The sequence below is a fragment of the Bradyrhizobium sp. ERR14 genome, assembly GCF_014198235.1.
In the GTDB taxonomy this organism is placed as follows: Bacteria; Pseudomonadota; Alphaproteobacteria; order Rhizobiales; family Xanthobacteraceae; genus Bradyrhizobium.
In genome coordinates this window covers 516134-573525 of record NZ_JACIHD010000002.1, presented here as the reverse complement: position 1 = coordinate 573525, position 57392 = coordinate 516134, and the positions used below count along the sequence as shown (strand labels likewise).

The 57392-nt window shown below is 65.0% G+C and carries 53 protein-coding genes (2 of these 53 running past the window's edge); 27 read left to right on the top strand and 26 right to left on the bottom strand.

The annotated features are described in order from the left end of the window. From GGD62_RS08880 to GGD62_RS08860, 5 genes are all read left to right on the top strand, one after another. Window positions 1-1781 carry the 3' end of an S-layer family protein gene (locus tag GGD62_RS08880; protein WP_183708059.1) on the top strand. The gene continues 2125 nt to the left of window position 1, outside the view, so only the last 1781 of its 3906 coding nucleotides appear in the window; the start codon falls outside the window, past its left edge; its stop codon occupies window positions 1779-1781. Window positions 1782-1985: 204 nt separating this feature from the next. Then, window positions 1986-2960, top strand: a complete 975-nt coding sequence (locus GGD62_RS08875; protein ID WP_165637466.1) for a tripartite tricarboxylate transporter substrate binding protein — start codon at window positions 1986-1988, stop codon at window positions 2958-2960. Between the two features lie 170 nt (window positions 2961-3130). Continuing rightward, window positions 3131-3673, top strand: a complete 543-nt coding sequence (locus tag GGD62_RS08870; protein ID WP_152102644.1) for a tripartite tricarboxylate transporter TctB family protein — start codon at window positions 3131-3133, stop codon at window positions 3671-3673. 11 nt (window positions 3674-3684) lie between these two features. Next, window positions 3685-5208: a tripartite tricarboxylate transporter permease gene (locus GGD62_RS08865; RefSeq protein ID WP_183235383.1), complete on the top strand. Its 1524-nt coding sequence runs from the start codon at window positions 3685-3687 to the stop codon at window positions 5206-5208. Window positions 5209-5362: 154 nt separating this feature from the next. Beyond that, the gene (locus tag GGD62_RS08860; protein ID WP_104461356.1) at window positions 5363-6244 is read left to right on the top strand and encodes an outer membrane protein; all 882 of its coding nucleotides are present in this window, start codon (window positions 5363-5365) and stop codon (window positions 6242-6244) included. 78 nt (window positions 6245-6322) lie between these two features. On the opposite strand, the gene GGD62_RS08855 is transcribed toward GGD62_RS08860, so the two are convergent. Both GGD62_RS08855 and GGD62_RS08850 read right to left on the bottom strand, forming a co-directional pair. Next, window positions 6323-7516, bottom strand: a complete 1194-nt coding sequence (locus GGD62_RS08855; RefSeq protein ID WP_183708057.1) for a CaiB/BaiF CoA-transferase family protein — start codon at window positions 7514-7516, stop codon at window positions 6323-6325. Window positions 7517-7634: 118 nt separating this feature from the next. Then, a complete protein-coding gene (locus tag GGD62_RS08850) occupies window positions 7635-7937 on the bottom strand; it encodes a hypothetical protein (protein ID WP_183708055.1) in 303 nt (100 codons plus the stop codon). A gap of 199 nt (window positions 7938-8136) precedes the next feature. Between GGD62_RS08850 and GGD62_RS08845 the strand changes: the two genes are divergently transcribed. The 4 genes from GGD62_RS08845 to GGD62_RS08830 all read left to right on the top strand — a co-directional run bounded on the left by GGD62_RS08845 (window position 8137) and on the right by GGD62_RS08830 (window position 14054). After that, window positions 8137-11124, top strand: a complete 2988-nt coding sequence (locus tag GGD62_RS08845; protein WP_183708053.1) for a M10 family metallopeptidase C-terminal domain-containing protein — start codon at window positions 8137-8139, stop codon at window positions 11122-11124. A 492-nt stretch (window positions 11125-11616) separates the two neighbouring features. Beyond that, on the top strand, window positions 11617-12462 hold the full coding sequence (locus tag GGD62_RS08840; RefSeq protein ID WP_183708051.1) for a right-handed parallel beta-helix repeat-containing protein: 846 nt from the start codon (window positions 11617-11619) through the stop codon (window positions 12460-12462). 64 nt (window positions 12463-12526) lie between these two features. Further along, entirely contained in the window at window positions 12527-13375 is an 849-nt protein-coding gene (locus GGD62_RS08835) for a right-handed parallel beta-helix repeat-containing protein (protein WP_246800020.1), read from the top strand. Between the two features lie 121 nt (window positions 13376-13496). After that, on the top strand, window positions 13497-14054 hold the full coding sequence (locus GGD62_RS08830; protein WP_183708049.1) for a tetratricopeptide repeat protein: 558 nt from the start codon (window positions 13497-13499) through the stop codon (window positions 14052-14054). A gap of 131 nt (window positions 14055-14185) precedes the next feature. Here GGD62_RS08830 and GGD62_RS08825 read toward each other — a convergent pair whose 3' ends face one another. Next, on the bottom strand, window positions 14186-14782 hold the full coding sequence (locus tag GGD62_RS08825; RefSeq protein ID WP_312014254.1) for an A24 family peptidase: 597 nt from the start codon (window positions 14780-14782) through the stop codon (window positions 14186-14188). Window positions 14783-14785: 3 nt separating this feature from the next. Beyond that, complete coding sequence (gspD, locus tag GGD62_RS08820; protein WP_246800019.1) at window positions 14786-17068, bottom strand: type II secretion system secretin GspD; 2283 nt, start codon at window positions 17066-17068, stop codon at window positions 14786-14788. A gap of 240 nt (window positions 17069-17308) precedes the next feature. On the opposite strand from gspD, the gene GGD62_RS08815 reads away from it, so the two are divergent. The 9 genes from GGD62_RS08815 to gspM are packed head-to-tail and all read left to right on the top strand — an operon-like array spanning window position 17309 to window position 24764. Further along, window positions 17309-18997: an ATPase, T2SS/T4P/T4SS family gene (locus GGD62_RS08815; RefSeq protein WP_210317765.1), complete on the top strand. Its 1689-nt coding sequence runs from the start codon at window positions 17309-17311 to the stop codon at window positions 18995-18997. Between the two features lie 3 nt (window positions 18998-19000). Further along, complete coding sequence (locus tag GGD62_RS08810; protein ID WP_183708046.1) at window positions 19001-20212, top strand: type II secretion system F family protein; 1212 nt, start codon at window positions 19001-19003, stop codon at window positions 20210-20212. A gap of 22 nt (window positions 20213-20234) precedes the next feature. Beyond that, complete coding sequence (gene gspG, locus GGD62_RS08805) at window positions 20235-20690, top strand: type II secretion system major pseudopilin GspG (RefSeq protein WP_183257304.1); 456 nt, start codon at window positions 20235-20237, stop codon at window positions 20688-20690. Beyond that, window positions 20653-21147, top strand: coding sequence for a prepilin-type N-terminal cleavage/methylation domain-containing protein (locus GGD62_RS08800; RefSeq protein WP_095425671.1), 495 nt, complete (start codon window positions 20653-20655; stop codon window positions 21145-21147). The genes gspG and GGD62_RS08800 overlap by 38 nt, the downstream gene beginning before the upstream one ends. Continuing rightward, entirely contained in the window at window positions 21125-21520 is a 396-nt protein-coding gene (locus GGD62_RS08795; RefSeq protein WP_183708044.1) for a prepilin-type N-terminal cleavage/methylation domain-containing protein, read from the top strand. The genes GGD62_RS08800 and GGD62_RS08795 overlap by 23 nt, the downstream gene beginning before the upstream one ends. Further along, window positions 21517-22236 carry a general secretion pathway protein GspJ gene (locus GGD62_RS08790; protein WP_246788788.1) on the top strand — a complete coding sequence of 240 codons (720 nt, stop codon included), beginning with the start codon at window positions 21517-21519 and terminating at the stop codon, window positions 22234-22236. Before GGD62_RS08795 ends, GGD62_RS08790 begins: the two co-directional genes overlap by 4 nt. Continuing rightward, entirely contained in the window at window positions 22233-23147 is a 915-nt protein-coding gene (locus tag GGD62_RS08785) for a type II secretion system protein GspK (protein ID WP_183257301.1), read from the top strand. The genes GGD62_RS08790 and GGD62_RS08785 overlap by 4 nt, the downstream gene beginning before the upstream one ends. Before the next feature lies 1 nt (window position 23148). Then, a complete protein-coding gene (locus tag GGD62_RS08780) occupies window positions 23149-24186 on the top strand; it encodes a PilN domain-containing protein (RefSeq protein ID WP_183708042.1) in 1038 nt (345 codons plus the stop codon). Then, entirely contained in the window at window positions 24183-24764 is a 582-nt protein-coding gene (gene gspM / locus GGD62_RS08775) for a type II secretion system protein GspM (protein WP_183708040.1), read from the top strand. The genes GGD62_RS08780 and gspM overlap by 4 nt, the downstream gene beginning before the upstream one ends. Before the next feature lie 77 nt (window positions 24765-24841). Here gspM and GGD62_RS08770 read toward each other — a convergent pair whose 3' ends face one another. Continuing rightward, window positions 24842-28399, bottom strand: coding sequence for an autotransporter outer membrane beta-barrel domain-containing protein (locus GGD62_RS08770; RefSeq protein ID WP_246800018.1), 3558 nt, complete (start codon window positions 28397-28399; stop codon window positions 24842-24844). Here GGD62_RS08770 and GGD62_RS08765 point away from each other — a divergent pair. From GGD62_RS08765 to GGD62_RS08755, 3 genes are all read left to right on the top strand, one after another. Beyond that, window positions 28398-28562, top strand: coding sequence for a hypothetical protein (locus GGD62_RS08765; protein WP_183708257.1), 165 nt, complete (start codon window positions 28398-28400; stop codon window positions 28560-28562). The two genes, GGD62_RS08770 and GGD62_RS08765, sit on opposite strands and share 2 nt — an antisense overlap. A gap of 225 nt (window positions 28563-28787) precedes the next feature. Next, the gene (locus GGD62_RS08760) at window positions 28788-29468 is read left to right on the top strand and encodes a hypothetical protein (RefSeq protein ID WP_183708038.1); all 681 of its coding nucleotides are present in this window, start codon (window positions 28788-28790) and stop codon (window positions 29466-29468) included. A 45-nt stretch (window positions 29469-29513) separates the two neighbouring features. Next, window positions 29514-31094 carry a hypothetical protein gene (locus GGD62_RS08755; RefSeq protein WP_183708036.1) on the top strand — a complete coding sequence of 527 codons (1581 nt, stop codon included), beginning with the start codon at window positions 29514-29516 and terminating at the stop codon, window positions 31092-31094. A gap of 10 nt (window positions 31095-31104) precedes the next feature. On the opposite strand, the gene GGD62_RS08750 is transcribed toward GGD62_RS08755, so the two are convergent. The 7 genes from GGD62_RS08750 to GGD62_RS08720 all read right to left on the bottom strand — a co-directional run bounded on the left by GGD62_RS08750 (window position 31105) and on the right by GGD62_RS08720 (window position 38255). Then, complete coding sequence (locus GGD62_RS08750; protein ID WP_183708034.1) at window positions 31105-32313, bottom strand: glycosyltransferase family 1 protein; 1209 nt, start codon at window positions 32311-32313, stop codon at window positions 31105-31107. Continuing rightward, the gene (locus GGD62_RS08745; protein WP_183708032.1) at window positions 32310-33077 is read right to left on the bottom strand and encodes a class I SAM-dependent methyltransferase; all 768 of its coding nucleotides are present in this window, start codon (window positions 33075-33077) and stop codon (window positions 32310-32312) included. Before GGD62_RS08745 ends, GGD62_RS08750 begins: the two co-directional genes overlap by 4 nt. Then, on the bottom strand, window positions 33074-34195 hold the full coding sequence (locus GGD62_RS08740) for a DegT/DnrJ/EryC1/StrS aminotransferase family protein (RefSeq protein WP_183708030.1): 1122 nt from the start codon (window positions 34193-34195) through the stop codon (window positions 33074-33076). Before GGD62_RS08740 ends, GGD62_RS08745 begins: the two co-directional genes overlap by 4 nt. After that, window positions 34192-34638 carry a hypothetical protein gene (locus tag GGD62_RS08735; protein ID WP_095425660.1) on the bottom strand — a complete coding sequence of 149 codons (447 nt, stop codon included), beginning with the start codon at window positions 34636-34638 and terminating at the stop codon, window positions 34192-34194. The genes GGD62_RS08740 and GGD62_RS08735 overlap by 4 nt, the downstream gene beginning before the upstream one ends. 127 nt (window positions 34639-34765) lie before the next feature. Then, window positions 34766-35944 carry a glycosyltransferase gene (locus GGD62_RS08730; protein ID WP_183708028.1) on the bottom strand — a complete coding sequence of 393 codons (1179 nt, stop codon included), beginning with the start codon at window positions 35942-35944 and terminating at the stop codon, window positions 34766-34768. Window positions 35945-35948: 4 nt separating this feature from the next. Then, entirely contained in the window at window positions 35949-37253 is a 1305-nt protein-coding gene (locus GGD62_RS08725) for a hypothetical protein (protein WP_183708027.1), read from the bottom strand. A 39-nt stretch (window positions 37254-37292) separates the two neighbouring features. Further along, window positions 37293-38255 carry a UDP-glucuronic acid decarboxylase family protein gene (locus GGD62_RS08720; RefSeq protein WP_183257291.1) on the bottom strand — a complete coding sequence of 321 codons (963 nt, stop codon included), beginning with the start codon at window positions 38253-38255 and terminating at the stop codon, window positions 37293-37295. Between the two features lie 217 nt (window positions 38256-38472). On the opposite strand from GGD62_RS08720, the gene rfbF reads away from it, so the two are divergent. Together rfbF and rfbG are read left to right on the top strand one after the other, a co-directional pair. Then, entirely contained in the window at window positions 38473-39243 is a 771-nt protein-coding gene (gene rfbF, locus GGD62_RS08715) for a glucose-1-phosphate cytidylyltransferase (RefSeq protein WP_183257290.1), read from the top strand. Then, window positions 39240-40304 carry a CDP-glucose 4,6-dehydratase gene (rfbG, locus tag GGD62_RS08710; RefSeq protein ID WP_183708025.1) on the top strand — a complete coding sequence of 355 codons (1065 nt, stop codon included), beginning with the start codon at window positions 39240-39242 and terminating at the stop codon, window positions 40302-40304. The genes rfbF and rfbG overlap by 4 nt, the downstream gene beginning before the upstream one ends. Here rfbG and GGD62_RS08705 read toward each other — a convergent pair whose 3' ends face one another. Further along, window positions 40305-41195, bottom strand: a complete 891-nt coding sequence (locus GGD62_RS08705) for a phosphotransferase (protein ID WP_183708023.1) — start codon at window positions 41193-41195, stop codon at window positions 40305-40307. Beyond that, entirely contained in the window at window positions 41185-42138 is a 954-nt protein-coding gene (locus tag GGD62_RS08700; protein ID WP_183257287.1) for a sulfotransferase, read from the bottom strand. Before GGD62_RS08700 ends, GGD62_RS08705 begins: the two co-directional genes overlap by 11 nt. A gap of 169 nt (window positions 42139-42307) precedes the next feature. Between GGD62_RS08700 and GGD62_RS08695 the strand changes: the two genes are divergently transcribed. Genes GGD62_RS08695 through GGD62_RS08685 form a run of 3 tightly spaced genes read left to right on the top strand, consistent with a single transcriptional unit; the run spans window position 42308 to window position 44941 of the window. Next, window positions 42308-43225: an NAD(P)-dependent oxidoreductase gene (locus tag GGD62_RS08695; RefSeq protein ID WP_183257286.1), complete on the top strand. Its 918-nt coding sequence runs from the start codon at window positions 42308-42310 to the stop codon at window positions 43223-43225. Beyond that, window positions 43203-44021: a transketolase gene (locus GGD62_RS08690; protein WP_183708021.1), complete on the top strand. Its 819-nt coding sequence runs from the start codon at window positions 43203-43205 to the stop codon at window positions 44019-44021. The genes GGD62_RS08695 and GGD62_RS08690 overlap by 23 nt, the downstream gene beginning before the upstream one ends. Continuing rightward, window positions 44018-44941 (top strand): transketolase family protein, encoded by a 924-nt coding sequence (locus GGD62_RS08685; RefSeq protein ID WP_183708019.1) that lies wholly within the window; start codon window positions 44018-44020, stop codon window positions 44939-44941. The genes GGD62_RS08690 and GGD62_RS08685 overlap by 4 nt, the downstream gene beginning before the upstream one ends. Window positions 44942-44954: 13 nt before the next feature. Here the strand turns inward: GGD62_RS08685 and GGD62_RS08680 are convergent, their stop codons facing one another. The 11 genes from GGD62_RS08680 to GGD62_RS08630 form a co-directional block, all read right to left on the bottom strand. Then, window positions 44955-45917: a glycosyltransferase family 2 protein gene (locus GGD62_RS08680; protein WP_183708017.1), complete on the bottom strand. Its 963-nt coding sequence runs from the start codon at window positions 45915-45917 to the stop codon at window positions 44955-44957. A gap of 254 nt (window positions 45918-46171) precedes the next feature. Further along, window positions 46172-46921 carry a glycosyltransferase family 2 protein gene (locus GGD62_RS08675; RefSeq protein ID WP_183708015.1) on the bottom strand — a complete coding sequence of 250 codons (750 nt, stop codon included), beginning with the start codon at window positions 46919-46921 and terminating at the stop codon, window positions 46172-46174. A gap of 11 nt (window positions 46922-46932) precedes the next feature. Then, window positions 46933-48336: a capsule biosynthesis protein gene (locus tag GGD62_RS08670; protein ID WP_183708013.1), complete on the bottom strand. Its 1404-nt coding sequence runs from the start codon at window positions 48334-48336 to the stop codon at window positions 46933-46935. Window positions 48337-48340: 4 nt separating this feature from the next. Continuing rightward, window positions 48341-49729: a surface carbohydrate biosynthesis protein gene (locus GGD62_RS08665; RefSeq protein WP_183708011.1), complete on the bottom strand. Its 1389-nt coding sequence runs from the start codon at window positions 49727-49729 to the stop codon at window positions 48341-48343. Between the two features lie 25 nt (window positions 49730-49754). Continuing rightward, a complete protein-coding gene (locus tag GGD62_RS08660) occupies window positions 49755-50687 on the bottom strand; it encodes a hypothetical protein (protein ID WP_183708009.1) in 933 nt (310 codons plus the stop codon). Further along, window positions 50684-51574, bottom strand: a complete 891-nt coding sequence (locus tag GGD62_RS08655; protein WP_183708007.1) for a class I SAM-dependent methyltransferase — start codon at window positions 51572-51574, stop codon at window positions 50684-50686. Before GGD62_RS08655 ends, GGD62_RS08660 begins: the two co-directional genes overlap by 4 nt. Then, on the bottom strand, window positions 51575-53098 hold the full coding sequence (locus tag GGD62_RS08650) for a hypothetical protein (RefSeq protein WP_183708005.1): 1524 nt from the start codon (window positions 53096-53098) through the stop codon (window positions 51575-51577). A gap of 10 nt (window positions 53099-53108) precedes the next feature. Continuing rightward, on the bottom strand, window positions 53109-53930 hold the full coding sequence (locus tag GGD62_RS08645; protein ID WP_183257276.1) for an SDR family oxidoreductase: 822 nt from the start codon (window positions 53928-53930) through the stop codon (window positions 53109-53111). A 13-nt stretch (window positions 53931-53943) separates the two neighbouring features. Further along, complete coding sequence (locus tag GGD62_RS08640) at window positions 53944-54645, bottom strand: acylneuraminate cytidylyltransferase family protein (RefSeq protein WP_183708003.1); 702 nt, start codon at window positions 54643-54645, stop codon at window positions 53944-53946. After that, the gene (locus GGD62_RS08635; RefSeq protein ID WP_183708001.1) at window positions 54642-55550 is read right to left on the bottom strand and encodes a Gfo/Idh/MocA family oxidoreductase; all 909 of its coding nucleotides are present in this window, start codon (window positions 55548-55550) and stop codon (window positions 54642-54644) included. The genes GGD62_RS08640 and GGD62_RS08635 overlap by 4 nt, the downstream gene beginning before the upstream one ends. Beyond that, a complete protein-coding gene (locus GGD62_RS08630) occupies window positions 55547-56596 on the bottom strand; it encodes a nucleotidyltransferase family protein (RefSeq protein ID WP_183707999.1) in 1050 nt (349 codons plus the stop codon). Before GGD62_RS08630 ends, GGD62_RS08635 begins: the two co-directional genes overlap by 4 nt. 177 nt (window positions 56597-56773) lie before the next feature. Here GGD62_RS08630 and GGD62_RS08625 point away from each other — a divergent pair, with 177 nt between their 5' ends. Beyond that, a complete protein-coding gene (locus GGD62_RS08625) occupies window positions 56774-57385 on the top strand; it encodes an acetyltransferase (RefSeq protein ID WP_183257272.1) in 612 nt (203 codons plus the stop codon). Here the strand turns inward: GGD62_RS08625 and neuB are convergent. Next, window positions 57382-57392, bottom strand: the 3' portion of a protein-coding gene (gene neuB / locus GGD62_RS08620) for an N-acetylneuraminate synthase (RefSeq protein WP_183707997.1). It continues 1060 nt past the right edge of the window; the window shows 11 of its 1071 coding nt (coding positions 1061-1071); its start codon lies beyond the right edge, outside the window — the gene reads right to left on this strand; it ends in the stop codon at window positions 57382-57384. The genes GGD62_RS08625 and neuB overlap by 4 nt on opposite strands.

The window sequence follows — 57392 nt, the reverse complement described above, 5'->3', positions numbered from 1 at the left end:
TCGCCACCGGCGCCATCTTCGACGTCACCCAGCCGGTCGATCAGAGCACGCCGCGGACCATCACCGAGGTCAACGGCAGCGCCGCCAATGTCGGCAATTCGGTCGCCGGCGCGCATGGAACGCTGGTGCTCAACGCCGATGGCTCCTACGGCTATGTCGCGGATGCGTCGGTCGACGCGCTGCTCGCCGGCGACAATGTCACCGACCAGTTCACCTTCGCGGTCGATGACGGCCAGGGCCACCAGGCCTCGACGACGATCACCTTCGACATCGCCGGCGCCAACGACAATCCGCTGGTTACGGCGGCCAATCTCAGCGGAGCGGTCACCGAGGACGCCGGGCCGCCGGTGATCCTCAACGGCGATTTCGAGACCGGCAATTTAGCCAATTGGACGGTGAGTGGCGGCGGCCACATCCACGTCGCGCAGCTCGAGCTCGGCGGCAGCTTCGGCCATTACTCGGTCGAGCTGTTGCCGACGAGCAATCCGGAAACGCTGTCGCAGAACGTCGCGACCACGCCCGGCCAACACTATTTCGTCAGCTTCGACGTCATCGGCGATCCCGAGAGCGTCAGTGCGCCGTTCACGGTATCGTGGGACGGCGCCACGATCCTGTCGCTCAGCAATGTGCCGGCCGGCGTCAACCATTATTCCTTCGATGTGCTCGGCGACGGCGTGCTGTCATCTACGCTGCTGCAATTTTCCTATGAGGACAATGACACCGGCATGATCCTCGATTCCGTCAATGTCAGCCCGGCGACAGGGCCGGCCACGGAATCCACGGCGGGCTCGCTGTCGTTCTCCGACGCCGAGACGGGGGATACCCACAGCGCCAGCTTCGTGCCGAACGGCAGCGGTTATGTCGGAACGTTCTCGCTCGATCCCATCAGCGAGGCCGGCGGCGCCGGGTCGCTCGCCTGGCACTTCACGGTCGACAATGCCGACATCCAGTTCCTAGCGCAGGGGCAGACGCTGACCCAGGACTATCTGGTGACGATCGCTGACAACAATGGCGGCTCGACCACGCAGGATGTCACCGTCACCATCAACGGCACCAATGATGCGCCGACGGCGGTCAGCGAGACCGTGATCACCGATGTCGGCACCAATGCGACGGTCCAGATCCCCAGCTGGGCTCTCGCCCTGAACGATACCGACCCCGACACCATCGACCATCTTTCGCTCGGCAGTATCACGACGAGCTCGGGAGGCAGTGCTTTCGCGTTCGGAGACGCCTTCTTCACCGACGACGGGACGCTCGGCGGCTCGTTCAGCTACACCGCCTCCGACGGAACGACCTCGTCCAATGCGGTCACGGCAACGATCATCAACAACACGGCCGGCGCGAGCGCGCTGACCGGCACCGGCGGCGACGACATCCTGATCGCGACCAACGGGAGCGAGACCATGAGCGGGGGCAGCGGCAACGACGTCCTGATCGCCACGGCCAGCGGCCATGCGATGACCGGCGGTGGTGGCAACGACACCTTCGCCTTCCTCCAGCCACCCGGTCCGAGTACGATCGGCGACTTCAACAACACTACCGAGCACGACCGCATCGCCGTCTCCGCGAGCAGCTTTGGCGGCGGGTTGACGGCAGGGATGGACGTGACGTTCGAGACCTCCGGCGACGATGTGTTCTCGGGTTTCTCCCAATTCCATTTCGACACCGGCAACCAGACGCTCTATTACAGCGCCGACGGGACGCAAGGCGCGGCGGTCGCCGTAGTCAGCGTCCAGAACGGCGTGCTGCTCAATCAGCACGACATATTGGTCGTGTAGACAGCGGGCCGAGCTCCAGGCCTCAAGGCGCGGGCTCCGCAAGGAGCCCGCTTTTTGCGTTGCGTCATCTCATTCCAAAGTCATAACGGGGATGACGTCGGATGGCTTGAACTTGGCCGGATTCGCCAGCACAATGGTCGTTGAATTCATCTCTGAATTTCCAATCCGAACAAGAACATAGGGAAGACGCCCGTGGGACATGGAATGAAGGCCGCGATTGCGCTGACAGTCGCGCTTTGCGGCACGCCGGCTGTTGCAGGCTGGGAGCCGGCAAAGCCCGTCGAGATCGTGGTGGCGGCAGGCGCGGGCGGCGCCTCCGACCAGATGGCGCGGATGATGCAGGCCGCGATCCAGAAGAACAATCTGATGAAGCAGCCGATCGTCGTCTCGCTCAAGGGCGGCGCCTCGGGTGCGGAAGCGCTGATGTACATGAAGTCCAGCGAGGGCGACCCGAACAAGGTGCTGATCGCCTATTCCTTGATCTACATGCTGCCGCTGTCGGCCAAGATCCCCTTCAACTGGCGTGAGCTGACCCCGGTGTCGGTGGTCGCGCTCGACCAGTTCGTGCTCTGGGACAACAGCGCGGGCCCCAAGACGGTGAAGGAATTCGTCGCGGCCGCGAAGGCGGCGAGCGCGCCGTTCAAGATGGGCGGCACCGGCTCCAAGCGCGAGGATCACGTGCTGACCGTCTTCCTCGAGCAGAAGACCGGCGCAAAATTCTCCTATCTGCCCTACAAGTCCGGCGGCGAGGCCGCGACCCAGCTGGTCGGCAACCACACCGAGGCCAACGTCAACAATCCATCCGAAAATCTCGAAGTGTGGCGCGCCGGCCAGGTGCGTCCGCTCTGCGTGTTCGACAAGGAGCGCATCTCCTACACCAGCAAGGTGACGGATACCCAGTCCTGGGCCGACATCCCCACCTGCAAGGAGGAGGGGGTCGACGTCCAGTACCTGATGCTGCGCGCGATGTTCCTGCCCGGCAAGGTGACCGCCGAGCAGCAGGCGTTCTATGTCGAGCTGTTTCACAAGGTGACGCAGACCGCCGAGTACAAGGACTACATGGAGAAGCAGGCGCTGAAGCCGATCTTCCTCACCGGCAAGGATATGGTGCAGTTCCTCGAGGAGGACGATGCCATCAACAAGTCGCTGATGACCGAAGCCGGATTCGTCGCGAAGTAGTCGTCCCTCTCTCTTCTCCCTCTCCCCGTTCTTACGGGGAGAGGGTTGGGGTGAGGGGCTCTCTCCGCGAGTCCGATTCTCACCGTCCTTGTGGAGACTCCCCCTCACCCCAACCCTCTCCCCGCACGCGGGGAGAGGGAGAATTGAACGCACTCCGTCCCTAACAGAGCATGTCCCAAACCGATCTAGAAATCGTCGTCGACGATCCGACCGCGCCTGAAGACGACTCGCCCTCCGTCGTCTCGTCCGGCACGATCGAGATCGTCGTCTGCCTCCTGCTGCTCGCGCTGGCCGTCACGCTCGGCTACGACAATTGGCGCACCGGCGCGTCCTGGGATTCGACCGGGCCCGAACCCGGCTATTTTCCGTTCTATCTCTCGGTCATCCTCGGCGGCGGCAGCCTTTACGGCCTGATCGTGGCGCTGCTGGCGCGGCGTGCGGCGTCCGGAACCTTCGTCACGCGCGCACAGGCCCGCCGCGTCATGGCGGTGTTCGTGCCGACGCTGCTGTTCTGCCTCGTGATGCAGTTCCTCGGCCTCTATGTCGCGAGCTTCCTGCTGATCTCCGGCTTCATGCGCCTCGTCGGCAAGATCGCGCTGTGGAAGTCGCTGCTCACCGCTCTTGTGTTCACGGCGATCATGTTCGTCACATTCGATGTCGCCTTCGACGTCATCATGCCGAAAGGGCCGCTCGAAGCGGCCTTCGGCCGCTAGGCGGTCCCGCGATGGAAGCTTTTGGTCTCCTGCTTCACGGCTTTGCCGTCCTGCTGACGTGGAAGACGCTCGTGCTGATGATGGTCGGGCTGGTGCTCGGCATCTTCGTCGGCGTGCTGCCGGGCCTCGGCGGCCCGAACGGCGTCGCGATCCTGCTGCCGCTCACCTTCACCATGGATCCGACCTCGGCGATCGTGATGCTGTCCTGCATCTATTGGGGCGCGCTGTTCGGCGGCGCGATCACCTCGATCCTGTTCAACATCCCCGGCGAAGCCTGGTCGGTCGCGACCACCTTCGACGGCTATCCGATGGCCCAGCAGGGCAGGGCGGCGGAGGCACTGACCGCGGCGTTCACCTCCTCCTTCATCGGCTCGCTGGTCGCGGTGCTGCTGATCACGTTCCTCGCGCCGATGATCTCGTCCTTTGCGCTGAAGTTCGGCCCGCCCGAGTTCTTCGCGGTGTATCTGCTGACCTTCTGCTCGTTCGTCGGATTGGGGCGCGAGGCCAAGCACAAGACGGTCATCTCGATGTCGCTGGGGCTGCTGCTCGCCGGCATCGGCATGGATACCGTGTCGGGCAATCTCCGCATGACCTTCGGCTCGCCGGAGCTGCTCCGCGGCATCAACTTCCTGGTCGCGGTGATCGGACTGTTCGGGATCAGCGAGATCCTGCTGACGATGGAGGAGCGGCTGGCGCTGCGCGGCCACGCCGCAAGCATATCGCTCCGCGTCGTGCTCGGCGTCTGGAAGGACCTGCCGAAATACTGGACCACGCTGCTGCGCTCCTCCTTCATCGGCTGCTGGCTCGGCATCACCCCAGGCGGCGCGATCGCGGCGTCCTTCATGGGCTACAACCTTGCCAAGCGCTTCGCCAAGGATCCCGAAAGTTTCGGCAAGGGCCGAATCGAGGGCGTGTTCGCGCCGGAGACGGCGGCACATGCGTCAGGCACCTCGGCGCTGCTGCCGATGCTGGCGCTCGGCATTCCCGGCTCGGGCACCGCGGCGATCCTGCTCGGCGGCCTGATGGTGTGGGGGCTCAATCCGGGCCCGCTGCTGTTCGTCGAGCACAAGGACTTCGTCTGGGGCCTGATCGCCTCGATGTATCTCGGCAATGTTGTCGGCCTCGTGCTGGTGCTGACGACCGTGCCGATCTTCGCCTCGATCCTGCGTGTGCCGTTTGCCGCGGTGGCGCCGATGATCGTGGTGTCCTGCGCGATCGGCGCCTATGCGATCCAGAACGCGATGTTCGACATCTGGCTGATGCTCGGCTTCGGCATCGTCGGCTACGTCTTCAAGAAGATCGGCATTCCGCTGGCGCCGTTCACCCTCGCGCTCGTGCTCGGCAATCGCGCCGAGGATGCCTTTCGTCTGTCGATGATCGGCTCTGGCGGCGACCTCAAGGTGTTCTGGTCGAACGGCCTGGTCGGCTCGATCACGACGCTGGCGATCGTCCTGCTGTTCTGGCCGGTGATCGACGGCATGCTTTCCCGCGTCGGATGGACGCAACGGACCAGGGCGACATCGCGACAGGCATAAATCGATTGGATTCAACTACATAAAGGGAGGCCATGTCGTTGTGGTCCGGCGCGCCACACCCTGCGATTGTTTCTGGATGTTGCCGGCATGGCACAGCCTTTGGGCAGGCGGTGACATATGTTTTGATCACAAAATTGTGCGGAGGGGGTTCTCCATGAAGCGGATCGTGATTGGAATGGCAGCGGCGATGTCGCTGTTCGCGACGGGCGCGTTGGCTGCCGATATCGCAGCAAGACCGTATGTGAAGGCGCCTATCGTCGATCCGGTGTGGAGCTGGACCGGCTGGTACGTCGGCGCCAATGGCGGCTACAGCTGGGGCCGTTCGCGCACCGACGTATCCTATTTTAACACCCCGACTGGCACACCGATCGCGCCTCCGGCCGGCTCCATCACCAGTGGGGCGTTCGACATGAACGGCGGTATCGCGGGCGGCCAAGCCGGCTACAATTGGCAAAATGCCAACTGGGTCTATGGCATCGAGGGCGACCTCCAGTGGTCGGGCGAGAAGGGCAGCGCCGGCTTCAGCTGCGTCGGTACTGCCGTCGCGCCGGTCGCCGGCCCCTGTCTTCCCGGCCTGACGTTCTTGCCGCCCGGCGGTCTGGCTGGCACGACCTTGACGGTCGACCAGAAGCTCCAGTGGTTCGGCACGGTCCGGGGCCGCGTTGGTATCCTGGCGACCCCGAAGGTGCTGTTCTACGGCACTGGCGGTCTGGCCTTCGGCGAAATCAAGACCACAGGCACGATGACGAGCTTCAGCGGCATTGCGCCCTTTGGCGCTCCGATTACATCGGTCGGTTCCAACTCAACCACGCGCGTCGGCTGGACCGCCGGCGTTGGCGTCGAGGGCAAGATCACCCGGAACTGGAGTGCCAAGCTCGAATATCTCTACATGGATCTCGGGCGCTTCTCGTCCGGTCCGTTCACGCTGTCGCCCGCCTTGCCGATCAGCGCCAATGTCTCGTCGCACTTCACCGACCACATCCTGCGCGCCGGCATCAACTACCAGTTCGACAGCCCGGTCGTCGCCAGGTACTAAGATCAACAGAGGCGTCCAACAAGAAGCAAAGCCCGGCTCGCGCCGGGCTTTGTCGTTTGGCGACGTCAGGCGAGGGGCTCACACCACCTTGGCGTCCCTGAGTTTGCTGATCTCGTCCGCGCTGAGGCCGAATTCCTTCAGGACCTCGTCGGTCTGCTCGCCGAATTCCGGCGGCCGCGCAACCATGCTGCTCGGCGTGCGCGACAGCGTCACGGGCTGCCCGATCAGGCGGATGTGGCGATCCTCGTCGTTCGGCACGTCCTGGGCGATGCCGAGATGCTTGACCTGGGCGTCCTCGAACATCTGGTCGATGGCGTAGATCGGCCCGCAGGGCACGCCGGCCTCGTTGAGCTCGCTGACCCAGGTTTCGGTCGATTTCGTCACGGTGCGCTTCTCGATCTCGGCGTTGAGCGCGTCACGATTCTTGGAGCGGGCAGGGGCCGTCGCATAGTCGGGATGGGCATAGAGTTCCGGTGCGCCGATCGCCTGGGCGCAGCGCTCCCAGATCCGCCCGCCCGTGGTGGCGATGTTGATGTAGCCGTCCGAGGTCTTGAACACGCCGGTCGGAATGCTGGTCGGATGGTTGTTGCCGGCCTGCTTGGCGACCTCCTTCTCCATCAGCCAGCGTGCGGCCTGGAAGTCGAGCATGAAGATCTGGGCCTGGAGCAGCGAGGTCTGCACCCACTGGCCCTTGCCCGAGACCTCGCGCTCGAGCAGCGCGGTGAGGATGCCCATGGCGCAGAACAGCCCGGCCGTCAGGTCGGCGACGGGGATGCCGACCCGCATCGGGCCTTCGCCCGGCGCCCCGGTGATCGACATCAGCCCGCCCATGCCTTGCGCGATCTGATCGAAGCCGGGCCGCTTGTGATAGGGGCCGTCCTGGCCGAAGCCGGAGATGCTGCCATAGACGATGCGCGGGTTTATTGCGGCAAGGCTCTCATAGTCGATGCCGAGCTTCTTCTTCACGTCGGGCCGAAAATTCTCGACCACGACGTCGGCCTTGGCGGCGAGGCGCTTGAACAAGGCGAGCCCGCGCTCGTCCTTCAGGTTCAGCGTCATGGCCCGCTTGTTGCGGTGCAAATTCTGGAAGTCGGAACCCCGGCGAGGCCCGCCCGGCTGCTCGCCGCCGGCATCCTCGGTCAGCGCGTCGATCTTGACGACATTGGCGCCCCAGTCCGCCAGCTGCCGCACGCAAGTGGGCCCGGAGCGGACGCGGGTCAGATCGAGCACGGTGAAGCGCGACAGGGCATCCGAGGCATGCGGAAAGGGCATCTTGAGAGGCTCCGGGACAGATTACGGGCCTACCATAGTGCCGAACGACCACGCGACAAGCCGGCCCGGCGCCGATGCCGCCTGCCGAAATGCCATGCCTGATGCGGTGTCCGAGCGATCAGCGCGACAGGCGCTTCAACTCCGTGCGTGCCTGCTCGGCCAGGGGATCATCGCCGTGGCGCGCAATGAAGAGCTCGAGCGCCTGGCGCGTTCCCTTGCGGCGGGCAGCTTCGTATTCCTCTGCCACCGCGACGGCGGGATCGCGGGCCATCGGCATGGAGGGCGCACGCGCCGCCTTGCCGCTGTCGTCCGCCTTGGCCTTCTCCACCATGACAGGGAATCCTCCGAAGGGTTGATGGTCGAGCCCGGCGAGCGCCATCAAGGCGCCAAACAGACCGGCTATGAGTGAACGTCGCTTCATGAAACCCTGCAATTACGGGTGCCGCAGGAACCGAGGCTGTTGTTCGCGTCCCGTATGACTACGGAATCTGATGGCTAACACAGTCTTATGGAAGAGGGGCAGGCGGAGCTGCCCAATTTAAACCAAACGTTTAACTCTCAAGCTAGAATCATGTGCTTTCTTCCCGAATCGCACGCGACGCGTTGCTCTGGAGAGTCCATTGGCCACCGCTGTTAATGTCAGTGCCACCAACAACGCCGAGATCGACGGCCTGCTGTCCGGCTACAAATGGACCGGCACGATCACCTATAGTTTTCCTGACGCATCCAGCGACTACCCCAATCCCTATTACGGCGGCAGCAGCGAGCCGACCACTTCGGGCTTTGCCTCGGCGCCCACCCAGATCCAGGCGGCCATCAACTACGCGATCGGGCTGATCCTCAGCTACACCAATGCCGACATCCAGTACGCGGGCACGAACGGCGCCGATATCATGATCGCGCAGTCGCCGGCGGCCAATCCGACCGCCTACGCCTACTATCCCGGCAATTACGCGTCCGGCGGTGACGTCTGGTTCGGCACTCAATACAATTTCTCGCTGGCCAAGCTCGGCAATTATTACTTCACCACCGCGCTGCACGAGCTCGGCCATGCCTTCGGCCTCAAGCACAGCCAGGAGGCCGGCGGCCCCGGCAACGTCGCGGTGCCGAGCGCGCATGACGACAGCGAATACACCGTCATGAGCTATCGCAGCTATGTCGGCGCTTCGACCACGTCCGGCTACACCAACGAAGCGTACGGATATTCGCAGACCTACATGGCCAACGATATCCTCGCGCTGCAGACGATGTACGGCGCGGACTACACGACCCAGAGCGGCAGCACCGTCTACACCTGGAATCCGACCACGGGGCAGGAGTTCATCAACGGTGTAGGGCAGCTCGCGCCGGGCGGCGGCGTCGGCGGCTCGGCCAACCGCATCTACGAGACGGTCTGGGACGGCGGCGGCGTCGATACCTACGACCTGTCGAACTACACGACCAACCTGAGCATCAATCTCAACCCCGGCGCCTCGTCGGTGTTCTCCTCGGTGCAACTGGCATATCTGGGCAACGGCCATTACGCGTCGGGCAACGTCTACAACGCCTATCTCTATAACGGCGACGCACGCTCCTACATCGACAACGCCATCGGCGGATCCGGCAACGACGCCATCGTCGGCAACGCCATCGCCAACACGCTGAACGGCGGCGGCGGCAACGACACGATCACCGGCGGGGCGGGCAACGACACCATCATCGGCGGCTCGGGCACCGACACCGCGGTGTATTCGGGCAGCCGGGCCAACTATCTGGTTTCGTACAATTCCGCGACGCAGACGTTCACGCTGGTCGACCAGCGCAGCGGCGTGCCCGACGGCACAGATACCGTCACCGGCGTCGAATATTTCCAGTTCGGGGGCGCCACGGTGGCCGCCTCCAGCCTCGTGCCGAGCGCGATCGAGACGTTCGGATCGACCAGCGTGGCCCTGACGAACGGCAACTATTACCTGAACAGCATCTCGACCGGCAGCGGACCCACGCTGAAATACGCCGGGTCTGTGGTGAATGCGGCCAATTACAGCACGTGGTCGGTGATCGGCGCCGAGCAGGTGTCGGGCGGTGGATACGACGTCGTCTGGAAGAACTCGGCAAATGCCCATTATTCGGTCTGGAGCACGGACAGCACCGGCAACTTCATCACGACTCTCGGCTCGGCCTCCGAGATGCTGGGGACGGACGCGGCTCTGAAAGGGCTGGAGCCGACGCTGCAGCAGGATCTCAATGGCGACGGCACGATCGGCTTGTCCGCCGTCACCATCCCCGGCGTCACGATCGAGGCGTTCGGGTCGACCGCGGCGGCTCTGTTTGGTGGCTACTATTATCTGGACGATATCTCGACCGGCAGCGGACCTACGCTGAAATATGCGGGCGCGGCTGTGATCGCTGCCAATTACGGCACTTGGTCGGTCGTCGGCGCCGAGCAGGTGTCGGGCGGCGGCTACGACGTGGTCTGGAAAAATTCGGCGAACGCCCACTACTCCGTCTGGAGCACGGACGCCAATGGCAACTTCCTGACCACACTTGCCGCGGCTCCTGAAGTGCTTGGCACCGATGCGTCGCTGCAGGCGTTGGAGCCGACGCTCCATCAGGACATCAACGGCGACGGCACGACTGGCGTCCCCGTTGCCCCCCTCGTCAGCAGCGGCACGATCGAAGCGCTGGGATCGACCAGCGTGGTCCTATCCGGTAGCACCTATTACCTGAACGACATCTCGACCGGCACCGGGCCCACCTTGAAATACGCTGGCTCCGTCGTGAATGCGGCCAATTACAGCACGTGGTCGGTGATCGGCGCCGAGCAAGTGTCGGGCGGTGGATACGACGTCGTCTGGAAGAACTCGGCAAATGCCCATTATTCGGTTTGGAGCACGGACAGCACCGGCAACTTCATCACGACTCTCGGGTCGGCTTCGGAGATGCTGGGGACCGACGCGTCTCTAAAAGGGCTGGAGCCGACGCTCCATCAGGATGTCAACGGTGACGGCACGATCGGTCTTCCCGTCGTCCCCGTCAGCGGCGTCACGATCGAGGCGTTCGGAGCGACCCGTGCGGTCTTGTCCAGCGGCAACTACTATCTGTACGACGCCGCCGGCACCGGCCCCACGCTGAAATACGCCGGGTCTGTGGTGAATGCGGCCAGTTATAGCACGTGGTCGGTGATCGGCGCCGAGCGGGTGTCAGGCGGCGGCTATGACGTGGTCTGGAAGAATTCGGCAAACGCCCACTATTCCGTCTGGAGCACCGACAGCAGCGGCAACTTCCTGACCACGCTCGCGGCGGCGCCCGAAGTGCTGGGGAATGATCCATCGCTGAAGGCGCTGGAGCCGACGCTTTACCAGGATCTCAATGGCGACGGTGCTATCGGCGCAGCGCCGCCCGCGACTGCGGGGCTTGGCACCTCCGGTGATGGCTTTGCGTTCAATTTCACTGAGGGCGGAATCTCAACGGCGGTCCCGTCCGAGCTGCCGGACGCCATGCCCGCGCCGGCCAGTACGCAGACTGCAGAGCAGTGGACTCAACCGGCGGGGAGCCACGACGCGGCTGTGATCGACATGCTGACCGAGTTCTTTCACAACCTGCACGAACATGGCTTTCTGCTGAGCTGACGGCACGCGTCGCGTCGAATCGACGCAGCACGGGCGATCATTGCTGTCATGGCAGGCGGATCGCATTGCTATTCGTGTGAGATGCACCTCGTGTTTGCGATCGCTTCTGGCCTGACCGTCACCAGCGGCTTCCTTGGACGAGGTTTGGCGACGCCCTAGGCGCGTTGATGGCGTGAAATTCCTCATAAAATGTACACGTCGAATTGAACCTTGCCTGTTCCGGCACGACCACTAGAAAGCTCGCCGTCTGTCGCGCAACAGTTGCGTGGTGCGAAGTGGCAAGAAGCCTGCCTTCCGTTTTTCCCAATAGTGTTGCGTATCCAATCATTTGAACACAAAGGCCGTATTGCGAGCGCCGAAAGCGGCGGGGGGAAAGTTTCAACGAAATATCGACAATGATGCCGGAGGGCCGCGCGACGCGCAGGCTGCTGCGGCGAAGACTTGTGCATGGCAACAAGCTGGGATCCCAGCTCAATATCGGGAGAAAGAGAAATGCGTCGAATTGCACTCTTGGCTCTGATTGCAGGATTGTTCGTGCCGGTGATTGCATCGCCGGCTCATGCCCAGGCCACCAGAACGTGGGTGTCCGGCGTGGGCGATGACGCCAACCCCTGCAGCCGCACCGCCCCATGCAAGACCTTTCCCGGGGCGATCTCGAAGACGGCGGCGGGCGGCGAGATCAATTGTCTCGACTCCGGCGGTTTCGGCGTCGTGACCATCACCAAGGCGATCTCGATCTATTGCGAAGGGGTTGTCGGCGGCATCCTCGCAGCGGGTAGCTCCGGCGTCATCGTCAACGCCGCCGCGACCGATCACATCGTGCTGCGCGGCCTGGACATCGACGGATTCGGAACCGGCATCAAGGGCGTCAACATCCTCCAGGCGGCCTCGGTGGTCATCGAGCATTGCTTCATCAGGAACTTCAACAGCGCGGGCGGGGTCGGCGTCTTCGTCAACCCGTCGAACTTCAACTCGATGCTGATGATCCGCGACAGCGTGATCTCGCACAACGGCACCGCCGCCGACGGCGCCGGGATCAGCATCAATACAAACGGCGGCAGTTCGCGGAGCCTGATCATCAATACGGCCATCCACAAGAACTTCGTCGGGGTGAACGTGCAGGGATCGGCCAACGTCCAGATCAACAACACCAACATCTCGGAGAATCTGGGTACGGGCGTCGCCCTTACCGGCGGTGCGGGAGTGCGAATCGGCCGCTCGGTGATCGTCAACAATCTGGGGGCGGCGACCTCCGGCAACGTGCTGTCGTATCTGGATAACCAGATCAACGGCAACAATCCGGACACGACCCCGGCGACCGCCGGCGGGTATCACTAGGTCCTTCGAAGCTTCTAGCCTGGCAACAACGTCAAGTTTTTCCGTTCAATTTTGGAGGTTCAATATGCGTCGTATTGCTCTATGGACTCTTGTCGCGGGATTCCTCTTGCCATTCGCCGTGTCGCAGCCGGCTCATGCCCAGGCGACCAGAACGTGGGTCTCTGGGGTCGGCGATGACGTCAATCCGTGCAGCCGCACCGCGCCGTGCAAGACCTTCGCCGGTGCGATTTCGAAGACCGCCGCGGGCGGCGAGATCAATTGCCTCGATTCCGCGGGCTTCGGCACGGTGACCATCACCAAGGCGATGACGATCTACTGCGAAGGTGTCGTCGGCAGCATCCTTGGGTCCGGCACCAACGGCGTCAACATCAACGCTGCGGCGACCGATCACATCGTACTGCGCGGCCTCGACATCGAGGGAGCCGGCACCGGCGTCAAAGGCGTCAACATCCTCCAGGCGGCCTCGGTCGTCATCGAGCATTGCTTTATCAGGGACTTCAACGGCGCGTCGGGAACCGGCATCTTCTCCAATCCGTCGAACTTCAACTCGATGCTGATGATCCGCGACACCGTCATTTCGCACAACGGCACTGCGGCTGCTGGCGCGGGGATCAGCATTAACACCAATGGCGGCAGCACCCGGGTGCTGATCAACAACACGGCCATCCACAACAACTTCGTCGGCGTGAACGTGCAGGGATCGTCCAACGTCCAGGTCAACAACAGCAACATCTCCGAGAATCTCAGCACCGCCTTTGCCCTCAGCGGCACTGCGGGAGCCCGGATCGGCCGCTCGGTGATCGTCAACAATCTCGGCGCAGCCACCACCGGCAACGTGTTGTCCTATCTGGACAACCAGATCAACGGCAACAATCCGGACACGACGCCGGCTACGGCTGGCGGGTATCACTAGGCCCACCCAATCGACGAGCTCCGGGCGCGATGCGCCCGGAGCTTTTTTGTGTCTGGCACCGCTATGGATTTCGGGATGCCTGCAGACTAGTCTGGCTACATATGCAGGGAGCGCGGGCGGCATGAAGACCCTCGACAGCCAGAATCCGGGGTTTTGCCGTGCGGCGCCGCAGGAGCGCGGTTTTTGGCGAAGGGCGGGGTGGGGTTGGGCCGCCATTCTGCTGACGCTGACCTTCGCGATCCCGGCCCATGCCCAATCGTTCCGCCAGGGCGTCTCCGCTTTCCATCGTCAGGACTATGTCACGGCATCCCGCATCTTCATTCCGCTCGCCGAGCGGGGCAACGCGGCTGCACAGTCCTATCTCGGTTTCCTGTTCGAGACCGGCCGCGGCGTGCCGCAGAACTACACGGAAGCCGCGATGTGGTACCGGCGCGCGGCGGAGCAGGGCGACAGCCGCGCTCAATATTCGCTGGGGCTGCTCTACGACCGCGGCCAGGGCGTGCCGCAGGATATCGTCGAAGCCTCCAAATGGCTCAATCTGTCCACGGCCGCCGCACCTCCGCCGGCGCGCGAGGCGCGAGCCAGGATCCGTGATGCCGTCACCACGAAGATGACGCGCGGAGAGATCGCGCAGGCCCGCCTGCGCGCGCTGGAATGGGCGCCGAGCCGCGAGCACTGACCGCCACGTAAACTCCGCAAGGCGCGTACCGTCAGGTAAGTCATTGATAACGCTGCCCCCGTCTACTGTGCATGGGGTTGTTTTCGCGTTTTGATGTGGAGCAGGACCCGCAATGGTCCCGATCCTCGCCTTCAGCCCGGCCAGCCGCCGAGCCAGTTCGTGTACCAGGTCTCGCCCAGCCAACCGATCCAGATCGCCGGCGCCAGGAACAGCCCGAAGGGCAGGAAGGCCGTGGCGCGCAGCGGCTTCCGTCGCAGGGCCGCGCTGACGACATAGGCGCCGATCGCGAGCAACGCCGCAAGCTCGATCACCGCGACCACGGTCGCAAGGTCGAGCCAGGCGCCACCGACCGCGGCGAGCTTGACGTCGCCGAGCCCCAGCCCATCGCGGCCGCGCCAGCGGCGGTAGAGCACCATCAGCATCAGCAGCGGCAGCCCCGTGGCTGCGGCGCGGGTCAGCGGCCAGAGCAGCGCCTCCGCGCCGATATCGGGCACGAACGCGCCGGCACGGAGCAGCCCGAGCGCGAAGGCGGCGCCCGTCAGCTCGTTCGGAATGCGACAGTGGCGCGCATCGTTCGCCGCGACCGCAAGCATCAGGGCGGCCAGGAACGCGCCGTACAGGCCTTCGGCGCCCGGGGCAGTGACGAGGCTTGCGAACACGCTGAGCAGCAGGGCGATGGCGAGCGCGAGCGCAGGGCCCATCGCGACCTTCACCGCCTGATCCGTCACGCCCTAGCGCGCCGCCTTGGGCGGGTTCACGGTGACCACGGGATTGCTGGTGCCGACCAGGCGGCTGTTCATCTTGCTGCGCATCTCCTCCGCAATGACGTGCGCATCGACGCCGTCCTTGATGACGGTCGGGCGGATGAACAGGATCAACTCGGTGCGGGCGCGCGTAGTGCCCTGGTGCGAGAATGCGTCGCCGACGCCGGGAATGGAATCGAGGATCGGAATGCCCTGGCGTTGCCTGTTCTCGGTCTCGCTGATCAGGCCGGCGAGCAGCACGGTCTGGCCGCTCGTCACCGCGATCGAGCTCTTGACCCGGCGCTGCGAGATCGTCGGCGTCAGCGAGCCGGTGCTGCCGGCCGCGACGCTCGAGATCTCCTGCTCGATGTCGAGCACGACATTGCCGTTGGCGTTGGCGCGCGGGAGCACGCGCAGGATGATGCCGGTGTTCTTGTAGTCGATGGTGTTGACGACGGTGTTGTTCGCGGTCAGCACGGTCGCGGTGCCGGTCGAGAACGGCACCTGGTCGCCGACCTGCAAGGTCGCCGGCTGGTTGTCCAGCACGACCAGCGACGGGTTGGACAGCACCTTGACGGTGGTGACGTTGTGGAGCGCATCGAGCACCACGCGCGGGGAGTTTTCCGCGCCGATCAGAAAGTTGAAGCCGGGCAGGGCGCGGCCGAGCAGCGCGCCGGCGGCAGCGTTGACCGCGCCGGTCTGCTGCTCGATGTTGCTGCCGACCGCGGCGCTGTTGCTGACGCCGCCGATGACGTTGGAGACCGAGCCGTGCTTGCTGGCGATGAAGAACTGGACGCCGTAGTTCAACGCGTCGTTCAGCGTGACTTCGGCAATCGTCGCCTCGATCGCGATCTGGCGCTGCGGCCGGTCGATTTGCCGGATCGTCTGCTCGACGACGCGCTGCGATTCCGCGTTGGCATAGACCAGCACCGCGTTGTTGGTGACGTCGGCCGTGATCCGCACGTTCTGAAGGATGGCATTGTTGACGGGCTTTGCGCCGGTGCCGAGCAGCGAGCCGGAGCCGTTGTCCTGGCCGGGTACGCCGGCCGCCGCCGGGGCGGGGCGCGCGGCCAGCGACGAGCCGGGAGCGCCGGTGACCGGGGTTGCGGCGCCTGAGGCTGCGGTCGGAAGTGCGCTGAGCGAGGCGATCGGATTGGTCCCGGACGAGGACGTCGCGATGCCCGAGCCGGGCGAGATCTGGCCCGCGGAATTGTCGAGCGAGGAGCTGCTGGTCGCGCTCTGGCTGAACAGGATCTCATTCAGCAGCGCCACCACGGCCTTGGAGTTGCCGTAGCGCAGCGGATAGGATTTCAGGTTCACGCCGTCAGTGTCGGAGCGGTCGAGCCGCGCGATCCATGTCTGCGCGCGCTTGAGGTATTCGGGCTTCTGGCTGACCACCAGGATCGAGTTGAGCCGGCCGATCGGCTGGAATTTCACCACGTTCTGGCCCAGGCCGCCTTCGCCTGAATCCATGATCTTTTCGATCTCGGCAATAAGCGGCTCCGGCGTCGAGTTCCGCACGGGGAAGATGCCGACCGATTGCCCGCGCATCCAGTCGGCGTCGAAGGAGAGAATGGTGTCGACCGCGGTCGCCCGGTCGGTGCCGCTGCCGCTGACGAGCAGCGTGTTGCGGGCGCTGTCGGGACGCATGGTCTGGGCCTTCACGCCGAAGGCATCGAGCAGCTTGAAGATGTTCTGCGCCGAGACGTAGCGCAGCGGCACCACGGTGACGCCCTGGCCGGCGGCGGCGTTCAACGAGCGGTCGACGCCGCCCGGACCGGCCTCCGGCGCCGGCAGCAGGCGATAGCCGGTGCGGTCACGGACCAGCGCGACACCGGACATGCGTAGCGCGTTCTCCAGCACGTAGAGTGCATCCGCCTTGGGCACCGGCCGCACCGAGGCCAGGGTCACGGTTCCCTGTACCCGCGGGTCGATCGTGTAGCCGACATTGAGTACATCACCAAGGATGACCTTGGCGACGCTGGCGACCGGCGCGTTCTCGAAATTGAGGTCGTAGCCGCTGCCGCCGGCATCGTCGCGCTCGGCCAGCGTGCCGCCTTGCGGCGTTGCACCATCGCTGAGATAGATCGCCGGCTTCGATGATCTTGCCTGCGCAATGCCGCTGGCGCCTGCATCCGCAGGTTGACGCGGCTGGAGATCGAGAGAGCGGACCTTGTCGGCGATATCCTGGGCGCGCGGGTCCTTTGGATCGGCTTCGATCGACTGGTCGGCGGTCACGATGCAGGCGCCGAGCACGAAGGCGGACGACAATAGCAGGAGCGTTCCAGACAACGCTGAGCGAAGGCGCAAAAGCGGTTGGACCACCTTAAACAAAATACGCCTGCCAACGCTGGAAGTGACTGAAAATTGCGTCCGATCCCCCTTGGTTCGGACGCGCAATAATTTGCGCCACGATTATGTTTTTGCTAATAAATAAGTCAAGGGCAAAGGGCGCTCCATGTCCCGTCGAGGTTGTTGCATTCAGGTAACAAGGTCAATGCTGTGAATGCGATGCGCGACCGCTCCGCAGATAGCTTCCGACAGCACCTCCTGGAAAAATACTCATTGCCGCCGCGGGCGCATGCCCATGTCGACAAATCAGCCAATCCCGCGCTCACGCGTCCCTTGCGTGAATTGTGGGAGGCCACCGATCTTTCCGCGGCCGAATTCGCAGATGAAGTCTCCGACCATTTTGGTCTGCCGCGGCTGAGCCTTCCGCAACTGCTCGCGGCCACGCCTTGCCTCGACGGCTTCTCGCGCCGCTTCCTGCGTGAATCCACCATCTTTCCCTTCAGTGCGCCCAACGATGTTTTCCGGCTGGCTGTCGCCGACCCCTCCGACACGGCGGCCATTCGCGCCGCCGAAATCGTGTTCGGAGCACCGGTCGATGTCGTCGTCGCCTCATACGAGGATATCACCACCGTCCTCGATCAACGGGCCGATGCCGACGATGCAAATGCCGATCGAAGCGGCAGGAGCGTTGCGCAGCAGTCCGACGACGACATCGAGAGCCTGCGCGATCTCGCCAGCGGTGCGCCGGTGGTGCGCGCGCTCAACGATCTCCTGGAGCGCGCGGTCGACTTGCGTGCCAGCGACATCCACGTGGAGCCGTTCCGTGCCGGTCTTACGGTGCGCATGCGCGTCGACGGCCTGTTGCGCGCGCTGCCGTCGCCGCACGGCATTCCGCCGCAGGCGCTGATCTCGCGCATCAAAATTCTCGCCAGCCTCAACATCGCCGAGCGGCGCCTGCCGCAGGACGGCGCTGCCCGCGTGCGGGTCGGGCGCAGCGAGATCGACGTCCGCGTCGCGACCATGCCGACACAGCACGGCGAGAGCGCCGTCATCCGCCTCTTGCCGCGCGACCGTGGCCTCCTTGAGATGAGCAAGCTCGGTCTCGCCGCGCGCGACGAAAGCGTGATGACGCGGCTGCTCGCGATGCCGCACGGCATGATCGTGGTCACGGGACCGACCGGCAGCGGCAAGACCACGACGCTCGCGACCATGCTGTCGATCCTGAACGAACCCACCCGCAAGATCCTCACCATCGAGGATCCGGTCGAGTACGAGATTCCCGGCATCAACCAGTCCCAGGTCAAGCCGTCGATCGGGCTGACATTCGCCTCGGCCATGCGCGCCTTCGTCCGCCAGGACCCCGACGTGATCATGGTCGGCGAGGTCCGCGACGCCGAGACCGCGCATATCGCGATCCACGCGGCACTCACCGGCCATCTCGTTCTGACGACGCTGCACACCGAGACCGCCGCGGCCGCCGTGCCGCGCCTGATCGATCTCGGCATCGAGGGCTTCCTGCTGAAGTCGACGCTGCGCGCCGTGGTGGCGCAGCGCCTGGTGCGCGTGCTGTGCGATCGCTGCAAGGTCCCGCATGCGCTGACCGAGGCGGATCTCGCCGAGGATCCGCGCTTTGCGGTGATCGGCTTCAAGTGCGGCGAGGTCGTGCATGAGGCCGGCGGCTGCGAACGCTGCGGCGGCACCGGGTATCGCGGCCGCAACGGCGTGTTCGAGATCCTCGAAATGTCCGACGAGGTGCGCGCGCTGATCGGCCCGCAGACCGACTCCCATTCGATCGACGCCGCGGCAATGCGCGGCGGCATGACGACGATGCTGGAGGATGCGGTGGCCAAATGCCGGGCGGGGCTTACCACCGTGCCCGAGGTCTTCCGCGTCACGACGGTGCGCTAACGCATGCCGAACTATCGCTACCGCGCGCTCAACGCCAACGGCGAACTGGTCTCCGGCGCCATCGCAGCGCCCGCGCCCGGCGACGTCGCGCAGCGGATCGAGCGGCTCGGTCTCGTGCTGGTCGACAACGTTACGCCGGAAGAGGGCGGCTCGGCGGGCCGTGTGTTCAGCCTCTTCAACAGGCCGAAGCCCGAAGACGTCACCATCTTCACCCGCGACCTTGCGCTGCTGCTGCGCGCCGGCGCCCGCATCAACGACGGACTGGAGCTGCTCGCGGCCGATCCCGATTTCGGCCGGCTGCGTCCGGTCGTTGCGGACATTCGTTCGCGCGTCGTCGCGGGCGAGAGCTTTGCCGAAGCGCTGGCGCGGCATGAGGGGCTGTTCCCGCCGATGTATATCGCGCTGGTGCGGGTCGGCGAGGCCTCGGGATCGCTGGACCAGGTGCTGGAGGTGCTGGCCGGCGAGCGCACCCGCAGCGAGGCGTTGCGACGGCGGCTGTCGGATGCAATCCGCTATCCCCTGTTCGTGCTGGGAGCGGCGGGCTGCGTGCTGTTGTTCTTCCTCACCTTCGTGCTGCCGCAGTTCGCATCCGTGTTGCAGGATTTCGGCGCCAAGATCGATCCCGTCGTCGGCGTCTTCCTCAACATCTCCACCTTCCTGCGCGGCAATTCCGATGCGGTGCTGGCTGGTCTTGCGGCCACTATCGGGGTGGCGTGGCTCCTGCTCCGGCAAGAGCGCGTTCGCCGCGCCGTCGCCAATGCGATCACGCGGCTGCCGGCAATCCGCAACGTGATGAGCGCGTACCGGACGGCACTGTTCTGCCGCAATCTCGGCCTGCTGCTCGGCAGCGGCGTCAATCTCACCATCACGCTGCGAATCCTCGTCGACATGATGGCGACCACAGGCCCGTCCGCGGTCTGGAGCGATGCCGCCGACCGCGTTCGCCATGGCTCGAAGCTGTCCGACGCGCTGGCCGAGACCGAGGCGCTGCCCGCAATGGCGGTGCGCATGCTCCGGCTCGGCGACGAGACCGGGCAATTGCCGATGCTGTCGGGCCGCGTCGCTGAATTCTACGAGGCCAAATTGCAGCGCACGCTGGATCGCGCCGTCGGCATCGCGGGCCCGGCGGCGATCATCGCGATCTCGCTGGTCGTCGGCGGCCTGATCACGTCGGTGATGACGGCACTGATGTCGGTGAGCCAGATTGTCGGTTGAATTGATAGTTGGAGGATTTGAGGTGACGAAACATCGATCGTCAAAACGGGGCCGTCGGCGCGCGGGCCGCGGGGAGGCGGGCTTCACCCTGGTCGAGATGCTGGTCGTCATCACCATCATCGGGATGATCATGGCGTTGGTCGGCCCGCGGGTGCTGAACTATCTCAGCGAGTCCAAGGCCAAGGCGGCGAAGATCCAGATCGAGAGCTTCTCCAGCGCGCTCGATCTCTACTTTCTCGATCTCGGCCGCTATCCCACCTCAAACGAAGGCCTCTCCGCGCTGACCCGCAACTCCAACCAGGCCGGCTGGAATGGGCCCTATTTGCGCGGCGGCGTGGTGCCGAGCGATCCCTGGGGTCACATCTACGTCTATCGCGCGCCGGGCGCGAGCTCGCCTTATGAGATCATCTCGCTGGGATCCGACGGTCAGGAAGGCGGCAGTGGAACGGCGGCCGACATTGTCAGCGGCGCGCGCTGAGGGCATTGGCGAGACGCGCGGCTTTGCGCTGATCGAGATCCTGTGCGTGCTCGCGATCATCGGCCTGCTCGCGGCCATCATCCTGCCGGCTGTCCCGCGCACGACGACGCGGGCCAGGCTGGAGAGCTATGCGGTCGAGACCGCGGCGCTGCTGAAAGCCGACCGCAACGCCGCGCTGCGCCGGCAAACCAGGGTGGCGACCCAGGTGGATGCGGAGGCGCGCGCGATCCGTTCCGGCGTCACCGGGCGGACCATCCGCTTGCCCGGCGACGTGGTGGTGCAGGCGATGCTGGCCTCCCGCTGTGCCGACCGGGCCGCGGGGCGGTCGATCGATTTCTTTCCATCGGGCATGTCGTGCGGCGGGGTGATCGCGCTGGCGCGGCCCGGCATGGGATATGAGGTGCGCGTCAACTGGCTGACTGGAGGCGTGGAGATTGTCCCGCAGAAGCTGCTCTGATAGCGCCGGCTTCACCCTGATCGAAGCGCTGGTCGCGCTCGCGATCATCGCGGTTGTGCTGGGGACGATCGGCTCCGTCATCGCCACGACGGCAAAGGGCACGCGCGCGATCGACCAGCGTCTGGCACTCGCCGGTACCGCCGAGACCCTGCTTGCGGACCTGCCGGCGCGCTCCCTGCTGAAGCCCGGCCGGCGCAGCGGCGATCTCGCCGGCAGCCGCTGGCGGGTCGACGTTGCGCCAATGAACGTGCCAGGCGGCGATCCCGCCAGCGATCGCTTCGTGCCATTGGCCGTCAATCTGCGCCTTCAGCACGCCGACGGCAGCGCCATCCAGGTCACGACGGTGAAGCTGGTGCCGAGGGCTTCGCAATGAAAAGCCTGGCAATGAAGCGGCTGCGCCGCGCATTGGCCGATGAGGCCGGCTTCACCCTGCTCGAAGTGTTGCTCGCAACCCTGCTGATGACCGTCATCCTGGCAGCGCTGGCGACCGTGACGGCGCAATGGCTGCCGAACTGGAATCGCGGCATCGCTCGCGTGCAGCGAGCCGAGCGTCTCGCAACCGGGCTCGACCGCATCGTCGCCGATCTGTCCGTTGCCGAGCAAATTACAGTGAATGGCGATGCCAGGGTGCCGCTATTCGACGGCGCCGAATTGTCGGTCACCTTCCTGCGCACGGCCATCGGACCGAGCACGCGTCCGGGCCTCGAATTCGTCCGCCTGATCGAAAAAGCCGACGCGCAGGGACTCGCGCTGGTGCGCGAGCGCGCGCCGTTCCAACCGATGCCGACCGACGGACAGATCCGCTTCGTCGATCAGGTCGTGCTGATCCGGGCGCCGTTCCGCGTGAGCTTCGCTTATGCCGGACCGGACGGTCAGTGGCAGCCGATTTGGCGCGGGCAGGCGCAGCTTCCGGACCGCATCCGTATCACCGTGCGCGACAGCGGGACCGGGCAGGTGCTCGCGGTCTCGGGCGCGGTAGTCCCGCACATCACGGCGCCGGCCGAATGCGCGCGGGCCAAGAATCCGGCGACTTGCGTCACGGCCCGCACTCGGCCGCAGCAGGCGGAGAAACAGGAGCAGCAGCTGTGAGCGGCGCAAGGCGCGACCAGGCTACGCTTGCCGACGGCCGCGGCTTCATCGTCGTCGCGGTGCTCTGGATGCTGGCGGCGCTGGCGGCGTTGGCGCTGATCTACCTGACCTACGTTACCAACACGGCGGTCACGGTCGCCGTGAATGCCGACAGGGTGCAGGCCGATGCGCTGGTGAACGCGGGGATCGAACTTGCGGCCTACCGTCTGACTGCGCAGAACGAGGCGACGCGTCCGACCAGCGGCACGTTCAATGCCCGCGTCGGAGCCGGTCGGGTGAGCGTGACGTTCCGCTCGGAGGCTGCGCGCGTCGATCTCAACATGGCGCCGAAGCCGCTGCTGTCGGGCCTGATGACGGCGCTCGGTGTGTCCGCGACGGATGCGCCCGTCTATGCCGACCGGATCCTCGCCTGGCGCTCGTCGACGGAGCCCGGCCAGGACAATCCGGAGGATTCCTACTATCGCACGCTCGGCGCGCCCTATCTGCCGCGCCACGCGCCGTTTCCGCACAGCGAGGAGCTCTGGCTGGTGCGCGGCATTCCGGCCGCGGTCGTGGAGCGTGTGCTGCCCTTCGTCACCGTGTTCAGCAACATGCGGGCGGTGAACGTGCTCGACGCCGCGCCGCAGGTGGTGGCGGCGCTGCCGGGCATGACGCCCGGGATGCTGCAACAGGTGCTGCGCGACCGCGCCGACCCGAACGTCGATTCCCGTGCCCTGGTCGGGCTTGCCGGCGGCACCAATGCGACGGTCGAGGGCTCGAAGGCGTACCGGCTGACGGTCGCGGTCGAGCTGCCGTCGCATCGGCGGAGCTCGGCCGAGATCGTCATCCTGCTTCTCGAAAGCGGCGATGAGCCGTATCGTGTATTGTCGTGGCACAACGCCGTCGACGGCTCCGCCGGAAAGCCTCTGTGAGATGAGCTCGCTCGATTCCCTTCGCGCCATTCTCGATGCCTGGACCGGCACCGTGGCCGCTACGGTCGTGCGCGCCCTGGAGCGGACCGTGTCGCCGCGGGTGGTGCGGCTGGTCGAAAGCGAGACCGGTGCATTCGCGCTGGAGGCGGCGAAGGCGGAGAACGCCCCGAAGGAGATCGCGTTCGCGGACGGCAAGTTCACAGGCGCCAATCTCGCGCAGATCGTCCGCGGCAGCCGCGTCGAGATCGTGCTGCAGTCCTCGCGCTTCCTGTTTCGTCCGCTGGAGCTGCCGGCGCGCGCGGCCGATTTCCTCGACGGTATCGTGCGGGCGCAGATCGACCGGCTGACGCCGTGGAACGCGAGCGAAGCCGTGTTCGGCTGCCGCGCCCCGGCGCCGCATGGCAGCGACAGCATCACGACCGAGATCGCCGCGGCGCCGCGCAAGGTGGCGATGAGCTATGTCGAGGCCGTGGCGTCCTTCCATCCGTCGGCGGTCGCGATCGCGACGGAGGCGACTGCGGGCGGACGCATCAAGGTGTTCGAGCAGAGATCGCGCGGCGCGGTCGACCCGGCGCGGCTGAGCCGGGCGCTGCAGGCGGTGCTGGCTCTCACTGCCGTCGCAGCGGTGGCCGGATCGGTCGCCGCAAGCTATCTGGCCGACAGCCTCAGCGCGCAGGAGAGGGAGCTCGAACGGCAGATCACCCAGCGCCGCGCCGCGCTCCGCGGCAGCGACGGCGGCGAGCGCTCGCCGCTCGCACTGCTCGAACGCCGCAAATACGAGACGCCGGCCAGCGTAATCGTGCTGGAAACGCTGAGCCGGGTGTTGCCGGACCACACCTATGTCACCGAGCTGCATCTGGCGGGCAACAAAGTACAGATCGGCGGCATCACCCGCGATGCGCCCTCGCTGATCCCCTTGATCGAGCAGTCGCAGCATTTCACCCGCGCGACCTTTTACGCCCCGACCACGCGCAACTCCTCCGATCCCGGTGAGCGCTTCCATATCGAGGCGCAGATCGAGCCGAGGAACGTGCCATGAGCAGCGCAAAGGCCGCTGGCAACAATGCGATTGCGCGGGCGCTCGCGAGCTCGCCGCTGATCGCGGTCACGCTCTATGTGGCGGTTGCCGGCGCGCTGTTGCTGACGGCGGGGCTGTCGATCGCTGAAATTCTCGCCCATCGCCAGGCGCTGGCGCAGACCTCGAACCTGCTCGACCAGTTTCGCGGCCGCAAGGGCGGCACCAAGAACGCCGCGGCGGCGATGGCCGAGCATCCCGGTACGCCCTTCCTGGAGGGGCCGACCGTGACGGTCGCCGGCGCCAATCTGCTGCAGCGCGTTGCCGCTGCGGTCGGCAATGTCGGCGGCCAGGTTCAGTCCTCGCAGGTCGATGTGTCCGGCGCGCAAGCGAAGGACGGCTTCGTCGGCCTCGTCGTGAGCTGCGAGCTCGAGCAGCCGGCGCTCCAGAGGCTGCTCTACGATCTCGAGGCCGGCATGCCGTTCCTGTTCGTCGATCAGCTTGACGTCCAGGTGCCGCAGACCACGGCGCTGAGCGACGCCGGCACAGGGCGCGTCAGGGTGATTTTGGGCGTCTCGGGCCAGTGGCAGGCGGGGAAATAGGACGCTAGGCTTTTGTTTAGACGCGTTTTCTTCACACGAACCGGTATCCACTTCGCTCGAAAACGCTCTGGATCAACTCACCAGGAGTACTTGAACACGCCCTTGCCGGAATAGCTGGTGAGGTTGCCGGAGAACTCGCCGTCGAAGGTGCCGGCGATCGAGAAGCCGCTCAGCCATTTCATCTCGGCGCTGGCGCTGACCAGCGCGGAGTCGGCATCGACCCTGGCGCCGTTCACGACGAAGCTGGTGCCCGGCAGGGTCTGGAACAGCGCGGTGACGGCGCGGCCCGGATTGTAGTCGTGCGCCCAGGCGGCGCGGCCACGCAGCGTCAGCACGCCGTTCTGCATCGCATACGATTTGTCGGTGCGCAGGCCGAGCTCGGAGCGGGTGTCGGTCAGCGATTGCGAAGCGTAATTCAGCGCGAACAGCCCGCCGCCATTGAGGCTGACTTCGGAATAGTTCGGCAGGTTGAAGTTCGTCACCTGCGCCGCAGCGTAGGGCGTGATGCCGATCAGCGGCGTCGTGAAGCGATAGCCGCCCTCGAAGCGGGCCGAGAACGTGTCGGCCTTGAAGCGGCCCTGGAGCTGGTCGAAGCCGCCCGGCGCTACGGTGCGGTTGGTGGTGACGTCATGCCAGCCATAGGCGAGTGCAGCCGAGATGTAGGCCGGTCCGAAATTGTGCCGGCCATAGACGCCGGCCTGGAATAGGTCGGCCGAGCCCGAGCCCATTGCATTGGCGAGCGAGTAGTTCAGCCCGCCGCCGCCGAGCGCGAAGCCGACCAGCGTGTCGACCGAGACCCGATAGTCCGCGCCGGCCGCGCCGCCCCAGACCCGCGCGGTCAAATCCTGCGAGCCGACCGTGGCATTGCCGCCGACCTCGGCCGAGCCGCCATACCCCGCCGTCCAGACGCTCCAGCGGCTGCTCGGCTGCGAGGACAGTAGCGGCGCCTTGGTCGCCATCGCATAAGCCTCGCGCTCGCGCGCGGTGGCCGGCCGCATCGACGCATAAGAGGCTGCGTTATCGCTCTCGGCAAACTGGGGGACCCTGCCCGCCTTGGCGAAGCCGCCGCTGCGTCCCACGACGGTCGGGTCGAGCATCAGGTTCAGGAACTGGCCGTCGGCATTGATCGCGGACTGGATGATGCCGGTGCCGAGCTCGCCCGAGGCGGTGGTCAGCCCCGCCGGTGACAGCGCGGCGAAGGCCGCGGGAATGCCGCCGGTGGTGTTGAAGAAATTGGTCAGCGTGTTCGCGACGTTCTGCTGGTTGACGTTGAGCCCGCCGCCTTGCGCGAAATTGACGTTGACGTTGAGGAACACGTTGTTGGTGTTGTAGCTCAGCGTCGCGTTGAGCGTCGGCATGTTCGACAAAACGGTCGGGTTGAAGGTGCTGCCGCCCAGGGTGCCGGCCGCGGTCAGGATCGTGTACTGCTTCTTGACCGTCCCCGAGGTGAAGTTCGCGCGCACGGTCGCGCCGCCGAGGTCGGTCGCACCGGTGACCTGGGTGAGGCTGGCGTTGGTCGAGGAGACCTGCACCAGATAGGTCGAGGCGGCGGTAAAGGTCAGCGATCCGCTGATCGTCATCGGGCCGAACGGGCTCGCCGCGCTGCCGGGCGCCAGCGTACCGCCATTGACCGCGACGCCGGCGATCGTGCCGCTGCCGGCGAGGGTGCCGCCGGCGTTGACGGTGACCGGGCTATTCAGGATCGAGCCGTCCACCACCAGCGTGCCACCGTTCACGGCGGTAGCGCCCGTGTAGGTGTTGGCGCCGGTAAGCGTCTGCGTGCCGCCGGCGAGCGTGAGGCCGCCACCCGCGGCGCCATCGTCGATGACGCCGGCGAAGGTGCCGTTGCCGTTCGTGATCGTCAGTGTGTTGGCGCTGAGACTGACGTTGCCCGAGCCTGACAGCGACTTGATTGAGGTGCCGGTGCTCAACGATGAGATGTCGAAGATGCCGTTGGCGATGACATTGCTCGAGGTCGCGATGCGGCCGTCGCTGCCGCCGCTGTTGACGAGAGCCAGCTCGCTGCCGCTCGCGATCGTCGTGGTGCCCGTATAGGTGTTAACGCCGTAGAGCTGCTGTACGGCTCCATTCGCAATCACGAGGTTGCCGCCGGTGCCACCACCGATGCCGCCATCCTGGATCACGCCGCCAAAGGAGTTGCCGACCGTGACGGTCAGCGTCTTCGATCCAAGCGCAACGACTCCGTTGGCGCCGAATGAGAAGAGCTGGGTGACTGACGCGCCCGACGTGGTCTGGGAAATATCGAAGGTCGCGCCTGCGCCGGCAAATCCAATGTAGAGCGAATTCGCGATCGAGCCACTGCCTTTCAGCGCCAGCGTCGCACCCGCGTCGATTTGCGTGGGACCGCTATAGGTATTTGCGCCAGACAGCGTCTGCGTTCCACCGAAAACCTCGAGCCCACCGGTGCCCTGGATCACGCCTGCGAACTCGGTCGAGCCGTTGGTGATCACCAGCCCGTTGGTGCCCATGTTGACGAGGCCGGAAGAGCTGCCGGCGAGCGTCGTGATGGCGTTGAACGGAACCGCGGACGCGGAGATGTCGAACGTCGCGTCCACCGTGACTACGCTGGATGACGAGATGCTGCCAAAGCCCGAGATCGCGAGCGTTCCGGCCGAGATCGTGGTTGCGCCGGTATAGGTGTTGGTGCCGGCCAGCGTCAGCGTGCCGGTGCCGACCTTGGTCAGGCCGCCGGTGCCGGAGATGATGCCGTCGACCTGGGTCGAGGTGTTGAGGCTGCCGGTGGTGAGCGTGTTGGCGCCGAGAACATAATTGCCGGCGCCCTCGATCGAGCCGGCCGTTGTTCCGCCGCTGGTCAAGCCTGAGATGTCGACGGTGCCGCCGGCATTGGTGATGAACTTGGCGCTGCCGCCGCTAGACGTGCCCGAGAAGTTCGTCGTCGCGCCGTTGTTGGTGGTGATCGTGGCGCTGCCTGCGGTGGCGGAGCCGTCGAAATTCACCGTTCCGTCGTTGATGATGGACGAGGTGGCGGCTGTGGTGGTGTTGTGGAAGTTCAGCACCCCGCCTGCGCCGTTGTTGATCGTCGCGGTGCCGGCCGAGGCGTTGGTGAAGAAATCGATCTGACCGGTGGCGTTGTTGGTGATCTGGGCGCCGCCGGCGGAGGCCGAATCCTCAAACGTGACGAAGCCGCTGTTGGCGAGACTTGCCGTTCCCGCCGTGCTGTCCTGGATGAAGTTGACGTTGCCGCCGACATCGTTCGTGATCGTCACGGCCCCGGCGCCGCCGCTCGCGGTGCTGCTGTTCTGGAATACCAGATTGTTGCCGGAGGTGACCTGAAAGGTCTGGGTATTGACCGTATCGTTGTTGATGATGCCCGTGGCGTTGACGATGAACGGGTTGCCGATCGTGAATGTATAAGCCTGCGAGGTGTTCGCGAACTGGATCGTGCCGATGCTGACGACACTGTTGTTGTTGTCGACCGCCGTGCTTCCGGTGTTGGTGAAGGTTGCGGTCTCGTCGGGTACGCTCGGATTGGAGGACCAGTTGGTCGGATCCGTCCAGTCGGAGAAGCCGCCGGTCCATGTGCCGTCCACGGCGTGCGCGGCGACGACGCCGAGCGCCGTGGTGGCGAGGAGCGTGGCCAGCGAGTGGCGCATGACGGATCGCAGCCCGTATCCGATCCTCCCACCTGCCATTCTCGGTCCAGCCATCCGCTCGTCTCAAATCAGCAAAGAAATCATCGCAAACATGCAACCGGAGCCCGTGCCGGGGCCCGGCGCCCATGCCATGATCTCATGGCGCCGCAACGGTCTGCAATGAACGGATATCCATTTGCGCCGGCTTCCTCCCTGTTCCGCTTTGCATTTTCAGCCATCGTGGCCATCGGGCAACATATTCATGCTTTGCAACAGGTGCGGGGCAGATTGGGGCCTGCGCGTCGTCTTGGGCGGGACGGCGTGGGTTGATGACGCCGCCGATCGGAACTAGTTTGGCGCGGATGCCTCGCCGTCGCGTGGCGCGGCCGGTGGTCGCAGGGGAATGTCGATGTCCAGGTGGCTGAGGCCGACAGGATTGGCCGCGCTGTGCATGGTTCTGGGCATGGCCGGGACCATGGCGGCCACCTCATCGCGCGTGGATGTCTTGTCGGACGACGCGGCGGGCAATCCTGCTGAAAGTGTCGATGTCGGGACGATGAAGCCGATCGCGCGGCCCGCGCAGCAGGCGCCAGGCAAGCCCATTCCTCGCGGCAATCCGCTGTGGTCGGTGCCGCTCTCGGCGCTGACCGCGACCCAGGAACGCCCGATCTTCTCGGCCATGCGCCGGCCGCCGCCGCGCGCTGTCGCCGCATCACCGGTCGAGGAAAGTCCGGCGCCGCCGCCCAAGCCGGTCGAGGCGCCGCCGCCCTTGTCGCTGGTCGGGGCCGTGGTGGGCGAGGGCGATGCGATCGCAATTCTCGTCAACCGCACCGATCAGAAGGTCGTGCGTCTGCGACAGGGCGAATCGCTCGCAGGCTGGTCGCTAACGTCGGTGCAGCCGCGCGAGGTGACGTTCAAGCAGGGTGAGCGCAGCGAGGTGCTGGTGCTCCAGCGGCTGGAAGCCGCCGCTCCCCCGCCGCCGCCTGCGGAGGCCGTGGGCAAGCTGATGATGCCAGGCCCGTCCGATCCGTCCTTCTCCCCCTTCGTGCCGCGTTCGACGCCGAAGAACGGCGAGTCGGATGGGCTCTGAGGGCTTGTGGGCGCGCGGCCGATTGCTTGACGGGAAGGACGCGGCTTGACCGACAAGCAAATTGACGCGCCCGGCACGGCCGACGGTTCGAGCAGACCTGCCGGCATCAGTCGCGGCCGCCGCCTCTTGCAGGGCTGGTCCGCCAACCTGGTCCAGATGGCGCTGGGCCTGTCTCAGCAGCTCCTGCTCATCCCGGCGTTCCTGCATGTCTGGACCGGCGACATGCTCGCGGCCTGGCTCGCGATCTATGCGGCGGGAAGCCTCGTCGTCGTGGCGGATGCCGGATTGCAGCTTCGCGCGATCAACCGCTTTCTCGCGTTCAAGGCTTGCGCCGATTGCGACGGGCGCACCGCGAATTTCTATTCGGCCCTGCTGCGGATCTATCTCGCCATCGTGGTGGTGTTGGGGGGCCTCTTGTGCGCGGCTGTGGTCCTGGCGCCGCCATCGGCCGTGCTCGGCTTTCAGGCCGCGCCGACATTCGATGCAGCGATGCTGGTGATGACGCTGGGCATGCTTCTGACCGTGCCCGCCAACCTCGTTTCCGGCCTCTATCGGGTGCGCGGCCATTATGGCCGGACGGTCTGGCTGCAGAACGCCGCGCTGCTGCTTGGGCAGATCGCCCAGCTCGCGGCGCTCGCCTTGTTCGGCAGCCTGCTTGCCGTTGCGATCGCCTTCGTGTCGATGCAGCTCCTGTTTGCGATCCTGCTCGCTGCATTCGACGCGCCGCGACTGTTCCCGTTCCTGCGCCGCGCCGGCAAGCCGCCTTTGGTGTCGCCATCGCTGCGCTGGAGCCTCGGGCAATTCGGCCGCGCGGTGCCTTTTGCAGTCGCCAACATCACCGAGCTTGCGCTCGTCAATGTTCCGGTGCTGCTCGTCTCCGCGCTGGTCACGAACCGCGTCGCGGTGGCGCAATGGGGCCTGACGCGCGTGATCGCGAGCCTGGTGCGCGGCCTCTGCCTCCAGGTGACGCTGCCGCTCGCCGCCGAGCTCGGCCACGACCACGCGGTCGGCGACAAGGATCGGCTGCGCCGGCTCTATGCCCATGGCTCGGTGTTCGTGACAGCCCTTGCCTGCTTGATCGTCGCGGGCCTGCTGCCGTTCTGGCCGGACTTCTTCGCGTTGTGGACCCATGGCAGCATCCCCTATGACGCGCCGCTCACGGTGACGCTGCTGCTCGGCTCGGCGGCCGTCGCGCCATCGCTGCTGGCTCTGGTCTTTGCCAATCACAGCAATCGCGGCGATCTCCTGATCCGGACCAAGGGACTTCAGCTTGTCGTCTTTTTGGCGCTGTCCTTCGTCCTGATCCCGCATCTGGGGCCGCTTGGTGCCGCGCTCGCGGTGGTCGCAAGCGACGTCCTCATCCAGTTCGGACTGCTCGCGCTGATCGTCATGCGCCAGACCCTGCATCATCCGGGAAGGCACATCGCCTTCCTGATGCTCATGGCCGTTGTTATCGTGGGAGCAGGCTGGCTGATCGGGCAGGCGATCATCGCGCTGGTGCCGGGCAGCGGGCTCGTGCACTTCATCGTGGAATGCGCGATCTGGCTGGCCGCGGTCGGCATGCTCGCAAGCTCGCTGTTGAGCACAACTCTGCGCGAGCGGTTGCGGGCGCTGATTCCTGCCTAGCTGTTGCTATTCAACGCGCGGTCAGTGCCAGCCGGTGCTTCAGCCGTTCCAGATGGCGGGCGAATTGCTGGTGGCCGGCGTTGGTCTCCTCGGCAAACTGCGCAAGGCGGAGCTGACCGGCCGCGCGCAGCCGCTCGCGCGTGCCGTCGGTCCGCAGGCTGACGATCGCATCCGCGAGCGAGCGCGGGTCGTCATAGTCGAACAGGATCGCCGCGTCGCCGGCCTGGGTCTTGAAGGCCTCGGGATAGATCACCGGCGTGCCGACCGCCCAGGCTTCCAGCGGTGGAAGATTGGTCGGGCCGAAATAGCTCGGCATCACCAGCGCCGCGGCGCCGCGATACAGCGCGCCGAGCTCGGCGGACTCGACGAAGCCGATGATGGAGATCTGGTCCGACAAGCCGTAGGCGCGGATCGCCGCATCGATCTTGTCGCGGCCGCCGCGATCCGATCCGCACAGCACCAGCCGTTCGGTAATGCCCCGCTCGCGCAGGCTTGCGAGCGCTGCGAGCAGCGTCATGTGGTTCTTGTGCGGCCAGAACTGCGCCGGATAGAACAGATAGCCCGGTTTGAGGCGGTATCTCGCCAGCACCGCCTCGTCGTCGGCGGCGTCGGACGTGGATTGGCTGACATAGGTGGAGGGTGAGAACGGGATGCAGACCGCGCGCTCCTTTTCCATGGCATAGCGGCGGCAGAGATCGTCGACCAGCTCCGGCGCGTTGACGATCACCACCGCGGCCTTGGTGCTGGCGAGGCCGAACAGGATCTCGCGGCGCTCGAATTCGCCGAACGTCCTCACTTCCGGAAATTCCGGCGCGTCGCGATGGCAGCCGTCGAAGATCGTGATGATGAACGGCAGCTCGTAGAGCAGCAGGTGCCGCTTCGAGGTCGAGGTGAAGTGCACGACGTCGATGCCGTCGCGGATCAGCGCACGCTCGAACGGCGATTTCAGCTTCAGCGCGATCTGGACGAGATCGAACGGCCCGCAATATTTCAGGAACAGGAAGACATGGTCGAGCGGGCCGAACTTGAGCAGGCGCGCCGCGACGCCGAACTCCTTCAGGATGTCCAGGGTCTTGGGATAGGGCGAGTACACCACGATCTCGTTGCCCGACTTGGCCGCCCAGTCGCGCAGCCAGAGCAGGTCATTGAGCGGCTGCTGGAAGCCGCCGCCGACCTCGAGTGCCTGTTCCAGCATCACGGCGAGCCGCAGCGGTCTCACGGTGCAACACTCTTTCTGGCGACTGCATAGGCCGCCCAGCTCTTCGAGCTCGGCGCGTCCTGCGTCAGCCATGCGGCGTGAGCGGCGCGCTGGAAGCCGCTCGCCGCAAGCGCCGCGTCGATCTCGAACGGAAACCAGTAGCGCATGCGGTGCGCTTCATCGACACGCTTGATCGTGGCGCGATCCATGTCCTCGCAGAACAGGGTATAGTTCACGGTGACGGTCGCGGCCTGTTCGTCATGATCGGATTGCGCAATGCGGGTGAGGCGCAACGGCTTCTGCTCGATCACCTTGACGCGCGTCTCGACGCCCTGCGCCAGCACGGCGCCGCCATACCAATAGTCGAAAAAGAAGACGCCGCCCGGCTTCAGCGCCGCATGGGCCGTGCGGAACATGGCCGTCAGCGCATCGCGGCTGGTCTGATAGCTTGCGACGTGGAACAGCGACACCACAGCGTCGAAATCGCGTTCGGCACCTGTCTCGCAGACATTACCTTGTCGGAACGGAATCGACAGTCCGACCTGCCCGGCGCGCGTCCTGGCGCGCGCGATCATCTCGTCGCTGAGATCGATGCCGGCGACGCTCCACCCCTGGCGCGCGAAGGCGAGCGCATGCAGGCCGGTGCCGCAGCCGAGATCGAGCAGCATGCCCGAGGATACGCCGTGGTCGCGCAGGCGCGCTTCGACGAATGCCGTCTCGGCCGCGTAATCCTTGTCCCGATAGAGAAGATCATACCAGGGCGCGTAGTCGGCGAACACCGTCACGCCAGGATCTCCTTCAGCGCCGCGGCAGAGCGGGCGATCTCGTCGTCGGTCAGGGCAAGCCCGCTCGGCAGGTAAAAACCGCGCCGGGCGATGTATTCCGCATTCGGATGGCTTTCGTCGCGCATCAGGCCCATCCCGCGCAGCACCGGTTGCTCATGCATGCACCAGAAGAACGGCCGCGTTCCGATGCCCTTTTCGCCGAGGCGCCGCATCGCCTCCTTGGCGTCGAACGGCACGTCGTCGTTCAACACGACGCCGTAGACCCAGTAGATGTTGTCGGCATAGCCAGTGCAGGCGACGGGGCGGCGGATGCGGTTGAGGCCTGCGAGATGTTCATCATAGAGCCGGCCGATCCGGCGCTTGATCTCGACTGTGCGCGGCAGGCGCTCGACCTGGGCGACGCCAAGCGCAGCCTGGAGATTGGTCATGCGCGCGTTCCAGCCGAGCTCCTCGTGGACGAAGCGTTGCTGCGGCTGGAAGCAGAGATTGCGGTAGCCCTGCAGCCGATCGGCGAGCGCGTCGTCGTCGGTGAGGATCATGCCGCCTTCACCGGTCGTGATGTGCTTGTTCGGATAGAAGCTGAAGGTCGAGACATCACCGAAGCTGCCGCAGGGCGCGCCGCGATAGGTCTGGCCGTGCATCTCGGCGGCGTCCTCGATCACCTTCAGATCGTGCTTGCGGGCCAGCGCCAGGATCGGATCGAGATCGACCGGCAGACCGTAGATGTGGACCAGCATGATCGCTCGCGTGCGCGGCGTGATCGCAGCTTCCACGCCCTCGGCCGTCATGTTCCAGGTCGCGGCATCGCAGTCGACCCCGACCGGGACGAGGCCGGCGCGCACCAGGGCGGCGGCGCAACTGATGATCGTGAAGGTCGGGATAATGACTTCCGACCCCTCATCGAGCCCAAGGGCATGGACGGCGATGTCGAGCGCGACCGAGCCGTTGGTGACAGCAATGCCGTGGCGCCGCCCGGCGGCCTCGGCCATCGCCTGCTCGAAGCGCTTGATGAACGGTCCCTCCGAGGAGATCCATCCGGTCCGGATACATTCGGCGAGATAATCGGCTTCGTTGCCGTTGAGCAGTGGCGTGTTGACGGGAATGAACGGTGCGGTCACGGGTTTGGGCCTTTGATCCGGATTTCGGACGGGGAGGCTTCGGCAAACCGGGTCTTGTCGTTCTCGCCGGAATAGGGACCTTGCTTGATCTCGAACATCTCGAGCGGCTCGAGCACGTGGAAGCCGTGAGCGCCGCTGCAGAGCAGGATGATGTCGCCGGCGCCGAGCACGCGGCTTTCGAGATATTTTTCTTCGACGGTGTAGAAATCGACCTGGAGCTTGCCCTTCTGGATCAGCAGGACCTCCTGGGTATAGTGCACCTCGCGCGTCACCTTGTTGTGGCGGTGGGGCTCGATGGTCTTGCCTTGCGGATGGCTCATGAAGGCGAGCTGCTGGGACAGCTCCGGCGTCGAAAAGAAGTGGATGCCCGGCTCGCGGAACGAGGCCCGCACGATGATCGCGTAGAGCTGGTCGCCGAATCGAACTTGTTCGACGTGTTCCATCGTGAGCCTCGAAAAAATCGCTGTGATTAGAGAGAGATAGCGGTCCCGCTGTGCACTTTGGCCATTTTGGCCGGGACCGTCAAGGGCGGACGGATCATGAGTATTGCTCCGCCTGCCGATGCGGAATTCAGCCGATGTAACCAAGGATCTCTTCGACACGCCGGCGAAAAGTGTGTGCGGCAAACGTCCTGGCCTGTCCCGCCTTGGCTATGGACTGGCGCGCCGTGTCGTCGGCGAGATACCGATCGATCAACGTGAGACAGTCCTCGACGCTGCGCCACGCGACGACCTCGCGCTCGGGAGCGAACAACGTGTGCAGATTGTCCTTGAAGTCGGTGAGCAGGAACGCGCCGACGCCGGTCGCTTCGAACAGGCGGGCATTGCCGGCCTCGCGGCCGGCCATGTCGATGTGCGAATTGAGGGTGACGCGGGAGGCGCGCAGTGCCTGGTACATCTCCACGCCCCACACCTCGCCCTGGTAGCAGCGGTGCAGCGGCGAGGAGGCGGGAAGGGAGTGCAGGCCGCTGCCGAACAGTTTGAGATCGTAGCGCCGCGCCACCGCTTCGAGCTGCGCGACGCGAAGCTGGTGATCGGCTGACACGGCCCCGACGAAGGTGACGTCGAATTCTTGCGAGGGCGGCGGCGGCAGGACGTCGAGGATGTCGGGGTCGAAGGCGAGATGGACCACTTCGGCGCGCGCTCCGTGGGCACGGAAGAAGTCCACCACCGCGGCCATCTGCGAGATCATGAGATCGTAGACCGACCAGTCCTCGCCGTGTGAGGGCGAGATGCCGATCTGGCCGATCAGGATCGGGCGGCCGATCCCTTTGATCCGGCGCGCGAGGCGCGTGTCGACGTGAAACAGGTCCTGGTTGAGGACGAGATCGGGCTTGAAGTCTTCGATCTGCGCCAGCAGGATCTTCTCTGCTTCGGCATCGAGGCGCGGGCTGAGGCCGACCTTGCGCGCGAGCGGCCGCAGCACCGGCTTGAAGGGGGCGACTGCGCGTTGCAGCCAGCCGGGAACGGCATCGCGCGCGGCCGGCGTGCCGGGCGGCGGCGGCTCGGTCACGGCAAGGCCGTGCTCGCGCGCCCAGGCCGCCCGCATCCAGGGATTATTGACATGGATGTCGGCGGCGGCGTGCCCAAGGCCGGCGAAATTGCGCGAATAGAAATCGGCGACGCCGAACAGGCTGGCGTTCCGCGCTGCCATCTGCACCGCGTAAGGCGCGTTCTCGAGGCCGGGCGTGCGCCGGTAGAGCCAGGCGAGGAAGCGCGGATAGTCGGCGTTGAGGATCAGGATGCGCACGGCGTCAGGGCTTCGTTTCGAACAGGGTGCGGGGCATCACGTACCAGAGCAGGAACAGAAGCACGGTGCCGTGGGTGAGCAAGGCGACGGAGAGCGGCACGTTAAGCAGGATGTGCGGCAGCACACCCGACGACATCAGCACGAAGCGGGGCGGCAGGCCCGCGGAGGCGCGGTTGCCGAGCGCCAGCACGAGGCCTGCTGCGAGTGCGGTCAGCGGCGCCAGCCACGGGCCGACGGACGCAATGCCTTCGGTCGCAAACAGCGAGGCGTTCACATTGCCGAAGTCGTAGGTGTTCTGCATCATTACCGCGAGCGGCTCATCGTAAGGACAATGCATCAGCGGCTTGAGAACGGAGATCTGGCAGAACCAGGTCAGCGGGTGGCTGGCGAAGAAATCGTTGTAGAGCTCGAGCGCGCCCGATGCCGTCGCCATCATCCGGATATTGACGATATCAAAATACCTGCCGGGAATGCTCCTCAGGCTCGCCTCCGTCACCCAGATCACGAGCAGCCCGATCAGCATCGGGACGAAAATCGAGGCGATGACCGATGCTCTCGCCTCCAGGAGGCGCGACAGCACGACCAGCGCGATCAACCAGGCCGGTGTGAAGAACGCGAACTTCGTCAGGGTGATGGGATAGAACAGCAGGAGCAGGACCAGCGCCAGTCCTGCGCGCCACCGATGACCCAGCAGCCAGTAGCTGGCGAATGCAAACGGCAGCAGCGTGCTGGAAACCCATCCGATGAGATATCGCAGCAATCCTGGAAATTCGAGCGTGTCACGGTAGTCATAGATGTTCGCGATCGAGACCAGGCGGAAATTGTAGGTCGAAGCGACGGCGATGGTGACGATGGAGACCAGGAGGATAAGCGTCAGCAAATGCTCGAAGCGGGCATTGGACATGGGCGCGAACTGCCGCAGCGGCGCCCGGATGAACAACATGGGCATCAGGAAGAGCAGCAGCGCCAATGCTGCCGAAACTCCGGCAAGCAATCGCGGGTAATTGTAGTCGGAGAAGACGTCGATCCACAGGAAGCCCAGGATCATCGTGTAGAAATAGAACCCGACGAAATAGCCGAAGCAGAAGCGGGCGGAGGCGAACAGCAGCGAGACGACGGAAAAGCCGGCTGCCACGAGAACGGCGATCCAGAGGCGCCTCGGGTTGAAGTCGATGGAGAGTTGGAAGGTCGCGACCTCGATCAGCGACAGGCAGGTAACGGCGCTGTGCAGCAGCACCAACCTCGTCAACGCGGCTTTCGAGTCCAGCCGGGCCCGCAAATCGCTGATGATGCCGGCCGGTGCGCTCATGGCGGAAGCTCGCTGCGGACGATGGACGTTGCGAGCAGGTCAGGCGATGTCGAGCGAGTGCTTGAAGTAGGCGATCGTCTCCTTCAGCCCGTCCTCGAGCGCGACCTTCGGCTCCCAGTTCAGCACCGCCTTCGCCTTGGCAAGGTCGGGCTGGCGCTGGCGCGGGTCGTCCTGCGGCAGCGGCTTGAACACCAGCTTGGAACGCGAGCCCGTGAGCTTGATGACCTTCTCGGCGAGTTCGCGGATCGTGAACTCGGAATTGTTGCCGAGGTTGATCGGGCCTGTGATGTCTTCCGCCGTCACCATCAACCGCATGATGGCCTCGACGAGGTCGTCGACATAGCAGAACGAGCGGGTCTGCCCGCCGTCGCCGAACACGGTGATCGGCTCGCCCTGGAGTGCCTGCACGATGAAGGACGACACCACGCGACCGTCATTTGGCTGCATGCGCGGACCGTAGGTATTGAAGATGCGCGCGACCTTGATCGGCAGGCCGTGCTGACGCCAATAGTCGAAGAACAGCGTCTCGGCGCAACGTTTGCCCTCGTCGTAGCAGGAGCGGATGCCGATCGGGTTGACATTGCCCCAGTAATCTTCGGTCTGCGGATGGATCAGCGGATCGCCATAGACCTCGCTGGTCGAGGCCTGGAAGATGCGGGCCTTGAGTCGCTTGGCGAGCCCCAGCATGTTGATGGCGCCGTGCACCGAGGTCTTGGTGGTCTGCACGGGATCGCGCTGGTAGTGGATCGGTGAGGCCGGGCAGGCCAGGTTGAAGATCGCGTCGACCTCGATGTAGAGCGGGAAGGTGACGTCGTGCCGGACCGCCTCGAACAGCGGATTTGCGATCAGGTGGGCGATGTTGCGCCGGCTGCCAGTGAAGTAGTTGTCGACGGACACCACCTCGGCTCCCGTATCGAGCAGTCGCTCGCAGAGATGCGATCCGATGAACCCGGCGCCCCCGGTTACGAGGATGCGGCTGTTCTTGTAGTTTTCAAACGGCATGATCGGGTTCCAGCTGGATCTCGGGACGGTCCTCCCGGTGCGGCCGGCAGAGTGGTATCGGCTACGGGCGGAAACGCCAATAGCCTTGCGTAAGGTAATAAAATACCTCTTGACCACAGAAGTGCTTTGAGGACCGATGATTTTCCAGGTTCGGCCACTTCGTATAGAAGCCGGTCTGGACTACGCGGGGAGCGTGCCTCCCGTTCGGAGCAGGTGAATGAAAGTCGTAATTCTTGCGGGAGGCCTGGGCACCCGAATCGCGGAGGAGACCACCACGCGGCCGAAGCCGATGGTGGAGATCGGCGGGCGGCCCATCCTGTGGCACATCATGAAGATCTACAGCCATTATGGCTTCCATGATTTCGTGATCTGCCTTGGCTACAAGGGCTTCATGATCAAGGAGTATTTCGCCAACTACTTCCTGCACATGTCCGACGTGACCTTCCACATCGCCGAGAACCGGATGGAAGTGCATCGCGAGACGGCCGAGCCGTGGCGGGTCACGCTCGTCGATACCGGCGAGGACACCCAGACCGGCGGCCGGCTGAAGCGGGTGTTGCCTTATGTCGCGGACGAGCCCTTCTTCGCGTTGACTTATGGCGACGGTGTTGCCGACATCGACCTTGCCGCCGAGATCGCTTTCCACAAGGCGCACGGGCGGCGCGCCACCGTTTCGGTGGTGCGGCCGGCCAAGCGGTTCGGCGCGATCGCGATCGAGGGCGACCGGGTCGTCAATTTCGAGGAAAAGCCCAATGACGACGGCGGGTGGATCAATGGCGGTTTCTTTCTGTTGTCGCCGTCGGTCGGCGAGCTGATCGCAGGCGACAGCACGATTTGGGAGCGCGAGCCAATGGAGCAGCTCGTGCACGGCGACGATCTGCGCGCCTACGTGCATCACGGCTTCTGGCACCCGATGGACTCGCTGCGCGATCGTAACTTCCTCGAGGGTGAGTGGGCCGGCAACCGCGCCAAATGGAGGGTCTGGTGACGGATCCGGCATTCTGGCGCGGCAAGAAGGTCTTTCTCACCGGCCACACCGGCTTCAAGGGCGCCTGGGCGTCGCTGCTGCTGCGCCGCCTCGGGGCCGACGTCTATGGCTATGCGCTGCCGCCGACACATCAATCCGCGCTATTCGTCGCGGCGCGCATCGCCGACGACATCAAGCACCGCGTCGCCGATATCCGAGATCTCCGCACCTTGCGTTCTGCAATGGCGGAAGCCGAGCCCGACATCGTTATCCACATGGCGGCGCAAGCGCTGGTGCGTCCCTCCTATGAGGAGCCGGTCGAGACCTTTGCGACCAACGTGATGGGCACGGTGCATGTGCTGGAGGCGGCACGGCCTCTGCGCTCGGTGCAGGTGATCCTGAACGTCACCAGCGACAAATGCTACGAGAACAACGGTATGGGCGCCGCCTTCGGCGAGGGCGACCGGCTTGGCGGTGACGATCCCTACAGCAACAGCAAGGCCTGCGCCGAGTTCGTGACGCATTCCTACCGCCACAGTTTCTTCAACGCGACGGGGGCGGCGCGCGTCGCCACTGCGCGTGCGGGCAACGTCTTCGGCGGCGGCGACTGGGCGCGCGACCGCCTGGTGCCCGATGCGATGCAGGCGTTCCTGGCCGGCGAGGCGCTCCGCATCCGCAATCCCAATTCTGTGCGGCCCTGGCAGCACGCGCTCGACCCGGTGCTCGGCTATCTCTCGCTGGTCGAGCGATTGGCGGGCAATGAGCGCTTCGTCGGGGGCTGGAATTTCGGACCGGATGCCGCAAGCGAGGTGCCGGTCGGGACCGTGGTCGATCATCTGATTGCGCTGTGGGGCGACGGCGCGCGGTGGACGGCCGACGCCGGCCCGCATCCGCACGAAGCCGCCTATCTCAGGCTCGACTGCGCGAAGGCGCGGAGCGAACTCGGCTGGACACCGCGGCTCGATCTGGCGCAGGGCCTTCGCCTGACTGTGGACTGGTACAAGGCGCTGCGTGAGGGCCGGGACCTGCGCAGCTTCTCGCTCGATCAGCTCGACCAGGTCACTGGCGCTGCGCAGGCCTGATCAGACCGGCAGATCGAGGATCTCGGCGATGCGGTCCTCTGCCGAAACCGCGTGCTTCAGGTGCTCGCCCGACAAGACCGCCAGATAGGATTTGAGCAGGACGACGAGCACGAGGATGGCGCGCTCGACGTCGGGCGAAAGGCCGGTCCGGCCGAAGGCGGCCTCTTGGAGCAACGGCCGGTTCTCCATGAAGGTCAGCCAGTAGAGGTAGTCGTAGCCGGCGATGCCGCGGAATGCATCTTCCCAGTCGATGACGCGCCGCACGCCGCCCTGGAGCATGATGTTCTTCGGCCCGAAATCGCCGTGACAGAGCGCCTCGGGCAAGTCCGCGTGACGATCTTCGAGCAGCCCGATCAGCCTGCGCACCTCGGCCGCGCTGGCCTGCTTCAGCAGGCCGCGGCTCGAAAGCGTCTTCAGTGCCTCTGCGGCGGACGCCAGATAGTGATCGAACGAGGCAAGCCCAGCCGGCTGCCAGTCGTTGAGCCGCTCACTGCACGCGTAGGCGATTGCGGCGGCATCAGCGGGCGGCATCGGGGCGGCCTGCGGCACCAGCACGGGCATCATGAGGCAGAGCCGCGCCGCTCCATTCGCGAGCGAGATCTCGAAACGGTCGAGCACGATCGTGTTGCCGTAGAGCTGGTCGAGGATGTCGGCTTCCTTGGCGAGGCTGGCGCGCGCGCGCGTGCCTGGCAGATGCGTCTTCAGAAACCGCTTTTCGCCGGCGATATCCGCGTCAAAGCAGGCACCAAGCGTGCCGCCGGGCGCCGGCGCAACGGTGACGTCGCGGCCCAGGGATTGCAGATGCTGTAGCAGCGCGGGCAGGATGCGCGCGCGGTCGGCGGCGATGTCGGGGCGGTCGTCGGTTTCGAAGAACGCGATCTTACTCAGCACGATAGAGCGGGCTCAGATAGTCGATCCGGTCGTAGCCGAAATGACGGGCGAGTGCCGCGGTGCCCTGTGCGATCTGTTTGCGCTCCTCGTCCGAGAGTTCCTGAATCACGGCCTGGTTGTAGTCCTTGGTGCTCTTGAGCACGGTTCCCCAAGGTGCGATGGAGTCCTTGATCTCGACGCCGTTCCAGCTCGGATAAAGCATGGAGTCGGCGAAGGGCACGCCGATGAATCCAGCCGCCTCGGTCATGAACTTGCGCTTGTCGTCGACGAGGTCCTCGTAACGGAAGATCCGTACGTTCTCGGGGTACATCCTGGCAAACATCTCGACCGTCGAGTGATAGATGTTCCAGGTGATCAGGTATTTGGTCAGCGGCTGCGGGAACGGGCGGCGCTTGGTGTCGCGGTAGGCCGAGAACGGATTGCGCACGATGTGCAGGATGCGGACGTTGGGAAAATCGCGCACCATGCGATCGGCATCGATCCCGATGGCGGGCGAGTAGCCGACATGGACCATGCCCGGCCGCGGCTTGACGTAATAGTTCTCCCAGGCCGCGAAGGTCGCGCGGAAGAAGGCTTCGATCACCTGGCGGCGGAAGATCGGCGGCTCGCCGACGATGCGGGCGAACTCGGCGACCCGCTTCTTCTCGTCCATCACGCAGTCCGCATCGCGGAACTTGGAGCCGTTGCGCTTGCGCAGGAAGGTCTTCAGCTCCTCGTCGATCATCTGCTCATAGAGCTCGGTCGCCGTTAGCCCCTCCGGGAATTCGGGATAGCGGTACTGGACGCGCTCGACCGAGGCCAGGAAGTCGTTGAAGTTGCGGTTGCCGAGCTGCGATTCGAAGGGATAGACGAGCAGGTCGGGATGACCGTCGAAGTGACGATGGGTGACGTTTCCGCCGTGCTCGAAGCCTGCGGAAACCATGGCCAGCCTGAAATCATTCATGCGTCTACCCCTGCGTCGTCGAACCTCGATCCGGCCCTCCGTTTAGCCGCATGGGCCGGATAATCAAGTTCGGATCGCCTTTCGGCCGTGCCGGGAACGTGGCCCGGGCAGGGGGACTTGCCGAAGCGGGACATTGACGGGGCCGGGGTAGCTGATCTACCCGGGGCTTATGCGTGTTTTTGCCACCGGCGCGAGCGGTTTTCTGGGCTCCTATCTCGTTGCGGACCTCATGGCGCGGGGGCACGAGGTGGCCGTCCTGTTGCGGCCGGCAAGTTCCTATTGGCGCCTCGGGCAGCTTCATGACCGGCTGCACGTGATCCCGGGCAGCCTGGAGCATCCGGAGGGGCTACGGGGAGCGCTGGGGGAGTTCGCGCCGGACGCCGTCGTGCACATGGCCTGGCGCGGCGTCGCAGGCAGCGATCGCAACAGCCCGGTTCAGGCCGTCAATGTGGCGGATACGGTAGGCCTCGCCCAGCTCGCGGCCGAGGCCGGCGCCAGGATCTTCGTCGGAGCCGGATCGCAGGCGGAGTACGGACCCTATGATCGTCCGATCCGGGAGGACGACGCGCCACGGCCGACGACATTGTACGGTATGGCCAAGCTCGCGGCCGGATCGATGGCGATGCGCCTGTGCGAGGAGCGCGGCCTGCGTGCCGCATGGCTCAGGATTTTCTCGACCTACGGCCCGAAGGACGCCGATCACTGGCTGATCCCGAGCATGATTCGGAACCTGCGCTCGGGACATCGTATGGCGCTGACGGCCTGCGAGCAGCGCTGGGGATTTCTGCACGCGCGCGACGCCGCGAGCGCTTTCCGGCTGGCGATCACGCATGAAGCGGCGAGCGGCATCTTCAACGTCGGCAGTGCGGACGCGCCGCCACTGCGTGAGACGGTGACGCAGCTGCGCGATCTCGTCGACCCCGGCGCCGCTCTCGGCTTCGGCGAGTTGGCGTATCGGCCCGATCAGGTTATGGTCCTCGCTGCGGACGTTTCGCGCATGCTTGCCTTGGGCTGGAAGCCCGAAGTGCCGTTGGATCAGGGACTACGCGAGACGGTAGAGTGGCATGACGCGACCAAATCTTCCTGAGCCGAAAGAATTCGCGCGACGGATTCGTGCGCACGCGTTGCGCATGGTGCATGCCGCGAAGGCCTCCCATATCGGCGGTTGCCTCTCGATGGCGGACATCCTGGCGGTGCTGTACACGCGGATCCTGCGCGTCGATCCCGCCGAGCCGCAAAGCCCGAACCGCGATCGCTTCGTGCTCAGCAAGGGCCACGCCACGGCGATCATGTACGCTACTCTTGCCGAATGCGGTTTCTTTTCTCTGGCCGAGCTCGACACCTATTGCCGCGACGGTTCGATCTTCACCGGGCATGTCAGCCACGCCGTGCCCGGCGTCGAGGTTTCGACCGGCTCGCTCGGCCATGGCCTGCCGATTGCAATCGGTATGGCGCTGGCCGCGCGAAATGCGGGTGCGGGCAGCCGCGTGTTCTGCCTGCTCAGCGACGGCGAATGCGACGAGGGCTCGAACTGGGAGGGCATCCTGTTCGCGCCCCATCACAAGCTCGACAATCTCTGCGTCATCGTCGACTTCAACAAGATCCAGAGTTTCGGCTCGGTCGCCGAGGTGTTGAACTTGGATCCGTTTGCCGAGAAATGGAAAGCGTTCGGCTGGCAGGTCGAGGAGATCGACGGCCACGACCTCACTGCGCTCGAGCGTGTGCTGGGCGGCGTACCCGCGGCGTCGGGTCGGCCGACCGTCGTGATCGCCCACACCGTGAAGGGCAAGGGCGTGAGCTTCATGGAGAACAAGCTCGAATGGCACTACCGCTCGCCTTCGGATGAGCTGCTCGCGCAGGCGCTGGCCGAGGTCGGCGCATGAGGACAACGTTCATCGAGAGCCTGTCGCAGGCTGCAAGCGAAAACCCCGACATCTGGCTGCTCTGCGGCGATCTCGGCTACTCCGTGCTGGAGCCGTTCGCGGCGAAGTTTCCCGATCGCTATCTCAATGTCGGAGTGGCCGAGCAGAACATGGCGGGGATCGCCGCCGGCATCGCCCTGTCGGGCAAGACCGTCTTCATCTACTCGATCGGAAATTTCCCGACGCTGCGCTGCCTCGAGCAACTCCGCAATGACGTCTGCTACCACGGTGCCGACGTCAAGGTCGTGGCGGTGGGCGCCGGCTATGCCTATGGCAGCCAGGGCTACACCCACCACGCGCTCGAGGATGCGGGGATCATGTCGATGCTGCCGGGCATCGAGGTGTTCGTGCCCTGCGATCCCATGGAGGTGCGGGCTGCGACGCGTCTGATCGCAGGAAGCGGCAAGCCCTCTTATCTGCGGCTCAGCCGTCAGGGGGAGCCGAATCTCGGCGCCGCTGTGACCGATCTGCGCAAGCCCAGGATTTTGCGTGAGGGACGGGAGATCGTTATCCTCGCGTCCGGTCCGATCGCCTCTCGTGCGCTGGAGGCCGCCAGCGAACTCGCCGGGCGCGGCAGGGACGTCGGCGTGGTCAGTGTCTCCTGTCTGAAGCCGCTCGACGAGGTCGCGATCCGCGACGCCGTGCGCGAGGCCTCACTCATCGTGACGCTGGAAGAGCACATCCTGCGCGGCGGCCTGTTCAGCCTGGTGGCGGGCGCGTTTGCCGCAGACGCGGTGCGGCCGCCGATTACGGGCATGGGCATTCCCGAGCAGGGAGGGAAGACGTCGAGCGCGGGGTCGCGCGAGGCGCTGCTCGATGCCGCGGGCCTCTCGGCTGAGGCGATCGCCGCGCGGGTCGAGCAATCTCTGGCGAAGCGCTGACGCTGCCTGCGCGTCACGCGCCGGGCGGCGGTGAGGGATCGAAATTGACGCGCTCGCGCTCGAACACCACGGGCTTCTCGCGCACCTGTCCGTAGATCGCAAGAACGTACTCACCGATCATGCCCATGAAGAACAGCTGTACGCCGCCGAAGAAGAACATGGCGACGATCAGGGTGAGGATGCCAGGTTCGGCGAGCTTCTGATAAAGCACCAGGCCGATGATGAAGTTGACGATCGCGTATGCGATGCTCACGGCCGAGATCAGAAAGCCCGCGAACAGGCCGAATCGGACCGGCGCGGTGGTGAAGGACACCAGCCCGTTGAGGCCCTGATCAATCAGCGCGCTGGCTCGGTTCTTCGAAAACCCCTTCTTGCGCTCGCGCCAGGTGTAGGGCACGCCGACCATGCGACCGCCGCATTCGAACGTCATCATTCGCATGAATGGATAGGCGTCACGGACGTGCCGCATGGCCTCGACAACACGCCTGTCGACAAGCTGGAAGTCGCCGACTCCCGGAGGCACCTTGAGCTCGGAGAATCTGGTCAGCACGCGGTAGTAGGCGTTGCGGACGCCGCGCATCAGCCGCCCTTCCTCGCGTGAGGCGCGGATGCCGTAGACGATCTCGTTGCCGGCCTCCCACAGCTTGACGAACTGGGGCAGCAGCTCGGGCGGGTCCTGAAGGTCCGCCGGCATGAACAGCAGAACGGCGTCCCCGCTGCTTGCCATCACCCCGTTATAGGTGTTGCGCAACGGCCCGAAATTGCGCGCGTTGACGATGACTTTCACCGATGGATCCTGCGCGGCGATCTCACGCAGGATCTCGACTGTGCGGTCGTCCGAGGCGTTGTCGCAGAAAATATGCTCGCGCCGATAACCCTGAAGCTCGTCGTCGAAGATCTTCCGGATCGCCTCATAGCAATCCCTGATGTTGAGCTCTTCATTGTAGCAGGGCGTGATGACGCTGATTGTTTTCACGTTGGTGTCTCTGGAGCAGGGCAGGAGGTCATCGCGGCGTGCCAGCGGCACGGACGGCGGATTTTTGCAGGCAACAGACTGCACGGCGTCCAGCCCGCCCAGACCTGGCGAGGAGTTGCGCTGCCAGCGCAATGACACCTTGATCGTACACGCAAAGCCCCTCCAATCCAGGTCAGACTAGAGACAACCGATTCAGGTCGCAATGTCCATTTCCGGCTGTTGCAAGGCGGCTGCGTGCCGGGCCGCCGGCGTCACTAGAATTCCCGCCGTTTCAGCCAGGCCCGCGTACCCCAATGGGCAAAACACCAAGCCGATCTGATCAGCGAGAGTTGCTCGACGTTGCGGTAGATTTGCCAGACCCATTTGGCCGAGCGTGCCGGACGGCTGGAGACCGAGGAGCCCCTGACGCGGTAGCGCGCGAGGTCCTCGTTGAGGCCGTAGGCGGTGTGGCCGCGCTTGAGGATCGAGAGCCACAAACAGAAATCGTCATAGCCCTCGTTCTTCATCGCGATGGGGCCGGCGATCTCGCAGTCGACCATCGCGGTCAGCGTCGCGATCGCGGTGTTCTCCAGGAGCTGGCCATAGGTGAGCGAGGACGGCACCTCGATCAGCCGTCCGGTGACGGTGTTGGCCTCGTTGATGCGGCGGAAGGCGGTGTAGCTGAGGGCAGCCTGCCTCGCCTTTGCGAAGGCGAGCTGCCGCTCGAGCTTTTCGGGCAGCCACAGATCGTCGCTGTCGAGGAAGGCGAGATAGCGGCCCTGCGCGGCGTCGATCGACGCCTGGCGCGCAAGCGCCGGGCCGCCGTTCTTCGGCATCCGGATCAGCTTGACGCGCGGGTCACGCTCGCTGATGTCAGCGATGATCGCCGGCGTGCTGTCGGTCGAGCAGTCGTCCGCGATCAGGAGTTCCCAATCGGTGAAGGTCTGGCTCTGCACCGAGCGGATCGTCTCCTCGATCAGGCCTTCGACATTCCAGGACGGTGTGATGATCGAGACGAGCGGCATGATGGGTCCGTTCAGTTCGCACCGGCCGGCTCGGCGATGGCCGCGCGCAAGGAGGCCGCAAAAATGTCGAGCAGCTTGGGATCGCTGATATAGAGCTCGCCCGGAAAAGACCGGCGCCAGGCGGACTCGAAATAGGGCGCGCCTTTGGCCGGATCGAACGGCCCGGTGGAGAGTGCCTCGCGCAGGCGTGAGGGCACATCGGCCAGACGATCGACCGCAAAGACCAGCGGGCAGGAGCGGTAGAACGCATCGCCCATCACCACGACCGGCTTGCCGAGCAGCAGTGCCTCGGCGCCCGACTTGCTGTTGACGGAGATGACCGCATCGGCGCGATTGAGCACGGTGTAATTGTTGGTCTGCGGTGGCAGCAGCACGAAATTGTCGAACCTGCGCGCCAGTTCGAACAGGCGATCCGCCGAGATCGCGCCGATCTGCGCCGGATGTTCCTTCACCACGAGCACATGCGAATCCGGGATGGTGCGCAGCAGGAAGTCGACGGTCGCGACCTGATCGAGATAGTCCGGGGAGCGCAACGTCAGCGCCATGTCGGCAGGGACATGGAACGGATAGTAGACGAAGGGCGCCTCGGGGATCGGCTTATAGAGCTTGCGCAGCCGCGTCGCGTTGAGCGCCATCGCGGCGTGTACCCGGGCGTGGCGCAGATTGTGCCCGAACTCCTGGTGCTTGCTGAGCGCGAACTGGTCCCACAGCTTCTCGGTGAGGCGGCGCGCGTTGCGCAGGTTGACGACCTTCTTGAAGGCCGCCGAATAATGGTGCTGATCCTTCTTGGGGATGACGATCGCGCGCTGCGTCAGTGTGTCGTCCAGATAGGCGCGCACCTCCGATGACACGGCGTCCGCCGGCGTTCGCATCACGTCGGGTGCGCCGAGAGTGTCGGGTGTGAAGTACATCCGGCCACGAAAGAAAGAGGGTTCGATGAACCAGTTGCGGATGTTGCGGCGCCTGGCGGCGTAGAAGCTCGCGATCACCGAAAGGAAGCCGCCGAGCTCCTGCACCAGTTCGACGCCCTTGCCTTGCGTCTCCAGCCGGTCGAGCACGGTCTCCATCGCATTGGCATAGATCATGAAGCGCCGGCGCAGTGCCGCGGTGTCGCGGATGCCGAAAGTGAAACGCTCATGGCTGAACAGGAAATTGGTCCCGTCGAGCCCGTAGGCCGCAACGCGCGCGTCGAACGCTTTGCGATCGTCGGGCGCGGGGCCGGCCTTGAGGCCCTCGCGATACATGTTCGTGACCGGAACGCCTTCGGACGTCGACATCTCCGCGCTGCGGTCGTCGAAGGCCAGCAACTCGACATCATGGCCTGCCGTGCGCAACCGTTGCGCGACCGGAATCCAGAACCGGGTCTGGTATTCGGCAAGCGTGGTGATGAGAATCGTCTTTGCAGGTGTGGCCATGGCTCTATTGGGCGTGTTCGATCGCAATACTTGCGAGCGGCAAGCCCGTCGTCGCGCAATGCGCGCGTCTTGCCGTGAATTGAGACGGGCTCGCCTGATCGTGAGCGGCGATGCGCTGAAGCAGGGTCTGGACGAAGGGCGGTGCGATCCGCTTGTCGCGCCGGGCGGGGTTGAACTGGCTGCGCAGCCGCTCCGTGACGGCAGAGCCGAGCGCGGCGCTGGCGGCGCCCTTGACGATTTGGCCGAGGCTCGGCTTGGCGCGCGTTCCCTTCACGGTCGCGAGCAGCGAGACGTAAGGCCGGCGCGAGCTCGCTACGCCGGTCAGGACATCGGCGACACGTTCGGCGGCTTTTCCGTCATTGAGGTGGAAGAAGGCCTCGATATCGGCGGCGTGAACGCGGGCGAAGTCGAAGGTCTCGGTCTCCCGTTCGATGTGATCGATGGTGCCGAGCAGTTCGTCGAACGAAGCGACCGGGCGACTCACGCGCGCGGGCAGTGCGGCATGGCCGGCGGTGACCGACGTGTTCAGATATTCAAGCTGGAGCGGCAGCTTTCCGAGCAACACCGATTCGACGGCCGTCCCGCAATTGAGATGGATCACCGCGGCCGCATTGCGGATGCGGTCGAGCACGCTGCCGGTGCCGTCGATCAGGACGTTGCCATGCCGCGCGAGCGCGTTGCGATAGACGTCCTCGCTCTCGAAGGGATGCGGGCGCACGAGAATGCTGCGGTCGGGCCGCGCGGCGGCGAGCCGGTCGAGCTCGGCGAGATAGTTGGTGAAGACCTGCTTCAGGTCCGCGATGAAACGATCGACATAGGCGCCATCCCAACCGGCCCGCACCATCGCCTCGCGCTCGCCACCCGGCTTGCCGGTGAACCGCGAATTGACCAGCGGAAAGTTGGCGTTGACGAGCAGATAGCCGCGCGGCTCGCCGTCGAGCAACGCGCGCCAGCGTGGGGCTGCAAAGTCGAAGCGCGGGCATCCGGTGAGGTGAAGCTGCTCGGGCTTCATGGTTCCGGCGGCCAGGAAGGCGTCGTGCAGCCGGTTGCCCCAGAAGAAATAGCCCGCCAGGATGTCGGCGTAGCCGCTGCCCTTGATGTGGGCGGCCATCGCCGGCGGTGAGTTGCCGCCCTTTTCCGCAAGCACGCCGCCTTCGGTATCGAGCACGTACAGCGCGAGGCCGGCCCTGGCGAAGCTGCGCATCAGGTCGAGATTGACGGGACGCGCGTAGTTGACGACCAGTGCGTCCAGCCCGAGCCGAGGGACATCGACGGCCTGCTCGTACATCGGCACCAGCGCGACGGAGACGCCGCGCCGCGCGAGTTGATAACCAAGCATGACTGCCCCCGGCAGGTCACGCTTGGGGTGATCGACCACCAGGCCTATGCGCAAGATGTGAGCTCCCGGCAGGTCCGTGTCAGAGCCGCATCACGGTGCGCTCGAGGTCCGTCAGGGCACCGACCGCGCGGAAACGCGCCGGCGGTTCGGGAAAGATGCGCGGCTGCTGGATGTAGGTTGCCGTGTACAGCAAGCGGCTGTGATCCGACTGGATCCGGCTGCCCATGTGCAGGCAGCGAGCCGTGTTGACGATGAAGGACGACAGGCGGGGCGCGATCATTTCCTTGACGGCGTCGGGACCGGTCTTGGCGAACACCTGCGCATCGCTCATGTGGCTCTTCAGCGAGTTGCGGAACGCCTTTGACGGCCCGGCCGGAATGAAGGTGAACGGACCGTCGGCGGTGTTTTGAACGTCGGTCAGATAGATGAAGAGCTTGCAGACGCGTTTGTCGTCGTGGTCGAGATGCCACAGCTGGGAGAAGCTTAACGCCTGGTTCGGTGTCGGTTGCGACAACGTCAGCACCACGTCCGACAATTGCGGCAGGTCATGCATGAAGTCGCCGATGATGCGCAGCGCTGCCGGCTGCAGGGCGTAGCGCACGAACGGATGGTCGGTGGCAAAGGCGCCGTTGACGAGATCCTCGTCGAGCAGGCTGACCCAGAACGATTTGTGCCCTTCCTTCTGCCGGCCGACCAGCTCCTGGAGGCGGTTCACCTTGCCGTCGGCGAACGATGCGACGGCTTCCGCGAGGCTGCGATCGACGATCGCGGACACGTCGACGTAACCGTCCTTGTCGAGCTTGCGGCTGGCCTCGGCCCATTCGGGCTTCGTCGGAAGCTGCTTCAGCAGCGCGACCCGCTTGGCGCGGGCCGGCAATTGCAGGCTGGTCAGAGCCGCCTTCAGCACCCAACCGAGATCGGTGCGGTTGACGTGCCACAGCAGGCGGCGGAACTGGCTGATCTTCGCCTTCTTCGGGGCAGGCCGATCAGCCGTCGTGTCGACGGTTGTCATGTGGGCTCCCAGCAATACAAAAAACCATCATTGTGGATCGTCGGCGCGAACGGCATGCGTTCGCGCGCCAAGACGCGGACGCGGCCCTGTCGCTCGTAATCGTCGAGCGTCGAGAACAGCTGCGTTTGGTAGTCGACCGAGCGGATGTACAGGAAGCTGACGATATCTCGCGGACTTGCGAGATTCAGCAGCTCCGTCGTCGGCTCGATGTTGATGACGCGTTTCGGCCGCGCAGCAATGATGTTGTCCACCACCTTGCGCACGTCATAAGGAATTTGCTCGATGCAGAAGTAGGTGAAAACAACCTGGTCCCTGATCGCAGCGTAGTTCGGGTCGTCGCCGTCGGTCAGGTCGATCCTGTCGAGCGATATCCGGTCCAACAGGCCATAATGGGCTGCGATCTCGCGGCCCGCTGCCACGCCGTTCGGCGCGATGTCGAACCCGCGCAGCCTCCAGTCGGGATGATTGAGGTGAAGTGACAGCAGGTTGATGCCGCAGCCAGCGCCGAGCTCGACGATCTCGGTGGCGCCGCCCGTGTGCCGCGCGAGCAGTTCGCCGAGGGCCCTGGCGCGATAGCGATAATAGTCGTCGGCCGCGACCCTGCAGATCTGATTGTCGACCTTGCGAAGACCCCGCGCGGGGTTCTTCGGGATCAGGAATTCGCCGATGCTTGAGGTCTTCGTCCAGGCCTTTTCCGACAGCGTTCGCTGCCAATGCGATAGATTGTACTCGGAATCAACGACGTCGGCCGTGCGTTTGACGCGGCGCATCGCGAAACGGCCGATGCTCCTTGCCGCATCCAGCGCATAAGTCGTCGCCTTGTCCGACAACGACGCCGGAGCGAAATCTGAGATGACGGCTTTCGTGTCTGTCGCGTGGATGTTCATTCAACTGCTTTTGGATGTCAGTCCCATCAGTTGTCCGACCGCTGGAAATACAGTCCGGTGCCGCTTTTCGAGCACGAGGAAGTATTGGAGCGTCCAGGTAATCAGACAGAAAACCATGGAACCGAGCGCGAGCTTTAGCACGCTGTCGAACCGAATGTAACCTGCAATTGTTGCTAGAAAAATGCTTGCCAGGATAAGGATTGCGAACTGGGTTCCGATGACCTTCGCGAAGCGATTGCGGTCGAGTTCGAGTGCACCGCGCAACTCTCCCAGCTGAAAGGGCAGAATGAGGATACTGCCGATGACCTGGCCGAGGATCAGGGCGCGTTCCGCGAACAGGTGCAAGGTCGCAGCGGAGACCGCCGCCCAGATCAGAAGCTGAACGGCTATCAGCCTGTTGAGCCTGGACTGCACCTCCGGCCGAGTCAGGAAGATCAGGCTGCCGATCGCCACATATTGGCTACAGATGGGAACCAGGAAGCTCAGGCCCATCCAGAACGCGTAGGGCGCAAGGAGGGGACCGATCCAGATATTCATGATCTCCGGCGAGAGGATCGCGGTCGCGGCAAGCGGCGGCACCACGAACATCGGCATCATGACGAGGCCGAGGTCGCCGAGGCGCTGGAACGACGTCGCGCTGCCGCGCTCGTCGAGGCGGCTGGCAACGGGAAGCAAGGCGGATGTCAGAAGGCTGACAACGACTTTGGAAACCCGCGACAATCGCACCAGCGCGTCATAGGTGCCGACCGCCTTGGGCCCGAACAGCAATCCGATCAGGAACGGCTGAAGCGGTCCGGAAATGCCGCCCATCAGTTTGCCCTGCAGCAGCAGCAGGCAGCGGTGCAGAATATCCTGCCGGATGTCCGGGGTCCACGGCAGCAACCGCACGTGCTTGTGCCGCAGCGCGACGAACGCGGCAATTCCAATGACGACGGCGCGGGCCACCAGCGTGGCGAGATAAATGTAGGCGACCATTTCAAAGCCTGCCGCCGCCCACGAGGCTGCGAATGTCAGGCCGACATAGGCTGCCGTTGACGTGACCTCCGCAACACGGAGCAGGTTGTAGCGCTCGAAGCCTTTGACGGTACCTTCCCACACCAGCGCCGGAACGAAGATCAGATTGGCGAGGGCCGTGTAGTGCATGATCCGGGTGAACGTCTCCACATGGACGGCGTCAACCTTCATCACGATGACGAACAGCGGCGTCGCAAACCATATGGTGGCGCTGAGGATCAAGGTGAGAGCCATGGAGACCACCCCCAAGAACGCGATCTGGCGACTGGCCTGCGTCCAATTGCGGTGCTCTCTTGCGCGCGCGACGACCTGGGTGGCGACCTCGGACAGACCGAGGTCGAGCACCGCCATCATGCCGCTGGGAAGCAGCAGCCGCGAGATGACGATGAGGCCGAACTCGGTCACCCCCCAGGTCCCGATGATCAGTGGAATGACCGCAAGGCCCAGCAAGGCGGCCACGCCGAAGGCAAGCGCCGAAATCACCGTATTCTGGATCAGGCGCTTGATCATCGATGTTTTGCTACCAGGCGCTCAGACCGCCGTCGACGGCGATGTTCTGGCCAGTCACGTAGGACGCTGCATCCGACACCAGGAACAGCATCGTCCCCACCATCTCGTCCGCGCGAGCCATGCGGCCGAGCGGGATACGGGCCCCATAGCGCGCCTTGAAGGTGTCGTTCTGCCCGCTCTCCACCCCGCCCGGGGTGAGGGTGTTGACGCGAACGCCCTTCGCCGCCCAGTAGGTCGCCAGGTGCTTGGTCAGGCCGATGACGCCGGCTTTGGACGCGGTGTAGACCGCGGGCGTGTTGATGGCGCGGCCGAGATATTCGGAGCCTTCGTAGATGCGCTGGTCGGGCGCCATCAGGCCGTAGATCGAGGCGGTCTGCACGATGGCGCCGTAGCCACGTTCGGCCATTCGGCCCCCGAACACTTGCGCTATGTTGAACATGCCGTCGAGATTGACCGCCATGATCTCCCGCCAGGTGTCCAGCGAGAACTTCTCGACGGGTGCAAAGAAGGCGTCGACGTCGCGGGTCTTGCTGGCGGCGTTGTTGAGCAGGATCGAGACCGGTCCGAGGTCCGCTTCGATCGCATCGGCCGTGTTGCGGACGGAACTTGGCTCGGTAATGTCGCAGCCATAACCTTTGGCGCGCACGGCATGGCGCGAGGCGACGTCGGCTGCCGCAGCATCGGTCGCGGCCTGATCGAGATCAACGATCGCGACGTTGGCGCCAAACTCGGCAAGGCCCTCGGCGAAGCGACGTCCGAGGATGCCGCATCCCCCGGTGACGACGGCGGTTCGGCCGGTCAGATCGAACAGAGCCTTGAAGCTCGTGGTCATCGCTTGAAGCTCCTCAGGCCGGCAGTCGTTGGCGCAGTAGCAGTTCCACCAGGGCAAAATCGAGATCGGAATCGATGTCGATCGAGCGTTCTTCCGGCATTTCGAACAGGCGAGTATCCGGATAGAACACCGAAGGCTGCTCCAGGAAGGACGCGACACGCCAGACATAGATCGACGCGTTCATGTCGAAGCAGCGCGGCGCATCCTGCCGGCGTGTGATCGGAGGCTCGGCGGTTTTGGAGAGGCCGACACTGCCATCGGCGCGCTGCTCGACCAGGTTGAAATAGGGCGAGCGTCGCGCCGGCGCGCCCGTGATGACGTTGCGCGCGCCGCTCTCGCGCAGCAGCGCGACTGCACCGGTGATGTCGGAGGCCAGGCGGAGCGGCGAGGTGACGTCGAGGTCGACGAAGATTTCCGGCGTCCGGCCCGTTTGCGCGATGGCCTGCTCGAGACAGTGGCGGATCGCCGGCAGCTTCGGTGCGGTATCGGTCGCCATCTCGTCCGGACGTTTGACCGCGATGTCGACGCCGGCCTTCAGGGCAGCCTCAAGCAGCGCGTCCGAATCGCTGCTGAAGGCGATCGCGTCGAACAGGCCAGTCTCGCGCGCCTGCGCGATGCTCCAGGCGAGCACGGGCCTGCCCAGGAGATCGCGTGCATTCTTGCCGACGACCCCTTTCGAGCCACCCCGCGCGCAGATGGTGCAGAGGGCGCTCATGGCGATATCCAGGTCTTGGTGCGCAGAGCACGCTCGCTGGCGTCGATCAGATGCACGACCCCGAGCGCCTCGGGCAGCGAGCAAGCCGGGCTCGCGCCACGCATCGCCGCGACATGCATGTCGCGATAGCTCTGGTCACGGTCGCTGGGGATCTCCGTTGCCTTGCCATTGATCGCAAGGCGGCTGCCGACGAGATCGGCTTCGATGGTGTCATCGTCGACATTGACCCGAATGCGGCGGATTCCCTGGCGGTCGAGATAGTCCATGTGGACGTGGACCGATGGCGCCCGCTGCATATCGAGCAGCAGGTCGAGGTGGTCGTCGACGTCGATGTCGCGGGCGCCGGACGCGCCGCCGAGCGCTGCGACGCGATGCCACGGCCCGAACAGCCACAGGAGATAGTCCAGTTCGTGGCTGAGATCACGCAGCACGCCGCCTCCGGCGTCGGCCGTGGCGGATGCGGTCGCGCGATGATCGCGGCCGGGCCGCCAGTCCCTGATGTCCTGGCCGACATAGGCGGCGACCGTGATCACGTCGCGGCCGCTTAATGTCTCGGCAAGCGCCGTCATGACCGGGTGGAAGCGCAGATTGTATCCAACGCTGACACGGGCAAACGGATATTTCGGGGGTGCTGCCGGTGTTGCGAACAGCGGCTTTTCGACAAGCACGTTGCCGTGGAAGCCGGCCTGCGCGAGCTCCTTCAGATTGTCCGCATGGCGCGCGGTCTCGGTGGCGATCACCACGTAGTCCGGATGCGCGCCCGCGACGGCCTGCGCGATCGATCCGTAGTCGCCGCCTTCGCGGCGGCTGACGGTCGCGACCCCTAGGCCAAGCTCGCGCAGGATGCGCGCATGCCTTGTGCCGATCGAGCCGAGGCCAACCACGACGGCTTTTGTGGAGGTCACGGGAAGACCTCGTGAAACTCCGCATGGGCCTGCTCGAAATCCTCAAGGCGGCCGATATCGAGCCAGTATTCGCGAATGGGATAGACCGCGACCCGCCCCTTGCCGGCGATCACGCGTTCCAGCACGGTCGGCATGTCGATGCTGACGCCCGGCGTGACATTTCTGAAGACGGACTGGCCGATCACATAGATGCCGGCACTGACGAACCAGCTCTCGGTCGGCTTCTCGCGGATGGCATCGAGAAAACCGTCCGACGTGGAAACCACGCCATAGGGCACGTGCACCTTGTGCTCGCGCACGGCCATCGTCGCTTCCGCCGGCGTTGCGTTATGGAAGTCGAGAAGGGCGCCGTAGTTGATCGTGGTGAGGATGTCGCCGTTGGTGACGATCATGGGCAGAGCCGGCGGCGTCTTGAAGAGGCCGAGCGCGCCTGCAGTCCCCAGTCGTTCCGTTTCGTGGACGTACTGGATCGTGGCGCCGAAGGCGGCGCCATCGCCAAAATAGTCCTTGATCGTCTGGGCCCTGTAGTTGACCGAAATGAAGATGTTGCCAAAGCCCTGCTGCACGACGTTGCGGACGATCGTCTCGAGCAGCGGCCGGCCGCCGACATTGAGCATCGGCTTCGGCATGTCGCGCGTCAGCGCGCCCAGGCGTTCGCCGAGGCCGCCCGCCATGATCAGGACAGGGTTTTGATAGTGAGCCGGTTCGAGCAGTTCGTCGAGCGTCTCGACCACGACCAGATGGCCGCCCTCGTCGACGAGCGGAAGCTGCTTGATCGACTTCTGCCGCATCAGCTGCAGGCGATCCTCGCGCGGCAGCGTCGCTGAAGCCGACACCGGCGCGCGGTTCATGATGTCGGTCGCGAGCCCGGTGAGCGGGATGCCGCGCAGCAGGCCGCGCCTCACGTCGCCGTCGGTGACAACGCCAAGCAGGCGGTTCTGGTCGTCGAGCACGAGCGCAATCTGAATGCTTCCGCTCTCGATGGCAGCAATGGCCTCGCCCACGCTCGCCTGTGTTCCAACGACGGCCTTACGCCAGGATTTCATGGCAATCTGCCTCGTATACGCCAGATATTGGGGGGCGGCCCACGGCTGAGCCTGCTATATCGCGGCTGCGAGAGGCGGCGTCAACCCCAACGACATCCCCTGAACCGCCCTGTCCGAATCAACGGTTTGAAGACCCGCGGTACCCCCGGTAAGATTGCCCCGCGCAAGGGAATCGGGATGGACGATCTCATCATCATCGGCGGCGGCGAGCATGCCGTCATGGTCTACGAGGCGGCGCTGCTGTCCGGCCAGTTCAAGGTCGTCGGCTTCCTCGATCGCCAGCCCGGAACGCTCGGCGACGTCAGCTATCTCGGAACCGACGATGCCGCGCCAGAGTATCCCGATGCCGCCTTCGTGGTGGGAATCGGATCGATGCAGGCGGGCCCCGCACGCCGGCAGATGATCGGCCGCATGCAGGTCAGGCGCTGGGCGTCCGTGATTCATCCGCGCGCGATCGTCTCGCCCTCAGCCACGATCGGTGCAGGTACCGTCGTCATGCCGGGCGCGATCGTCAATGCACGGAGCCGGATCGGCGATCACTGCATCATCAATTCCGCCGTCGTCGTCGAGCATGACGTGCGGATCGGTGATTGCACGCATCTGTCGCCGGGAACCGTGGTCGGCGGAGGCGCGAGGATCGGAGAGAACTGCTTCATCGGTCTGGGCAGCCGGGTCAGGGACCACATCGCGATTGGCAACGATACGCTGGTCGCGATGGGATCGGTGGTTACGGCTCCATGTGCGCCGGGGTCCGTTCTTCGCGGGGTTCCGGCAAAGCCGCAAGGCTAAAGCGGAT

Coding starts and splice junctions, on each gene's coding strand:
- GGD62_RS08875 (WP_165637466.1), top strand. CDS start 1,986: ATGAAGGCCGCGATTGCGCTGACAGTCGCGCTTTGCGGCACGCCGGCT.
- GGD62_RS08870 (WP_152102644.1), top strand. CDS start 3,131: ATGTCCCAAACCGATCTAGAAATCGTCGTCGACGATCCGACCGCGCCT.
- GGD62_RS08865 (WP_183235383.1), top strand. CDS start 3,685: ATGGAAGCTTTTGGTCTCCTGCTTCACGGCTTTGCCGTCCTGCTGACG.
- GGD62_RS08860 (WP_104461356.1), top strand. CDS start 5,363: ATGAAGCGGATCGTGATTGGAATGGCAGCGGCGATGTCGCTGTTCGCG.
- GGD62_RS08855 (WP_183708057.1), bottom strand. CDS start 7,516: ATGCCCTTTCCGCATGCCTCGGATGCCCTGTCGCGCTTCACCGTGCTC.
- GGD62_RS08850 (WP_183708055.1), bottom strand. CDS start 7,937: ATGAAGCGACGTTCACTCATAGCCGGTCTGTTTGGCGCCTTGATGGCG.
- GGD62_RS08840 (WP_183708051.1), top strand. CDS start 11,617: ATGCGTCGAATTGCACTCTTGGCTCTGATTGCAGGATTGTTCGTGCCG.
- GGD62_RS08835 (WP_246800020.1), top strand. CDS start 12,527: ATGCGTCGTATTGCTCTATGGACTCTTGTCGCGGGATTCCTCTTGCCA.
- GGD62_RS08830 (WP_183708049.1), top strand. CDS start 13,497: ATGAAGACCCTCGACAGCCAGAATCCGGGGTTTTGCCGTGCGGCGCCG.
- GGD62_RS08815 (WP_210317765.1), top strand. CDS start 17,309: ATGCGCGACCGCTCCGCAGATAGCTTCCGACAGCACCTCCTGGAAAAA.
- GGD62_RS08810 (WP_183708046.1), top strand. CDS start 19,001: ATGCCGAACTATCGCTACCGCGCGCTCAACGCCAACGGCGAACTGGTC.
- GGD62_RS08790 (WP_246788788.1), top strand. CDS start 21,517: ATGAAAAGCCTGGCAATGAAGCGGCTGCGCCGCGCATTGGCCGATGAG.
- GGD62_RS08780 (WP_183708042.1), top strand. CDS start 23,149: ATGAGCTCGCTCGATTCCCTTCGCGCCATTCTCGATGCCTGGACCGGC.
- gspM (WP_183708040.1), top strand. CDS start 24,183: ATGAGCAGCGCAAAGGCCGCTGGCAACAATGCGATTGCGCGGGCGCTC.
- GGD62_RS08765 (WP_183708257.1), top strand. CDS start 28,398: ATGACGGATCGCAGCCCGTATCCGATCCTCCCACCTGCCATTCTCGGT.
- GGD62_RS08770 (WP_246800018.1), bottom strand. CDS start 28,399: ATGCGCCACTCGCTGGCCACGCTCCTCGCCACCACGGCGCTCGGCGTC.
- GGD62_RS08760 (WP_183708038.1), top strand. CDS start 28,788: ATGTCCAGGTGGCTGAGGCCGACAGGATTGGCCGCGCTGTGCATGGTT.
- GGD62_RS08735 (WP_095425660.1), bottom strand. CDS start 34,638: ATGGAACACGTCGAACAAGTTCGATTCGGCGACCAGCTCTACGCGATC.
- GGD62_RS08725 (WP_183708027.1), bottom strand. CDS start 37,253: ATGAGCGCACCGGCCGGCATCATCAGCGATTTGCGGGCCCGGCTGGAC.
- GGD62_RS08720 (WP_183257291.1), bottom strand. CDS start 38,255: ATGCCGTTTGAAAACTACAAGAACAGCCGCATCCTCGTAACCGGGGGC.
- rfbF (WP_183257290.1), top strand. CDS start 38,473: ATGAAAGTCGTAATTCTTGCGGGAGGCCTGGGCACCCGAATCGCGGAG.
- GGD62_RS08700 (WP_183257287.1), bottom strand. CDS start 42,138: ATGAATGATTTCAGGCTGGCCATGGTTTCCGCAGGCTTCGAGCACGGC.
- GGD62_RS08695 (WP_183257286.1), top strand. CDS start 42,308: ATGCGTGTTTTTGCCACCGGCGCGAGCGGTTTTCTGGGCTCCTATCTC.
- GGD62_RS08690 (WP_183708021.1), top strand. CDS start 43,203: ATGACGCGACCAAATCTTCCTGAGCCGAAAGAATTCGCGCGACGGATT.
- GGD62_RS08685 (WP_183708019.1), top strand. CDS start 44,018: ATGAGGACAACGTTCATCGAGAGCCTGTCGCAGGCTGCAAGCGAAAAC.
- GGD62_RS08675 (WP_183708015.1), bottom strand. CDS start 46,921: ATGCCGCTCGTCTCGATCATCACACCGTCCTGGAATGTCGAAGGCCTG.
- GGD62_RS08670 (WP_183708013.1), bottom strand. CDS start 48,336: ATGGCCACACCTGCAAAGACGATTCTCATCACCACGCTTGCCGAATAC.
- GGD62_RS08660 (WP_183708009.1), bottom strand. CDS start 50,687: ATGACAACCGTCGACACGACGGCTGATCGGCCTGCCCCGAAGAAGGCG.
- GGD62_RS08655 (WP_183708007.1), bottom strand. CDS start 51,574: ATGAACATCCACGCGACAGACACGAAAGCCGTCATCTCAGATTTCGCT.
- GGD62_RS08650 (WP_183708005.1), bottom strand. CDS start 53,098: ATGATCAAGCGCCTGATCCAGAATACGGTGATTTCGGCGCTTGCCTTC.
- GGD62_RS08645 (WP_183257276.1), bottom strand. CDS start 53,930: ATGACCACGAGCTTCAAGGCTCTGTTCGATCTGACCGGCCGAACCGCC.
- GGD62_RS08640 (WP_183708003.1), bottom strand. CDS start 54,645: ATGAGCGCCCTCTGCACCATCTGCGCGCGGGGTGGCTCGAAAGGGGTC.
- GGD62_RS08630 (WP_183707999.1), bottom strand. CDS start 56,596: ATGAAATCCTGGCGTAAGGCCGTCGTTGGAACACAGGCGAGCGTGGGC.
- GGD62_RS08625 (WP_183257272.1), top strand. CDS start 56,774: ATGGACGATCTCATCATCATCGGCGGCGGCGAGCATGCCGTCATGGTC.